A 57,074-nucleotide genomic window follows, 5' to 3' on the forward strand; every position below is an offset into this window, starting at 1 on the left:
AGATACCGAAATCGGTGATCGACTTGATGGTGCCGGAGATTTTGTCGCCCTTGTTGAACTGGCCAGAGAAATCTTCCCATGGGTTAGATTTGCACTGCTTGATGCCCAGGGAGATACGACGACGCTCTTCGTCGATGTCCAGAACCATAACTTCCACTTCGTCGCCGACTTGTACGACTTTCGAAGGATGGATGTTCTTGTTGGTCCAGTCCATTTCCGAAACGTGCACCAGACCTTCAACACCTTCTTCCAGCTCAGCGAAGCAGCCGTAGTCGGTCAGGTTGGTTACACGAGCAGTAACGCGAGTGCTTTCTGGGTAACGGGCTTTGATAGCAACCCATGGATCTTCGCCCAGCTGCTTCAGGCCCAGGGAAACACGATTGCGCTCGCGATCGTACTTCAGAACCTTGACATCGATCTCGTCGCCAACGTTGACGATTTCGGAAGGATGCTTGATGCGCTTCCAAGCCATGTCGGTAATGTGCAGCAGGCCATCGACGCCACCCAGATCGACGAATGCGCCGTAATCGGTGAGGTTTTTGACAATACCTTTGACTTGCTGACCTTCCTGCAGGGATTCCAGCAGAGCTTCACGCTCAGCGGAGTTCTCGGCTTCGAGGACGCTACGGCGGGAAACGACAACGTTGTTGCGCTTCTGGTCGAGTTTGATGACTTTAAACTCGAGCTCTTTGCCTTCCAGGTGCGTAGTGTCGCGCACTGGACGGACGTCAACCAGAGAACCTGGCAGGAACGCACGGATGCCGTTAACGTCGACAGTGAAGCCGCCTTTAACCTTACCGTTGATAACGCCCTTGACCACTTCTTCGGCTGCGAAGGCTGCTTCCAGAACGATCCAGCATTCAGCGCGCTTGGCTTTTTCACGGGACAGCTTGGTTTCACCAAAGCCGTCTTCAACCGAATCCAGAGCAACGTGAACTTCATCACCAACATTGATGGACAGTTCGCCAGCATCGTTGTAGAACTGCTCAAGCGGGATCAGCGCTTCAGACTTCAGACCAGCGTGAACGGTTACCCAACGCGCTTGGTAGTCGATGTCGACGATAACACCGGTGATGATGGAGCCTGCCTGAAGGTTCAGGGTTTTTAGGCTTTCTTCAAAGAGTTCCGCAAAGCTTTCGCTCATTTTAATTCCTGTTGATAAGGGCGAAGAATACGCCCATCTGCCACATCCCAGACAATGTGGGTTACGTTCATATAAAAGAAGGACCGCAGGACTATGACTGGTCCCCTGCGCTCCTCCTTGGTCACCCGGCGATATCGCGAATGGCGATTTCGCTCAGAATGCGTTCCAGCACCTGCTCGATGGACAACTCCGTGGAATCCAGCTGTATAGCGTCAACCGCCGGTTTGAGCGGGGCGACTGCTCGCTGGGTGTCGCGCTCATCGCGCGCACGAATCTCATCTAGCAGACTCGACAGACTAACACCATCGACTTTTCCCTTCAACTGCAAGTAGCGACGGCGCGCGCGCTCCTCGGCACTTGCGGTGAGGAATATCTTCAGGGGCGCATCGGGAAATACCACTGTCCCCATGTCACGCCCATCGGCCACTAGCCCCGGCGGCTCCTGAAAAGCTCGCTGACGCTGCAACAGCGCATCGCGCACGGCCGGCAGCGCCGCAACCTGGGAGGCCCAGGCGCCGACCTGCTCGTTGCGCAAGTCGTCGGTGACGTCATCACCCTCCAGAATGATGCGTTGCGGATGACCTTCGGTCGCTCCGACGAATTGCACATCCAGATGAGCCGCCAGCAGTTTCAGCGACTCCTCATTGGTCAGGTCGACACCATGATTGCGCGCGGCAAAAGCCAGCAAGCGGTACAAGGCACCGGAATCCAGCAGGCACCAGCCCAAGCGTTTGGCCAGAATCCCGGCAATGGTGCCCTTGCCCGAGCCGCTTGGCCCATCGATGGTGATGACTGGCGCCTTGATGTTCACGACTGGGCCTCTTGCGCAACACGAATGCCGACTTGTGCGCATAGCGCAAGGAAGTTCGGGAAGGACGTGGCAACGTTGGCGCAGTCATGGATGCGGATTGGCGCATTGGCACGCAATGAAGCCACGCTGAAAGCCATGGCGATACGGTGATCGCCATGCCCGTGCACTTCGCCGCCGCCAATCTGGCTGCCATCGATGATGATACCGTCCGGCGTCGGCTCGCACTTGACACCCAGGGCCAGCAAACCATCGGCCATCACCTGGATGCGGTCGGACTCCTTGACCCGCAACTCTTCGGCGCCACGCAGCACGGTACGCCCTTCAGCGCAGGCTGCGGCAACGAACAGCACCGGGAATTCGTCGATCGCCAGCGGGACCAGCTCTTCCGGAATCTCGATCCCCTTGAGCTTCGCCGCGCGAACCCGCAGGTCTGCCACAGGCTCGCCGCCGACCTCACGCTGGTTTTCCAGGCTGATATCAGCCCCCATCAGGCGCAGGATATCGATTACCCCGGTACGAGTCGGGTTGATGCCAACATGCTCGAGCACCAGTTCGGAACCTTCGGCGATGGACGCAGCCACCAGAAAGAAGGCCGCCGAGGAGATATCCGCAGGTACTTCGATATGGGTCGCCTGCAGCTTGCCGCCGGACTCGACCGAAGCCGTGGCGCCGTCGACCGCTACCGGGTAACCGAAGCCGCGCAGCATGCGCTCGGTATGATCGCGGGTTGGCGCAGGCTCGGTCACAGTGGTCTTGCCTTCGGCGTACAGGCCAGCCAACAGCAGGCATGACTTAACCTGGGCACTGGCCATTGGCATGGTGTAAGTCAGGCCTTTGAGTTTGTGACCACCACGGATGGTCATCGGCGGACGCCCTTCCGCTGCGGTTTCAATGACTGCCCCCATCTCGCGCAGCGGATTGGCTACGCGATTCATCGGACGCTTGGACAGCGATGCATCGCCCGTCAGCACGCTATCGAAACTCTGCGCGGCCAGCAGGCCGGACAGCAGGCGCATCGAGGTGCCGGAGTTGCCCAGGTAGATCGGCCCCGGAGCCGGTTTCAAGCCATGCAGGCCGACGCCATGGATGGTCACACGACCATGGTGCGGACCTTCGATCACCACGCCCATGTCACGGAAAGCCTGCAGCGTCGCCAGGGCGTCTTCGCCCTCGAGGAAGCCTTCGACTTCGGTAGTACCGTCAGCCAGGGAGCCGAGCATGATCGAACGGTGAGAAATCGACTTGTCGCCTGGTACACGAATCCGCCCAGTCAGGCGGCCACCAGGATTTGCCAGGAAAATCAGGTTATTGGAGTTCATAGCGTCCACATAGGCCCGACGGGCCAGGATTTTACTGAAATGCTCGCGAGCAACCCGGGCGCGAGTGAATACGCCCAACAACTGGTGCCCATCCCCTGCATCGACCGCGTCGCGCAAGGCGTCGAGGTCGTTGCGAAATGTATCGAGTGTGCGCAGGACAGCTTCGCGATTGGCGAGGAAGATGTCGTGCCACATGACCGGGTCACTACCGGCGATTCTCGTGAAATCACGGAAACCGCCCGCAGCGTAGCGGAAGATATCCAGATTTTCACTGCGCTTGGCCAACGAATCGACCAGACCGAACGCCAGCAAGTGCGGCAGATGACTGGTCGCCGCCAGCACTTCATCGTGGCGCTCGACCTGCATGTGCTCGACATCGGCCCCCAGCTCTCGCCAAAGCTTGTCGACCACCGCCAGCGCTGCCGGGTCGGTCTGCTCCAGCGGCGTCAGGATCACCTTGTGGCGACGGAACAACTGGCCATTGGCGGCTTCCACCCCGCTCTGTTCGGAACCGGCGATCGGATGTCCCGGAACGAAGCGCGGCGGCATGCTGCCAAAAGCCTCGGTCGCCGCTCGCACCACATTGCCCTTGGCGCTGCCGACATCGGTCAGGATCGCCTGCCCCAGATCCATGCCAGCCAGAATCGCCAGCAACTTTTCCATGGCCAGAATCGGCACCGCCAGCTGGATCACATCAGCGCCCCGGCACGCCAGCGCCAGGTCTTCTTCACAGCGATCCACCACACCCAACTCAACGGCCAGCTTGCGCGATTGCGGATCGAGATCGACACCGACCACTTCGCGACATACGCCACTTTCACGCAGGCCTTTGGCAAAGGAACCGCCGATCAGTCCCAGACCGACCACCACCAGGCGACCGATCATAGGCACCGCAGGTTGCACTGGAATGACATCAACCACGAGCCAGAACCTTGGCCAAAGCCTCTAGGAAGCGGGTGTTTTCAGCCGGCAGGCCAATGGTCACACGCAGGTGATTCGGCATGCCGTAGTTGGCCACCGGACGTACGATCACCCCTTCACGCAACAAGCCCTGGAACACCGGCGCGGCAACCCGCCCGACATCCACCGCAATGAAGTTGCCCCTGGAAGCGATCCAGCTCAGGCCCAGCCCCCGGAAGCCGGCTTCCAGCTGCTGCATGCCCGCCTCGTTCAAGCGACGGCTCTCAGTCAGGTAATCGCTATCCTCCAGCGCCGCACACGCCGCCGCCAGGGCCAGGCTGTTGACGTTGAAAGGCTGACGAACGCGATTGAGCACATCGGCAACGGTCGGAGTCGACAAGCCATAACCCACGCGCAACGCGGCCAGGCCGTAGGCCTTGGAGAAGGTTCGCGAAACCAGCAGGTTCGGATAGGCCGCCAGGAAATCCAGGCCATCCGGCAGGTCGCTGCCTTCGGCGTATTCGATGTAAGCCTCGTCCAGCACCACCAGCACATGCGCCGGTACGTCCTGGAGGAACTCGTCCAGCGCCTCGGCACTGAACCAGGTGCCGGTCGGATTGTTCGGGTTGGCGATAAAGACCACCCGGGTATCGACATCGATGGCCTGCAGCATGGCCGGCAGGTCATGCCCCCAGTCTTTGGCCGGAACCACACGGGCTTCGGCCCCCACGGCTTGGGTAACGATCGGATAGACCGCAAAGGCGTGTTCGCTGAACACCGCATTCAGGCCAGGCGCCAGATAGGCGCGGGCGACCAGCTCCAGGATGTCGTTGGAACCATTGCCCAGGGTGACCTGGGCCAGCTCGACGCCGCAGCGCTCGGCCAGCAGGGTCTTGAGTGCAAAACCATTGCCATCCGGATAGCGGGTCAGCTCGGCCAGTTCTTCGCGAATCGCCGCCAGCGCCTTGGGGCTGGCGCCCAGCGGGTTTTCGTTACTCGCCAGCTTGACGATTTTCGCCGGATCGATATCCAGCTCGCGTGCCAGTTCGTCCACGGGCTTGCCCGGAACGTAAGGCGAAAGTTGTTGCACGCCCGGCTGTGCCAGAGCGAGGAAGTCGCCACTCATTGTTAAAGCCTCAGAGAACCGCTTTCGGGTAGGAACCCAGCACCTTGAGTGCCACTGCTTCCTGACTGATCTTTTCCAGCACACCCTTGATCAATGGATCGCGGTGGTGGCCGACGAAGTCGATGAAGAACACATAGGTCCACTTGCCGCTGCGCGAAGGCCGGGTTTCGATACGCGTCAGATCGATACCGTTGTCATGGAAAGGCACCAGCAGCTCATGCAGAGCGCCGGGCTTGTTGCTCATGGAAACGATGATCGAGGTCTTGTCGTCGCCGGTCGGCGGCACTTCCTGGTTGCCGATCATCAGGAAGCGCGTGGAGTTGTCCGGGCGATCCTCGATTTTCTCGGCCAGACGGGTCAAGCCATACAGGCTCGCCGCCATATCGCCGGCGATGGCTGCCGAGTTCCACTCGCCCTTGACCCGCTTGGCCGCTTCGGCGTTGCTGGAAACCGCCACCCGCTCGACATTCGGATAATGGGCATCCAGCCACTTGCGGCACTGCGCCAGGGACTGGGCATGGGAGTAGATGCGGCTGATGCTGTCGGTCTTGGTGTTTTCACCGACCAGCAGATGATGGTGGATACGCAGCTCGACCTCGCCGCAGATCACCATGTCGTGCTCCAGGAAACTGTCGAGGGTGTGGTTGACCGCACCCTCGGTGGAGTTTTCCACAGGCACCACGCCAAAGTTCACCGCTCCCGCCGCCACCTCACGGAACACTTCGTCGATCGCCGCCATTGGCTTGCTGATCACCGCGTGACCGAAGTGCTTCATGGCCGCGGCCTGAGTGAAGGTACCTTCCGGACCGAGGTAGGCCACTTTCAGCGGCTGCTCGAGCGCCAGGCAGGACGACATGATTTCACGGAACAGCCGCGCCATCTCTTCGTTGCCCAACGGCCCCTGATTGCGCTCCATCACCCGCTTGAGCACCTGAGCTTCACGCTCAGGACGATAGAACACCGGCACTTCGCCTTCGGCCAGCGAGGCCATCTTTACTCGTGCGACTTCCTGGGCGCAGCGCGCGCGCTCACTGATCAGCTCCAGGACTTTCTCGTCCAGAGCATCGATGCGCAGGCGAAGTGCCTTGAGTTCTTGCTCAGACATTAGCCGTGTTCCTTCTCGAACTCTGCCATGTAGGCCACCAGCGCGTTGACCGCATTGATGTCGACAGCGTTGTAAATGGAGGCGCGCATGCCGCCTACCGAACGGTGCCCCTTGAGGTTCAGCAGGCCGCGTGCATCGGCGCCGGCCAGGAACGGCTTGTCCAGACGGTCATCGGCCAGGCGGAACGGCACGTTCATCCACGAGCGGTCCGACTTGTTGATCGGGTTGCTGTACAGGCCGCTGGCGTCGATGAAGTCGTACAGGGTGCGCTGTTTGACGTCATTGAGCTTGGCGATGGCTTCCACCCCACCCTGCTCCTTGAGCCACTCGAACACCAGGCCGGACAGGTACCAGGCCAGGGTCGGCGGAGTGTTGTACATCGAGCCGTTGTCCGCCGCGACCTTGTAGTCGAGCATGGTCGGGCACAGCGCGCGCGCGCGACCCAGCAGGTCCTCGCGAACGATATTGACCAGGATGCCGCTCGGGCCGATGTTTTTCTGCGCGCCGGCATAGATCATGCCGAAACGGGAGATATCCACAGGGCGCGAGAGGATGTCGGAAGACATGTCGGCCACCAGCGGAACGTCGCCGGTTTCCGGGATCCACTGGAATTCCAGGCCGCCGATGGTTTCGTTCGGCGCGTAGTGCACGTAGGCCGCGTCTTTCGACAGCTGCCATTCGTTCTGGCCAGGGATGGCGAAGTAATCGTAAGGCTTGGCGGTGGCAGCCACATTGACATGGCCGTAGCGCGAGGCTTCTTCAATGGCTTTCTGCGACCAGATACCGGTGTCGATATAGTCGGCCGTGCCATTTTCCGGCAACAGGTTCAGAGGGATCTGAGCAAATTGCTGGCTGGCGCCGCCTTGCAGAAACAGCACTTTATAGTTCGAGGGGATATTCAGCAGATCACGCAGATCCTGCTCGGCCTTGGTGGCGATGGAGACGAACTCATCGCTGCGATGGCTCATCTCCATGACTGACAGGCCCTTGCCATGCCAATCCAGCAATTCGGCCTGGGCACGCAACAGGACAGCTTCAGGTAGCGCAGCGGGACCTGCGCAGAAGTTATAGGCTCGTTTGCTCACATCCACTCTCGCTATGCATTCACGGTAGCGGACAGAGCAAACACTCTGCCCTGCTACGATTTATTTAGTCTTGCGACTCTTCTTCGCCCGCGGCGTCAGCCTGCTGGCCTTCGACGGCATCATCCGCGTCGGTCGCCGCATCCAGCACGGCGCCCTCGAGCACCTCGCCATCCTCGTCTTCCAATTCGTCGCCTTCAACTTCCGACGGCTCCTGAACCCGCTCCAGGCCTACCAGCGTTTCGTCGCTGGCCAGCTTAATCAAGGTCACGCCCTGGGTGTTACGGCCCAGGCTGGACACTTCATCGACCCGGGTGCGCACCAGGGTGCCCTGGTCGGAAATCAGCATGATTTCCTCGCCGTCAAGCACCTGGACCGCTCCGACCAGGCGGCCGTTACGTTCGTTGCTGACCATGGCGATAACGCCTTGACCGCCACGCTTGTACTCAGGGAACTCGGTGATCGCCGTGCGCTTGCCATAACCACGCGCCGAAGCGGTGAGGATCTGGCTGCCTTCTTCCGGAATCAGCATGGAGATCAGCTTCTGCCCTTCCGGCAGACGCATGCCACGCACACCACGGGCGGTACGGCCCATGGCACGAACGTCGGACTCCTTGAAGCGAGTCACCTTGCCACCATCGGAGAACAGCATGACTTCGCGCTCGCCATCGGTGATCGCGGCGGAAATCAGCACGTCGCCCTCGTCCAGCTCCAGCGCGATCAGACCGACGCTGCGCTGACGGCTGAAGGATTCCAGCGGGGTCTTCTTCACGGTGCCGTTGGCGGTCGCCATAAAGATGTAGTGACCCTCGGTGTATTCCTCGACCGGCAGCATGGTGGTGATGTATTCACCGTCATCCAGCGGCAGCAGGTTGACCAGCGGACGACCGCGGGCGGCACGGGAAGCCTCGGGGATTTCGTAGGTTTTCAGCCAGTAGACCTTGCCCTTGCTGGAGAACAGCAACAGCGTGGTGTGACTGTTGGCCACCAGCAGGTGAGCGATGTAGTCCTCATCCTTGACGCCGGTTGCCGACTTGCCTTTGCCGCCACGACGCTGGGCCTGGTACGCGGCCAGCGGCTGGGTCTTGGCATAGCCGCCGTGGGAAATGGTCACGACGCGCTCTTCTTCCGGGATCATGTCGCCCAGGGTCAGGTCGAGACGGGCATCGAGGATCTCGGTGCGACGCACATCGCCGTATTCGGCGCGAATCACTTCCAGCTCTTCGCGGATCACTTCCATCAGGCGCGTGGCGCTGTTGAGGATGCGGATCAGCTCGCCGATCTGGTTGAGGATCTCCTGGTACTCGGCCAGCAGTTTTTCATGCTCGAGGCCGGTCAGGCGGTGCAGACGCAATTCCAGAATGGCTTGCGCCTGCTCTGGCGACAGGAAGTACTTGCCGTCGCGCAGACCGTATTGCGGATCGAGGTTCTCCGGACGGCAGGAATCCGCGCCGGCACGCTCGACCATGGTCATCACCGCGCTGGATTCCCAAGGCGTGCTGATCAGCGCTTCCTTGGCTTCCGACGGGGTCGGTGAGGCCTTGATCAGGGCGATGACCGGGTCGATGTTCGACAGGGCAACGGCCTGGCCTTCGAGAATGTGACCACGCTCACGAGCCTTGCGCAGTTCGAACACGGTGCGGCGGGTCACCACTTCACGACGGTGACGCACGAAGGCTTCCAGCAGGTCCTTCAAGTTGAGGATCCGCGGACGACCGTCGATCAGCGCAACGATGTTGATACCGAACACGCTCTGCAGCTGGGTCTGGGCGTAGAGATTGTTGAGGATCACCTCCGGCACTTCGCCACGACGCAGCTCGATCACTACGCGCATACCGTCCTTGTCGGACTCGTCGCGCAGCTCGGTGATGCCTTCGAGCTTCTTCTCCTTGACCAGCTCGGCGATCTTCTCGATCAGACGCGCCTTGTTCAGCTGGTAAGGCAGCTCGGTGATAACGATCTGCTGACGGCCACCGACCTTGTCGATGTCCTCGATGATCGAGCGGGCACGCATGTAAATGCGTCCGCGACCGGTACGGTAGGCTTCGATGATGCCTTCGCGACCATTGATGATCGCTGCGGTCGGGAAATCCGGGCCCGGGATGTGCTGCATCAGCTCATCGACGGTCAGCTCCGGGTTGTCGATCAGCGCCAGGCAACCGTCGATGACTTCGCCGAGGTTGTGCGGCGGGATGTTGGTCGCCATGCCCACGGCAATACCGCTGGAACCGTTGACCAGCAGGTTGGGGATCTTGGTCGGCATGACCGCGGGGATCAGTTCGGTGCCGTCGTAGTTCGGCACCCAGTCCACGGTTTCCTTGTGCAGGTCGGCCAGCAGCTCGTGCGCCAGCTTGGTCATGCGCACTTCGGTGTATCGCATGGCCGCCGCGTTGTCGCCGTCGACCGAACCGAAGTTACCCTGGCCGTCTACCAGCAGGTAGCGCAGGGAGAATGGCTGGGCCATACGAACGATGGTGTCGTACACCGCGGTATCACCGTGCGGGTGATACTTACCGATCACGTCACCGACAACACGGGCAGATTTCTTGTACGGCTTGTTCCAGTCGTTACCGAGCTCGCTCATCGCGTACAGCACACGCCGGTGCACGGGCTTCAAGCCATCGCGCGCATCAGGCAGTGCCCGCCCGACGATTACGCTCATCGCGTAGTCGAGATAGGACTGTTTCAGCTCGTCTTCGATATTGACCGGGAGGATTTCTTTGGCCAGTTCGCCCATGAGAAGCCTGATTCCTTTTTCTGGTGAAACTTCGTCACATCCATATGGGACGAACGAAGCTCGCCGCTGCAGGCCTAGTGCCATGCACCGACTTACGACAAATCAACAAGTTATGCCATGGATTTGCGCAGTGAAGGCGGTCACTTCGGACCACCTTGGAAACCGCCGGATGTTATCACAATCGCCGCCACGCACCTATCCCCCTGATGCGCATGGAGCATAGTTAGTTGACCGGTGACAGGCTGATAAGAGACGAGAGAAGCTCAGAGGCTGATTTCGCGCGTAAATGCGGATTTTTTCCCGGACTGACGACCACCCCATGGCAGCCGTCAGCGAAACCTTTTGCAAAACGATCTCAGTGCAAGCGCTTGCGGCACATCAATTGGGCCATTTTCGCGGTGTCGGGACGCTCGACTATGCCTTTCTCGGTGACGATGGCGTCGATCAGGTCCGCCGGGGTGACGTCGAATACCGGATTATAGGCCTGCACATCCGCCCCTACCCGCTTGCCGCCGACCTCGAGCAGCTCCTTGCCATCACGCTCCTCGATCGGAATGTCTTCGCCACTGGCCAGGGCCATGTCGATGGTCGAACTCGGCGCGACCACCATGAAACGCACGCCGTGGTGCATTGCATTGACCGCCAGCTGATAGGTGCCGATCTTGTTCGCCACGTCGCCATTGGCGGTAATGCGGTCGGCGCCAACGATCACCCAGGTCACACCCTTGGTTTTCATGATGTGTGCGGCAGCGGAGTCGGCATTCAAGGTCACCGGGATGCCTTCGTTGGCCAGCTCCCAGGCGGTCAGCCGCGAGCCTTGCAGCCAGGGACGGGTTTCATTGGCATACACCCGCTCGACCATACCTTCGATAAAGGCCCCGCGAATCACCCCCAGGGCCGTTCCGAAGCCGCCGGTCGCCAGGGCGCCGGTGTTGCAGTGGGTCAGGATGGCCTGGGCATTGCCCTGATGCCGGCGAATCAGGTCGACACCCAACTGGGCCATGGTCAGGTTGGCTTCGCGGTCGCTTTCATGAATGGCCAGGGCTTCCGCCTCCAGCACCGCCAGCGGGTAGGCGTGGCCCTTGAGGCGCTCCAGACGTTCACGCATGCGGTTCAGCGCCCAGAACAGGTTGACCGCGGTCGGACGCGAGTCGGCGAGCAATGCGAAGTCTTCTTCCATCGCCGCCTGCCAGTCACCACCGGCGGCAAAACGCGCGCGCGCCGCCAGGACCACGCCATACGCGGCGCTAATGCCGATTGCCGGCGCGCCACGCACCACCATTTCGCGAATGGCCTGCGCGACGCCAGCCGCGCTGGTGTAGGCAATCCAGCTTTCCTCGAAGGGCAAAATACGCTGATCGAGCAGATACAGGGCGTCATCCCGCCAATCGATGGCCTTCACCTTCTCCGCTGCCAACAGTCGATCGCGCATCCCTCACCCCGCACTCATGAACAAAAGCCGCCGATTATAGCGATCCCCCGGCGAAGACGCTCGGGTATACTTCGCCATCCTCCACAAACGCCCTGGAACCGATCTTCGATGCCGAACCCTGTCGTTGCGCTCGACCTACTCCTGTTGCCGACCTGGCTGGTGCCTGTTGAACCGGCCGGCGTGGTGCTCAAGGAGCACGGCCTGGGTATCCGCGACGGCCGCATCGTGTTCATCGGCCCGCGCGCCGCGGCCTTGAAGCTGCAGGCTGCCGAGGTCCGCGAGTTGCCGGGCATGCTGCTCAGCCCTGGCCTGATCAACGCCCACGGCCACGCGGCGATGACCCTGTTCCGCGGCCTGGCCGACGATCTGCCGCTGATGACCTGGCTGGAGAACCACATCTGGCCCGCCGAAGCCAAATGGGTCGATGAAGCCTTCGTCCGCGACGGTACCGACCTGGCCATCGCCGAACAGCTCAAAGGCGGCATCAGCTGCTTTTCCGACATGTACTTCTTTCCGAAGGTTGCCAGCGAGCGCGTGCACAACAGCGGCATTCGGGCGCAGATCACCATTCCGGTCCTCGACTTTCCGATTCCGGGCGCCCACAGCGCCGACGAGGCCATCCGCCAGGGCGTCGAGCTGTTCAGCGACCTCAAGCATCATCCGCGTATCAAGATCACCTTCGGCCCCCACGCGCCCTACACGGTCGGCGACGAAAACCTGGAGAAGATCCGGATCATTGCCGAAGAACTCGATGCCTCCATTCATATGCACGTCCATGAAACCGCCTTCGAGGTGGAACAGGCCGTCGCCCGGCACGGCGAGCGGCCCCTGGCCCGCCTGGCGCGACTGGGACTGCTCGGGCCGCGCTTCCAGGCCGTACACATGACCCAAATCAGCGATGACGACCTGGCTTTGCTGGTAGAAACCAATAGCAATGTCATTCATTGCCCGGAGTCGAACCTGAAACTGGCCAGCGGCTTCTGCCCGGTGGAACGGCTGTGGCAGGCTGGCGTCAATGTTGCAGTAGGCACCGACGGGGCCGCCAGCAACAACGACCTGGACCTGCTCGGCGAAATCCGCACCGCCGCACTGCTGGCCAAGGCCGTGGCAGGCTCGGCCACTGCCCTGAATGCCCACCAGGCGCTGCGCATGGCCACCCTCAACGGCGCGCGGGCCCTGGGCCTGGAGAGCGAGATCGGCTCGCTGGAACTCGGCAAGGCCGCGGACCTGGTGGCCTTTGACCTGTCCGGCCTGGCGCAGCAACCGATCTATGACCCGGTTTCGCAGCTTATATATGCCACCGGCCGCGATTGCGTGAAACACCTTTGGGTCGCCGGCAAGCAATTGCTCGACGACCGGCGCCTGACGCGCCTGGACGAACAACAGCTGCACGCCACGGCGACAGCCTGGGGCCGGCGCATCAGCGGCCATACCGAATAGCAGGAACCCTCGAGCCCCGGCTCGAGACCGACAGCCAGAATTTTCCAGATTCAGAGGATTACCCATGAGTAACGTCGACCACGCCGAAATCGCCAAATTCGAAGCCCTCGCCCATCGCTGGTGGGACCGCGAGAGCGAATTCAAACCGCTGCACGATATCAACCCGCTGCGGGTCAACTGGATTGACGAGCGCGTCAACCTGGCCGGCAAGAAAGTCCTCGACGTCGGTTGCGGCGGCGGCATCCTCAGTGAAGCCATGGCCCAGCGCGGCGCTACGGTAACGGGCATCGACATGGGCGAGGCCCCGCTGGCGGTGGCACAACTGCATCAACTGGAGTCCGGGGTGAACGTCGAATACCGGCAGATCACCGCCGAAGCCCTGGCCGAGGAAATGCCCGAGCAGTTCGACGTCGTCACCTGCCTGGAGATGCTCGAGCACGTACCGGACCCCTCCTCGGTGATCCGCGCGTGCTTTCGCATGGTCAAGCCCGGCGGCCAGGTGTTCTTCTCCACCATCAACCGCAATCCGAAGGCCTATCTGTTCGCCATCATCGGCGCCGAATACATCATGAAGCTGCTGCCGCGCGGCACCCATGACTTCAAGAAATTCATCCGGCCTTCCGAACTGGGCGCCTGGAGCCGCGACGCCGGCCTGACCGTCAAGGACATCATCGGCCTGACCTACAACCCGCTGACCAAGCACTACAAGCTGGCCACCGACGTCGACGTCAACTACATGATCCAGACCCTGCGGGAGGAATAAGCCCATGCGTATCAGAGCAGTTCTTTTCGACATGGACGGCACCCTGCTCGACACCGCGCCGGACTTCATCGCCATCTGCCAGGCCATGCGCGCCGACCGCGGCCTGGCGCCGATCGCAGACAAACATATCCGTGACGAAATCTCCGGTGGCGCCCGGGCGATGGTCGCCGTGACCTTCTCGATGGACCCGGAATCCCCGGGGTTCGAGGAGCTGCGCCTGGAGTTTCTGGAGCGTTACCTCAAGCATTGCGCGGTACACAGCAAACTGTTCGACGGCATGGCCGAGCTGCTGGCCGATATCGAGAAGGCCAATCTGCTCTGGGGCGTGGTCACCAACAAGCCGGTGCGCTTTGCCGAGCCAATCATGCAGCAGTTGGGCCTGGCGGAACGTTCCGCCCTGCTGATCTGCCCGGATCACGTGAAGAACAGCAAACCCGATCCAGAACCATTGATCCTGGCGTGCAAGATGCTCGACCTCGACCCGGCCAGCGTACTGTTCGTCGGTGACGACCTGCGCGACATCGAATCGGGCCGCGACGCAGGCACCAGGACCGCAGCCGTGACCTACGGTTACATCCATCCGGACGACAATCCCAAGCACTGGGGCGCCGACGTGGTGGTCGACCATCCGCTGGAACTGCGCCAGGTCCTGGACCAGGCGCTGTGCAGCTGCTGATCTGCCCAGGCTTTCGCTTCTGATTTCCCGAGGTTTTTATGTTTGATTATTCCGCCCGCCCCGAACTGCTCAAGGATCGGGTCATTCTGGTCACCGGCGCCGGTCGCGGCATCGGCGCCGCTGCCGCCAAGACCTTCGCCGCCCACGGCGCCACCGTACTGCTGCTGGGCAAGACCGAAGCCAACCTGACCCAGGTTTATGACGAGATCGAAGCCGCCGGCCATCCTCAGCCGGTGGTGATTCCGTTCAACCTGGAAACCGCCCTGCCGCACCAGTACGACGAACTGGCCGCCATGGTCGAAGCGGAGTTCGGTCACCTCGATGGCCTGCTGCACAATGCCTCGATCATTGGTCCGCGCACACCGCTGGAACAGCTGTCGGGCGAGAACTTCATGCGGGTGATGCAAGTCAACGTCAACGCCATGTTCATGCTGACCAGTACCCTGCTGCCGCTGCTCAAGCTGTCCCAGGACGCCTCGGTGGTGTTCACCTCCAGCAGCGTTGGCCGCAAGGGCCGTGCCTACTGGGGCGCCTATGGCGTTTCGAAATTCGCCACCGAAGGCCTGATGCAAACCCTGGCCGACGAAGTCGACGGCGTCGCACCGGTTCGCGCCAACAGCGTCAATCCGGGCGCTACCCGCACCAGCATGCGCGCCCAGGCCTACCCGGGGGAAAACCCGAGCAACAACCCGGCCCCCGAGGAGATCATGCCGGTCTACCTGTACCTCATGGGTCCGGACAGTACCGGGATCAACGGCCAGGCATTCGACGCCCAGTAATCCTTTCTTTGGCCGCGGCGGAATACCGTCGCGGCACTCCTTTCCCGGCAGTCTTCCACCCCGCCATCGCCAGACAAATGCCACCCCGGGCCACGCCAAGCCTTGGCACTGTCAGCCAACCCGCTGAATTCAAAAGCATTTTAATCGGATGAAGCGAATGGCATGACTTTCGCTCTCATCTCTCCCAAATAGGCAGTGTATTGGCGAAACTCAGCGACGATCGAGTCGGGGCTTATAACGGCCCGTAAAGCGGATTAGACTGTGATCGCTTGTCCTACGGGACTGATGGAACAGTATGACGTGCAGCCATGAGCCGCTCTCACCCAGCCAGTAAGACTGCATTACGTGCCCAGGGGCTCACGCCATATGAAAATACCGACCCAGACCAACGCAATTGACTTCGATAGCGCCAAATTGCAACGCCTGGGCTTTGGCCAGCAGTCACCACTCCTGCAACGCCCGGTCAGCCTTGCCCAGTTGCGCCAGCAACTGAGCCTGCAATTACAGACCAGCCTGGAGCCGCAACGCATTCTCGGCCTGTTCTTCCGCGAAACCCAACGCCTTGTGCCCCTGGATGCCCTGGTTTACCAGCACAAACCCAGCGACCTGCGCCTGGAGTTCGGCCAGCGCGGCCACCACTCCATCAGCTACAGCCTGAGCCATGAAGGCGAGACCATGGGCGAGCTGGTATTTCGGCGCAATCAGCGTTTCAGCGACCAGGAACAGGGCCATCTGGAATCCCTGCTGTCCACCCTGCTTTATCCGATGCGCAACGCCCTGCTCTATCGGGCCGCGACCCGTAGCGCCCTGCGCGACCCTTTGACCGATACCGGCAACCGGATCGCCATGGACCAGACGCTGCAACGGGAAATCGAAATGGCCCGCCGCCACCTGCACCCACTGTCGCTGCTGATGCTGGATATCGATCACTTCAAGAGAATCAACGACAGCCACGGCCACAGCGCCGGCGATGAAGTGCTCAAGGCTGTTGCCGCGGCCATCAAGGCGCAGTTGCGCAACGTCGACATGGTGTTTCGTTTTGGCGGCGAGGAGTTCCTGATCCTGCTGTCCAACACCGGACGCGATGCCGCCGCCATGGTGGGAGAACGGCTGCGCCAGGCGGCCCAGGCCAAGGATTACTGGGCGGATGGCAAGTTGATCGAGCTGACGGTCAGCCTGGGTTGCTCGACCCTGCTGCCGGGGGAGTCAGCCGAGAGCCTGCTGCGCCGTGCGGACAGCGCGCTGTATGTGGCCAAGCGCGAAGGCCGCAACCGCCTGGCGATGGCCGGCTGAGAGAATGGCTGGGGCCGCCTTCATCGGAGGCCGCCATTCAACCTTCGACCAGCGCCATCCGTTCACGGGCCGCCGGGGTCTTTTCCTGTTGCATGCAACGCTCCAGGAACAGGTACATGTAGTCATAACTCTTGCAGATCGCCTGGCGCAGCTCGCCCTGCAAGGCTTTGCTCGGCTTCATGCCGGCCAGGGTACAGATGATTTCCAGCGCCTCCCAAGGATGCGCATCATCGTACTGGGCATGCATTTTCAGCCACTTCATCGCCCGCTTGCGCTCTTCTTCGGGAAAGGCCGCCGCATACACGCCGGAGGAGCAGACCAGCGCCGACCACTCACCCGTGGCGCCCTCGATTGCGTAGTTGGTCGCAGCGATCGCCACGATCAATGAGTCGGCGGAGCTGGTGTGCCAGCACCAATGACTCAAGGCGTGCAGCTCCGGTGGGACCTGTTGTGCCTGCAGATCTTCCAGGCTCACGCCATGGGCGCGACTCCAATTCACCCAGTAATCGGCATGATTGAGCTCGACCCGGATATTGCGCATCAGCCAGCGCCGCGCCATGTCTTCCCCGGGGTGACGGGCGAAGCGGGTCTTGGTCAGGTTCTGCGCCATGTACAGGGCGAACTGCTCGACAACCGGCCAGCCGCCGATCAGGTACTGGCGCATGGTTTTGTTGCTGAGCTTGTTGTCGCGCATGCGCTGGTACAGTTCGTGGTCGACCACGCGGCGCTTGCTCTCGCTGCAATCCTGGATCAGCTGCTGGGCCCAGGCCGGATAGCTTGCAGCGTCCATGAGCGGACCGGTTCTGTTGAATGCGTCGATCACTGTCGGGGCTCCTTTTGATGGTGATGGTACGGATCAGCGAGAGATTCAACGGAACGTGCCAGGAGCCTTGAACAACAGAGGCTGTGGTCGCGAAGGCCGGCACTGCAGACTGTCGCAGGTGAAGAGTTGCGGGCGCTCGATCAGGTAGCCCTGAGCGTAATCCACGCCAATCTCCAACAATGCCTGCTCAATCTGCGGTGTTTCGACAAACTCGGCAATCGTGCGTTTGCCCATCACATGACCGATATGGTTGATCACCTCGACCATCGCGCGATTGATCGGGTCGTCCAGCATATCTTTTACGAAACTTCCATCGATCTTGAGGAAGTCTACAGGCAAATGTTTGAGATAAGCGAATGACGACATTCCCGCACAAAAGTCATCCAACGAAAAGTGACAGCCCAAGCCCTTGAGCTCGTTGATAAATCGAATCGCACTGCCGAGATTGGAGATAGCGCTGGTCTCGGTGATTTCAAAACAAATCAGGTCCGGTGGCACACCGTGGACGATGAACTGCTCGCGCAGGAAGTCCAGGAAAGCCTCGTCACCGATGGTCGCGCCCGACAGATTGATCGCACACATCGCCAGGGGCCCTTCGCGCTCCTCGCGGATGCACTCGGCGATGATCTTGAACACATTCTCCACCACCCAACGGTCCAGGGAGGTCATCAGGCCGTAACGCTCGGCGGCCGGAATGAAGCTGTCGGGCAGGATCATCCGCCCCGCCTCGTCGTGCAGGCGCAGCAGAATCTCGATATGCCCGCCGAGCCGGTCCACATGACCCAGGGCGGCTATTTCCTGGGCATAAAGACAGAAGCGGTTTTCCTCCAGGGCCATATGCAGGCGCTGTACCCAGGCCATTTCACCGAACCGCAGGGACAGCTCCGAGTCGTCCGCATGATAGACCTGGACCCGGTTGCGCCCTTTCTCCTTGGCCATGTAGCACGCCATGTCCGCTGCCCGCAGTGATGCTTCGAGGGTGGTCGGGGTTTGCGCCACATGCACCAGGCCAATGCTGACCGTGGTGACGAAGGGCCGGCCCTTCCAGACAAAATGCAGGTTCTGCACCGTCTGGCGCAGGCCTTCGGCGATCTTTTCCGCCGCTTCCGGCGAGCAGTTCTCCAGCAGGATGCCGAACTCATCGCCCCCCAGGCGCGCCAGGGTATCGCCCTCGCGCAGGCCCGACTGGAGCAAGGCGCAGATATGCCGGAGCAACTCGTCCCCTGCCGCATGACCGCAGGTGTCGTTGACCAGCTTGAACTGGTCCAGGTCGAGGAACATCAGGGCGTGCCGCCCCGGTTGCCGGCTCAAGCTGTGCAATGCCTGCTCCAGACGGTATTCGAACTCGCGACGGTTCGCCAGGCCAGTCAAGGCGTCGTGGGTCGCCTGCCAGGACAGATTGGCGATGTACTGGCGCTCCTGGGTCATGTCGTGCAGCACCAGCACCGTACCGCTGACCTTGCCGGCGTTCTGGATCGGCGCGCCGACCAGGGTCACCGACACCGTGCTGCCATCCAGGCGCTGGATCAGCTTCGAGTGCTCGCTACCACCACTGAGCTGGCCACTGAGAATGTGCTCGATCAGGGTAAAGCCGTCGGTCTGGGCATTTTCATCCAGCAGATTGAACAAGGCCGCCAGCGGCAGCCCCATGGCCTGCTCAGCCTTCCAGTGGGTCATTTCCTCGGCGGCCGGGTTCATGTAGGCGATGGCGCCGTCCACGTCGGTGGTGATGACACCGTCGCCAATGGATTGCAGGGTGATCTGCGCCCGTTCCTTTTCCAACTGCAGGGCGCTGGCAAATTCATGACGCTGGGCCAACAGCTTATGGGTGCGCAGCAAGGCCAGGACAATCAGCCCCAGCGCGGTGGCCAGGTTGGTGATCAGCAACAGCCGCAGGATGACCCGCGAGCCCTCGCCTAAAGCATCACTAAAGGCCTTGGCAGCGGGCGTCACGCCATCGTTGATGGCGAAAATCTGGTTCTTCCAGCGCTGGATATCGGCTTCGGAGGCCTGGTTGCTGGTAATGCTGCGGTGCATTTCATGGGCCACGCTGTCGAGCTGCACCAGATAACTGTCGCCCACGGTCCACAGGTCGATGGCTTTTTCCAGGTAGCTGAAATGGCGGAAGTTCAGGTACAGCCAGATCACGCTGTCGCTGTCGTCAGGGTGGTTGCCACCCTTGAGAATCCCCGCCCGCGCGGCATTCAGGTCGGGCGGTTGCTGATCCAGCGCGACCCGCAGCTCATGCCCGCCCTGAGGCACGGCAATAGCATTCTGGTACTTCAGAAAGATCGATTCGTCGCGGCTGTCGGCGTAGAGATTGAGGTAGTAGATGGCGTCCTTCTGGCCCTTGGACCAAAGGCTCTCCCCGGCAACGTAACCACGTACCGCCGAAAGGACATATAAGCTGAGGCCACCCAACAGCGCTTGAAACAACACCACCGCAATAAATGGCCAGACGATGCCCAATAACCGTGGCGTTCCGAGAGTCCGCTTTTGCTTCATGAGGTCCCTTGCATAAGCACTGCCAGATGAACACCCGAGGAAATACCGCTCCTGACAGCACAGACTAGGCTAATTTCCGCCGCTTCGAGCGCACAGGCCGTGACGTTCGAGCACGCTGCCAGTCAAGACACGACAGGGCCGCGCCCCAGGAGGGTCATTTCCACCAGAGAATTCAAGCACTAAGCACAGAAAACCGGATAAAACTCAAGGTCGCTGGACTTGCTGCAAATGCCCGTAAAGCTTGGCGTAAAGGCCGCCGTCGGCAATTAGCTGCTGATGGTCGCCATCTTCGGCAATCTGCCCGCCATCGAACACCAGAACCCGATCCGCCTGTTTTACCGCGGACAGGCGGTGGGCAATGATCAGTGTGGTCCGACCGTGGAGGAAACGCGTCAGCGCCTGGTGCAGGTTGTACTCGGTGGCGGCGTCCAGCGCGGAAGTGGCTTCGTCGAGGATCACCACCTTGGGTTCGGCCAGGACCATCCGCGCGATGGCCAGGCGCTGGCGCTGGCCGCCAGACAGACGCACGCCGGAACGGCCGACCACACTGTCCAGGCCGTTGGCCAGGGCGCGGACCGTCGAGTCCAACTGGGCAATTTCCAACGCCCGCCAACAGGCTTCGTCGCTGCGCTCGCGGCCCATGGTCAGGTTGGCGCGGATGCTGTCGTTGAACAGCGCCGGATGCTGCAACACCACCGCCACGTTTTCCCGCAGGGTTTCCAGGCCGATTTCCTGCTGGGTCTTGCCGCCAAAACGAATCACGCCCGCCTGCGGTGTGTAGAGCCCCAGCAACAGCTGCACCAGGGTACTTTTGCCGCCGCCACTGGCGCCGACGATCGCCACCTTCTCCCCCGGCTCGATCGACAGGTTCATTTGGTCCAGCACCAGCTCGTCGCCGTAGCCGAAACTCAGGCCGCTGACTTCGATACCCACGGTCTCGCGCCCCTGGAACGGGTCGACACCGCCGGCATACTGCGGCTCGTCGGCCCGCGACAGCAGCTCGTTGATGCGCGACAACGCGCCACCGGCGGCATAGTAGGCGTACTGCAGGTTCAGCAGTTGTTCCACCGGGCCGATCATGAACCACAGGTAGCTGAATACGGCCAGCATCTGGCCGATGGACAGATCGGAAAACAGCACGGTGAGCATGGCCGCCGCACGAAAGATATCGATCCCGAACTGGAACAGCAGCCCGCTGGCGCGATTGGAGGCGTCGCTCTTCCATTGCGAAGCCACCGCGTAGTCCCGCACATCCAGGGCACGCCGGCCGAGACGGCCGAGGAAAAAGCCCTGGCGGTTGCCCGCACGGACTTCCTGGATCGCATCCAGGGTTTCGGTCAGGGCCTGGGTGAAACGCGAGGTGCTGTCGTTCTCGAGCTTTTTCAGGTGTTTGACCCGCTTGCCCAACTGCACCGTGGCGTAGATCACCAGGGGATTGAACAACAGGATCAGCAGCGCCAGCTGCCAATGCATCCACATCAGGATGCCCGCGGTGCCCACCAGCGTGAGCATGGCCACCAGAAAACGGCTGAGGGTTTCGCCGACAAACTTGTCGAGGGTGTCGAGGTCGGTGACCAGATGAGTCGTCACCGTACCGCTGCCCAGGCTTTCATACTCGCCCAGGGAAATGCGCTTGAGGCGCTCGATCAGCCGCAGACGGATGCGATAGACAATGTCCTTGGCCAACCCGGCAAACAACCGGGCCTGCAGCACGTTGAACAGTAGCGCCGAGCAACGCAGCATCAGGGTGATCAACAACATCAGGCCGATGTAGCCGGCGGCGCTCTGCCAGCCCGCGGGCAAGGCGTGGTTCATCACCTTCAGCGCGGCATCGCCATGCCCCAGCAGCACTTCGTCCACCAACAGCGGCAGCAGCAACGGGATAGGCACGCTGCACAGCGTCGCCAGGACGGCCACGCCATTGGCGATCCACAGGGCTTTTTTATGCTGCAGTGCCAGCCGGCGGACTTGCGCCCAGCTCAGGCGATCGACGGGTTCCGGCGCTTGTGGATCACGCACAGGCGGCACGCTCCAGCCAGCGGCCGAGCAGTGGAGACAGCTCACTCAGGGGCTGGTAGCCATTGGTCAACAAGGCCAGCTGGCCATTGCGCTCGGCCAGCATCGTCGGGAAGCCGGCAATCCCCAAGTCCTGGACCCAGGTGAAATCGGCGGCGGTCGCGGCATGCTGCTCGGCGCGATCGAACGCCTCGGCGAACTCGATGCGCGGCACGCCCGCTTCCTCGGCCAGTTCCACCAGAACGCTGGCGCGAGTGACATCCCGGCCTTCGACGTAAAAAGCCCGCTGGATCAGGCGCAAGAGTTTCCAGGCGCAATCCGGCGCCAGGCTGCGCGCCGTGACGATGGCGCGGCACGCAGGCTCGGTGTCATAGACAAAACCGTCGGGCAAGGCGCCCTCGAACTTGAACGGCTGGCCGGTGGCCTCGGTGACCGCCTGCCAGTGTTCGAGGATATAGCGGCGGGTGGTCGGCTCCAGTGCCGAGCCACTGCCAGTCCGCAGGCCGCCCACCACCAGATGCAACTCGACGCCCGCGGCCCGCGCCTGCTCGACCAGGGCCTCGGCCACTGGAGCGAAGCCCCAGCACCACGAACACATCGGGTCCATCACATAGAGCAGGCGGGCAGACATGGCTCAGGCCTCGGAAGAAGATTGCTTGTAGTTGTAACCGATCGGGTGCGGCATGTTGCGAGCCTTGGCCAGTTCAATCTGCTTCTGCCGGTCGATGGCGCTGCGGCGGGTTTTCTCGCTCAACGTGTCCCAGCAGTGCGGGCAACTGATACCCGGCACATAGTGCTCGCTGGCGCGATCCTCGACGCTTACCGGCGTGCGGCAGGCATGACATTGATCGTAGTCGCCTTCGCTGAGGTCGTGACGCACGGTCACCCGATTATCGAAGACGAAGCAGTCACCCTGCCATTTACTCTCTTGCTGCGGCACCTCTTCGAGGTACTTGAGAATACCGCCCTTGAGGTGGAAGACCTCGCCGAAGCCTTCACTGAGCATGTAGCTCGAAGCTTTCTCGCAACGAATGCCGCCGGTGCAGAACATCGCGACTTTCTTGTGCTTGCTCGGGTCGAAGTTGGCTTTGATGTAGTCGGGGAATTCGCGAAAACTGGTGGTCTTCGGGTCGATGGCGCCTTCGAAGGTGCCGATCGAAACCTCATAGTCGTTGCGGGTGTCGATCAGCAGCACTTGCGGATCGCTGATCAGCGCGTTCCAGTCCTGCGGTTCGACATAGGTGCCGACCTTCTTGTTCGGGTCGACGCCGGGTACGCCCAGGGTCACGATCTCTTTCTTGAGCTTGACCTTGGTGCGGTAGAACGGCTGCTCGTCGCAGTACGATTCCTTGTGATCGATGTCGACCATGCGCGGGTCGTTCTTGAGCCAGGCCAGCAGCCCGTCGATGCCTTCGCGGCTACCGGAAACGGTGCCGTTGATACCTTCTTCGGCGATCAGCAGGGTGCCCTTGATGCCGTTGTCGAGCATCGCCTTGAGCAGCGGTTCGCGCAGGGCAACGTAATCTTCGAGGGTGACGAACTTATACAGTGCCGCCACGACAATCTGTTGTGTCATGGGTAATTCTCCAGGTGGCTACCCTCGCAAAGGGTGAACCGGATGCAAAAAAAACGCGCCGACTGAGCGGCGCGTTGCGGATTCTAGCAAAAAACCTGTGGTTAATGCTTGCTGCCGCCAGCGCAGGTCGGCGAGGCCGGGGCCACGCCGATCTTCGCCCATTCCTCTGGCGTGTAGGTATGCAGCGCCAACGCATGAAACTGGCCCATCAGCTCGCCCAGGGTCGCGTAGACCTTCTGGTGACGCTTGACGCTGTTGAGCCCGGCAAACTGCTCGCTGACCAGCACGGCCTTGAAATGGGTTTCCAGGCCGCGGCTGTGCATGTGGCTTTCATCCAGCACCTGCAAATGCTCTGGCTGCAATGCGCCTAGTGCCGATTCGATACGTTGTTGCATGGTCATTCCTGGCTCCGCTTACTTCTTCTTCGCCGGTGCGGCCTTAGGCTCGAGTTCGGCGGTCATGTCGGCCAGCAGCTTGTTGACTACCGGTACCGCGCTTTCCAGCTTGGCCTGGGTCATCTGGGCCGATTGCTGGGTCAGCTGCGGCATTTTTTCCAGGACTTTCTTGCCCAGCGGCGACTGGTAGAACGCCACCAGGTCCTTGAGCTCGGATTCGCTGAAGTTGCTGGTGTAGAGCTTGACCATGTCCGGCTTCAGCTTGTTCCAGCCGATGGCCTGGTCCAGGGCGGCGTTGGCCTTGGCCTGGTAGGTTTCCAGCACGGCTTTTTTCGACTCTGGGGCTTTGGTCTGTTCAAAACGCTGAGCGAACATTTGCTGCACTTGCATGTACACCGGAGTGCCCAGCTTGTCAGCGTGCGCCAGGGTCAGGAAAGCTTCGGCACTGGCGTTGTGGCTGGCGGTATCGGCAAGCACCTGGCCGCTGGCGCAAACCAGAGCAACCGCGGTACAGATGGCACGAAGACGAGTCATCGAGTTTCCTTTTCTAGCAGGCGAGGTATAACCCCAAGGGCGACCATTCTGCGCCTAAAAAACTCTGTCGCTCAACCCCAAGCCTTGTGGTGCCTGCATTTGCTCGACCAAATGACACAAAAGGCGCTTTATGGAACCCAGGCGGTGGATCACGGCCTAAACTGCGCAATCAGACCTACAGGAGTGAGCACGATGAGTCGAATCGAAACCGACAGCCTTGGCCAGGTTGAAGTCCCGGACGAAGCCTATTGGGGCGCCCAGACCCAGCGTTCGCTGATCAACTTCGCCATCGGCAACGAGCGCATGCCGCTGTCGGTCCTGCATGCCCTGGCGTTGATCAAGAAGGCCGCGGCTCGGGTCAACGACCGCAACGGCGACCTGCCGGCCAACATTGCTCGCCTGATCGAACAGGCCGCCGACGAGGTGCTGGACGGCCAGCATGACGACCAGTTCCCACTGGTGGTCTGGCAGACCGGCAGCGGCACCCAGAGCAACATGAACGTCAACGAGGTGATCGCCGGTCGCGCCAACGAACTGGCCGGCAACCCGCGCGGCGGCAAGAGCCCGGTGCACCCCAACGACCATGTGAATCGCTCGCAAAGCTCCAACGACTGCTTCCCTACGGCAATGCACATCGCCGCGGCCCAGGCGGTGCAGCAGCATCTGTTGCCATCGATCGCCGAACTGTCCGGCGGCCTGGCCGAACTCGCGGCACGGCACATGAAGCTGGTGAAAACCGGGCGCACCCACATGATGGATGCCACGCCCATCACCTTCGGCCAGGAGCTGTCGGCCTTCATCGCGCAACTGGACTACGCCGAGCGCGCCATTCGCGCGGCCCTGCCGGCGGTCTGCGAGCTGGCCCAGGGCGGTACCGCCGTCGGCACCGGGCTGAACTCGCCCCATGGTTTCGGCGAGGCGATCGCCGCCGAGCTGGCGGCCTTGTCCGGCCTGCCGTTTGTCACCGCGCCGAACAAGTTCGCCGCCCTTGCCGGCCACGAACCCCTGACCACCCTCTCCGGCGCCCTGAAGACCCTGGCGGTGTGCCTGATGAAAATCGCCAACGACCTGCGCCTGCTGGGCTCCGGACCACGGGCCGGGCTGGCCGAGGTCAGGCTGCCGGCCAACGAACCGGGCAGCTCGATCATGCCGGGCAAGGTCAACCCGACCCAGTGCGAAGCCCTGTCGATGCTGGCCTGCCAGGTGATGGGCAACGACGTGGCCATCGGCTTCGCCGCCAGCCAGGGCCACCTGCAACTGAACGTGTTCAAGCCGGTGATCATCCACAACCTGCTGCAATCGGTGCGCCTGCTCGCCGACGGCTGCAGCAACTTCCAGCAGCACTGCATCGCCGGCCTGGAGCCCGACCCGGTGCAGATGGCCGACCATCTGGAACGCGGGCTGATGCTGGTCACCGCGCTCAACACCCATATCGGCTACGACAAGTCCGCCGAGATTGCCAAGAAGGCCTATGCCGAGAACCGCACCTTGCGTGAAGCGGCCCTGGAGCTGGGTTACCTGACGGACGAAGAGTTCGATGCCTGGGTGCGTCCGGAAAACATGCTGGAGGCTGGCAAGCAGGGTTGATCGCCAGCGATTGGATCAGCTGCAAATCAGCCTCGCTCCTGCTTCTGCAGGAGCGAGGCTTGCCCGCGATCGACGATAACGCGCCCTAGCTCTGCGGCATTTCCATACGTACCCGCCGCGCCTTGAGCCCGGCCATCAGCGAAGGCCCCAGGGCCGTCAAGGCCGACCCCAGCACCACCAGCACCGCCCCGCCATAGCCCAGGCCGTTGATCTGTTCGGCATGCACATATTCGGGCCACAACCAGGCTGCCACCGCCACCGCGGCGAAGGTCACCAAGGGCGTGATCGCCAGCGTGGCGCTGACCCGCGACGCTTCCCAATGGGCCAGTGCTTCGGCGAAGGCACCGTAGGCGATCAGGGTATTCAGGCAGCAGGCCAGCAACAGCCAGCCTTGCAGCGGGCTCAATTCAAGCGCTTCGAGAGGATGGGCCCACGGCGTGAGCAACAGCGCGCAGAACAGGTAGATCACCATCATCACCTGCAAGGAATTCCACACCGTCAGCAATTGCTTCTGGCCCAGGGCGTAGAAGGTCCAGACCGCCGAGGCGGCGAGCACCGTCAGCACCCCGGCGGTGTAGTTGCTCAAGGACGTCAGCAGCTCGGTCAGGCGCTGATTGAAAAACAGCCCGAAACCGATCAGCAGCACCGCCAGGCCAATCCCCTGCCCCAGGCTGAAACGCTCCTTGAACACAAACAGGCTGGCGATCAGCAGCAGGATCGGCCCCATCTGCACCACCAGTTGCGCGGTGCCGGGGCTCAGCAGGTTCAGCCCCATCAGGTACAGCACGTAGTTGCCCACCAGCCCGCAGACCGCCATCAGCACCAGCCAGCCGCCGCGCGGCCCGAGTACCCGCCAGCTGGGCAAACGCTTGACCGCCGCCAGGTAGACCAGCAGGAAACCACCGGACACCAACAGGCGAAACCAGGTCACGGTCACCGGGTCCATCACCAGCAACACTTGCTTGAGCTTGATCGGCAGGATGCCCCACAGCAGCGCCGTCAGCAGTGCGAGGAACAAGCCGTAGACCCAGCGACCGGACGAGATATGCATGCGACCCCCAAAAGCCTGATGGAGAGAGCCCGCATTCTAGGCCCGGGGCCGTGACTTACACAGAGACAGTTGGAGGGTGAACGTAAACAGGATTGTGCAGGTCGCAAAAAGCATCGCGGGCAAGCCTCGCTCCTACAGAAGCACCACCGTTCTGTAGGAGCGAGGCTTGCCCGCGATAGGTTCCACCCCGTCTGACGGCTTAGCGCACCGCTTCGAACAACCCGGTCGCACCCATGCCACCGCCGACGCACATGGTGACGATGCCGTAGCGCAGGTTGCGCCGTTGCAGTTCGCGCACCAGGTGGCCGACCTGGCGCGAACCGGTCATGCCGAACGGGTGGCCGATGGAGATCGAGCCGCCGTTGACGTTGTACCTGGCGTTGTCGATCTGCAGCCGGTTGCGGCTGTACAGGCATTGCGAGGCGAAGGCCTCGTTCAACTCCCAGAGGTCGATGTCGTCCACTTGCAGGCCCTTGGCCTTGAGCAGCCTGGGCACCGAGAATACCGGGCCGATGCCCATTTCGTCCGGCTCGCAACCGGCCACGGTGAAGCCGCGGAAGAACGCCTTGGGCTTGAGCCCCAGCGCCAGGGCTCGCTCCAGGCTCATGACCAGGGTCATGGAGGCGCCATCGGACAATTGCGAGGAGTTGCCGGCGGTCACCGAGCCGTCTTCGGCGAACACCGGCTTCAAACCGGCCAGGCTTTCCAGGGTAGTGTCCGGGCGGTTGCAGTCGTCGCGATCGACCACGCCGTCGAGGATCTGCACCTGGCCGCTGTTCTTGTCCTCGACCCGGTACTTCACCGCCATCGCCACGATCTCGTCGTCGAACAGCCCGGCCGCCTGGGCCGCCGCGGTGCGCTGCTGGCTCTGCAGGGCATACAGGTCCTGCTCCTCGCGACTCACGTTATAACGCCGGGCGACCACCTCGGCGGTCTGGCCCATGGGGAAATAGATGCCCGGCACCTGTTCCTTGAGCAGCGGGTTGATCAGGTTGTCGGTGTTGACGCTTTTCATCGTCAGGCTGATGGACTCGACCCCGCCGGCGACAATGACGTCACTGCAACCGGACGCGATCTGGTTGGCCGCGATGGCGATCGCCTGCAGGCCGGACGAACAGAAACGGTTGAGGGTCATGCCCGCGGTACCGGTGCCCAGGCGCGACAGCACCGCGACGTTGCGCCCGATGTTGTAGCCCTGGGCGCCTTCGTTGGAACCGGCGCCGACGATGCAGTCCTCGACGCTGGCCGGGTCGATACCGTTGCGGCTCAGCAGCGCATTGACGCAATGGGCGGCCATGTCATCCGGACGGGTCTGGTTGAACTTGCCGCGAAAGGACTTGGCCAGGCCGGTCCGCACGCTATCGACGATCACCACTTCACGCATGGCATACCTCATTGTTGTTGTCGGTTGTGAGTGTCTCGAGCATAGATCCAGCCCTTGCCCGGCCGCGACGATCATTCATCCGGCGTATGCAAAACCATCGCGGTGCTGGGTTTATCCAGTGACCCGCTCACAACCCGCGGCGGTTATTTCTTGTCCTTCTTGCCTTTCCTGTCCTTTTTCTCGGACTTGTCGAATGCCTCTTCCAGTGCGCGGTTGAGGGTGCGCAGCACCTTGACCCGGGCCCAGCGCTTGTCGTTGGCCTCCACCAGGGTCCAGGCCGCGACCTCGGTGCTGGTGCGGTCGACCATGTCGCCGACGGCGGCGCGGTAGGCATCCCATTTGTCGCGGTTGCGCCAGTCGTCCTCGGTGATCTTGAAACGCTTGAACGGAATATCTTCACGGGCCTGGAAACGCTCCAGCTGGGTCTGCTTGTCGATCGCCAGCCAGAACTTGACCACGATCACCCCGGCGTCCTCGAGCTGCTCCTCGAAGTCGTTGATCTCGCCATAGGCGCGCAACCAGTCCGCCGGGCTGCAAAAGCCCTCGACCCGCTCCACCAGCACCCGGCCGTACCAGGAACGGTCGAACACGGTGAACTTGCCCCGTGCCGGAATATGCCGCCAGAAGCGCCACAGATACGGCTGGGCCCGCTCGTCCTCGGTCGGCGCGGCAATCGGCACGATGCTGTACTGGCGCGGGTCCAGCGCCGCCGCTACCCGGCGAATCGCCCCGCCCTTGCCGGCCGCGTCATTGCCCTCGAAAACCGCCACCAACGCGTGCTTGCGCATGCGCTTGTCGCGCAGCAGGCCGGCCAGGCGCGCCTGCTCGGTAATCAGTTGCTCCTCGTAGTCGTCCTTGTCCAGTTGCTGGCTCATGTCCAGGCTGTCGAGCAGGGTCAACTTGTCGACGGCCTCGCCCAGCGGCGCCACATGGGACTCGACTTCGAGCGTCGGCCGGTTGAGCGCGCTCTGCAGGCCCTCGAGGAGAATCTTGCCCACCGCCAGGCTGCGGTAATGCGGGTCCACGCCTTCGATCACATGCCAGGGCGCGTAGTCGCGGCTGGTGCGGCGTAACACCCGCTCGCCGTATTTGACGAACTTGTCGTAGGTCTCCGACTGCTGCCAGTCCAGCGGGCTGATGCGCCAGCTGTGCAGCGGGTCGTCCTGCAAGGACTTGAGGCGGGCCTTCATCTGTTTCTTGGACAGGTGGAACCAGAACTTGAAGATCAGCGCGCCTTCGTCGCAGAGCATCTTTTCCAGGCGCTCGGCGCCGGCGATGGCCTGGTCGAAACGGCCGTCCTTGAACAGTTCGTGCACCCGTCCCTGCAACATCTGGCTGTACCAGTTGCCGAAAAACACCCCCATGCGGCCCTTGGCCGGGAGCATCCGCCAGTAGCGCCAGGCCGGTGGCCTCGCCAGTTCTTCGTCGGTCTGCTGGTCGAAGGTGCGGACCTCGATCAGGCGTGGGTCCATCCACTCGTTGAGCAGTTTCACCGTCTCGCCCTTGCCGGCGCCTTCGATGCCGTTGATCAATACGATCACCGGAAAACGGGCTTTCTGCTTCAGCTCGAACTGGGCCTCCAGCAGGGCTTCGCGCAGGGCCGGGACTTCGGCATCAAAGGTTTTTTTGTCGATGGCGTGACCGATTTCGGCAGATTCGAACATGAGCGACTCCCTGGCAAGATGGAGCAAGACTAGCGGATCGACCTAGGCTTTGTCGGCCCCGAACATGCTGCTTATTGCCGTGGATCATTACCCGGTGTGTCGATCGGCTAGAATGGCCGCCTTGCCGTTATCGAGCCGAACATGAGCGCCGAATTGCCCCCTCCCCAGCCCCACGCCCAGCTCGACTGGGACGACCAGGGTCGCCCGCGTTCGCGGGTCTTCGACGATGTGTATTTCTCCACCGAGTCGGGCCTGGACGAAACCCGCCATGTGTTTCTCGAACAGAACCGCCTGCGCGAGCGTTTTGCCGCGTTGCCGCCCAGTGGCCGCTTCGTCATCGGCGAAACCGGCTTCGGCACCGGCCTGAACTTTCTCTGCGCCTGGCAGTTGTTCGAACAACAGGCCGACCCCAGCGCACGCCTGCATTTCGTCAGCGTGGAAAAATACCCGCTGACGCCAGCCGACCTGCAGCGCGCCCTGGCCCTGTGGCCGGAGCTGGGGCCGCTGGCCGAGCGCCTGTTGCGCGCCTATGTCGCGGTGCACCAGGGCTTTCAGCGTCTGGTGCTGGACGAAGGCCGGGTCACCCTGACCCTGCTGGTCGGCGATGCCCTGGAGCAATTGCCGCAACTCGACGGGCAGATCGACGCCTGGTTCCTCGACGGCTTCGCCCCGGCGAAAAACCCCGAGATGTGGACCGCCGAGCTGTTCGCCGAACTGGCGCGCCTGGCCGCGCCGGGTTCGAGCATCAGCACCTTCACCAGCACCGGCTGGGTGCGTCGCCTGCTGAATGCCGCGGGCTTCAAGATGAAGCGCACCCCGGGCATCGGCCACAAGTGGGAAGTGCTGCGCGGCGAGTTTCTCGGCTGGCCCGAAGACACGCCGCTGCCTGCCGCCAGCAAGCCCTGGTTCGCTCGCCCGACTCAACAGGTTCAGGAGCAACACGCCCTGGTGATCGGCGCCGGCCTGGCCGGTTGCGCCAGCGCCGCCAGCCTCGCCGCGCGGGGCTGGCGGGTCAGCCTGCTGGAGCGCCACGGGCAACTGGCCCAGGAGGCCTCGGGCAATCCCCAGGGCGTGCTGTACCTGAAACTCTCGGCCCACGGCACCGCCCTGTCGCAGATGATCCTCAGCGGTTTCGGCTACACCCGGCGCCTGCTCGAACAGCTGCAACGGGGCATCGACTGGGACAGCTGCGGCGTGCTGCAACTGGCCTTCAACGCCAAGGAAGCCGAGCGCCAGGCGCAGTTGGCGGCGGCCTTTCCGGCGGAACTGTTGCATCAGCTGGACCAACCCCAGGCCCAGGCCCTGGCCGGCGTCGGCCTGGCCCACGGTGGGCTGTTCTACCCGGAAGGTGGCTGGGTGCATCCGCCGGCCCTGTGCCAGTGGCAAGCCGCGCACCCGCGGATTCGCCTGCTGCCCCACCACGATGTAGTGGAGTTGCGCCGGGTCGATGGCCAGTGGCAGGCCTGGGACGGCGAGCGGTTGCTGGCCAGTGCCGAGGTGGTGATCCTCGCCGGTGCCGCCGAGATCAAGCGCTTTGCGGCCAGCGCCGAGCTGCCGCTCAAGCGCATCCGCGGGCAGATCACCCGACTGCCGCAGACCGCGCGCAGCCAGAGCCTGGCCACCGTGGTGTGCGCCGAGGGTTATGTCGCCCCCGCGCGACTGGGCGAACACACCCTGGGTGCCAGTTTCGATTTCAAGAGCGAAGACCTGACACCCACCGCCGCCGAGCATGCGGGCAACCTGCAGATGCTCGAAGAGATCTCCCGGGACCTGGTGGAACGCCTGGAAGCCGACCGGCTGCAAGCGCAAACCCTCGAAGGGCGGGCCGCCTTCCGTTGCACCAGCCCGGACTATCTGCCGATCGTCGGTCCCCTGGCGGACCAGGCGGCATTCGCCGAGGTCTACGCGGTGCTGGGCAAGGACGCGCGCCAGGTTCCGGACCTGCCCTGCCCCTGGCTGGACGGCCTGTATATCAACAGCGGCCACGGCTCGCGCGGCTTGATCACCGCGCCGCTGTCGGGCGAGTTGCTGGCCGCCTGGCTGGACAACGAACCGCTGCCCCTGCCGCGCAGCGTGGCCGAAGCCTGTCACCCCAATCGCTTTGCCTTGCGTCGGTTGATTCGCGGCAAGCCATGAAATAAAGCAGCGATGCCAGCCGCCCTGGCATCGCTTCGCCATCTCCCGCAAACGCCCACGGGCCCTGCCCGCACGACAAAACTCCAGGCAGATCAAGGCCTTTGCCCCAGCCCACAACGCACTTGCGCCCCGCCGCTTATAACCCATCGGTCTAAAACTCCAGGGGATCACCTGGGTCAGTTTCCGGGTACCTGCCGTTTCTGGCCGGTCGCGATTCACCCCTCCCCAACGGAAAAACCGGTAAGGACTTATGTGCGGATTAGCTGGAGAACTACGTTTTGATCATCAACCCGCCGACCTGGCAGCGGTTGAACGAATTACCCACCACCTCGCCCCTCGCGGCCCCGACGCCTGGGGTTTCCATAGCCAGGGCCCGATAGCCCTGGGCCATCGACGCCTGAAAATCATGGACCTGTCGGACGGCTCGGCCCAGCCGATGATCGACAACCAGTTGGGCCTGTCCCTGGCCTTCAACGGCGCGATCTACAACTTCCCCGAACTGCGCGCCGAACTGGAAAGCCTGGGCTACGCCTTTTATTCCGGCGGCGACACCGAAGTGCTGCTCAAGGGCTATCACGCCTGGGGCGCCGAGCTGCTGCCGCGGCTCAACGGCATGTTCGCCTTCGCCATCTGGGAGCGGGACGCCAAGCGCCTGTTCATCGCCCGCGACCGCCTGGGCGTCAAGCCGCTGTACCTGTCGCGCACCGGCCAGCGCCTGCGTTTCGCCTCGGCCTTGCCGGCGCTGCTCAAGGGCGGCGACATCAACCCGCTGCTCGACCCGGTGGCGCTCAACCATTACCTGAACTTCCATGCCGTGGTGCCCGCGCCGCGCACCCTGCTGGCGGGCATCGAGAAACTGCCGCCGGCCACCTGGATGCGCATCGAAGCCGACGGCCGCACCGAACAGCGAACCTGGTGGACCCTGCCCTACGGCCCGCGCGCCGATGAAACCGGGCTGACCCTGGAAGACTGGCGCGACCGCGTACTCGACAGCACCCGCGAAGCCGTGGCGATCCGCCAACGGGCGGCAGTGGATGTCGGCGTGCTGCTGTCCGGCGGCGTCGATTCGAGCCTGCTGGTCGGCCTGCTGCGGGAAGTCGGTGTGGATAACCTGTCGACCTTCTCCATCGGCTTCCAGGATGCCGGCGGCGAACGCGGCGACGAGTTCCAGTATTCGGACCTGATCGCCCAGCACTACGGCACCGATCACCATCAGTTGCGCATCGACGAGCGCGAGATCATCGAACAGCTGCCGGCGGCGTTCCGCGCCATGAGCGAACCCATGGTCAGCCACGACTGCATCGCCTTCTACCTGCTGTCCCGGGAAGTCGCCAAGCACTGCAAGGTGGTGCAGAGCGGCCAGGGCGCCGACGAACTGTTCGCCGGTTACCACTGGTACCCGCAGGTGGAGGGCGCCAGCGATCCCTACGCGGCCTACCGCGAGGCGTTCTTCGACCGCAGCTACGACGACTATGCGGCCACCGTGCAACCGCGGTGGCTGACCGCCAACGACGCCGCCGGCGATTTCGTCCGTGAGCATTTCGCCCAGCCCGGCGCCACCGAGCCTGTGGATAAAGCCCTGCGCCTGGACAGCACGGTGATGCTGGTCGACGACCCGGTCAAGCGTGTGGATAACATGACCATGGCCTGGGGCCTGGAGGCACGCACGCCGTTCCTCGACTACCGGCTGGTGGAGCTGTCGGCGCGGGTGCCGGCCCGGTTCAAGCTGCCCGATGGCGGCAAGCAGGTGCTCAAGGAAGCCGCGCGGCGGGTGATCCCCAGCGCGGTGATCGACCGCCAGAAAGGCTACTTCCCGGTGCCCGGCCTCAAGCATCTGCAGGGCGCCACCCTGGACTGGGTACGTGAACTGCTGCTCGACCCGAGTCAGGACCGCGGCCTGTTCAACCCGGCGATGCTCGACCGCCTGCTGACCGATCCACAAGGCCAGCTGACGCCGTTGCGCGGCTCCAAGCTGTGGCAACTGGCGGCGCTGAACCTGTGGCTCAGCGAACAAGGAATCTGACCATGAAACCCCATGCCACGGCTTACAGCCAACGCTTGCTGCGCGGTCAGGCGCCCTCCTACGAACGTCTGCAGGCGCGTTTCGCCGAAGACCGCAGCGCCCTCGGCACCGACCCGATTGCCGTGCATTGCGGCTGGGGCCGGCTGCTGATCGGCCATACCTTTCCCGACCCGACGAGCCTGGCCGAGGAGCTGCTCAACGAACACCCCGGCGAACGCGACATCGCCCTGTATGTCGCCGCCCCCCAGCAGATCCTCGGCCTGGAACCGACCCAGTTGTTCCTCGACCCCTCGGACACCCTGCGCCTGTGGTTCAGCGACTACCGCCAGGCCACCCGGGTGTTTCGCGGCTTCCGCATCCGCCGGGCGCAGAGCGCGGCGGACTGGCAGGCCATCAACCAGCTGTACCTGGCCCGCAACATGCTGCCGGTCGACCCGAGCCTGCTGACCCCGCGCCATGCCGGCGGGCCGGTGTACTGGCTGGCCGAAGACGAAGACAGCGGCGCGGTGATCGGCAGCGTCATGGGCCTGGACCACCAGAAGGCCTTCCACGATCCGGAGCACGGCAGCAGCCTGTGGTGCCTGGCGGTGGACCCGCATTGCACCCGCCCGGGGGTCGGCGAAGTGCTGGTCCGGCACCTGATCGAACACTTCATGAGCCGTGGCCTGAGCTACCTCGACCTGTCGGTGCTGCACGACAATCGCCAGGCCAAGTGCCTGTACGCCAAGCTGGGTTTCCGCACCCTGTCGACCTTCGCCATCAAGCGCAAGAACGGTATCAACCAGCCGCTGTTCCTCGGCCCCGGGCCCGAGGCGCAGTTCAACCCTTACGCGCGGATCATCGTCGAGGAAGCCCATCGCCGCGGCATCGACGTGCAGGTCGACGACGCCGAAGCCGGGATGTTCACCCTCAGCCATGGCGGCCGCCGGGTGCGTTGCCGCGAATCCCTCAGCGACCTGACCAGCGCCATCAGCATGAGCCTGTGCCAGGACAAGAGCCTGACTCACAAGGTACTGAAACAGGCCGGGCTGAACCTGCCTGCGCAACAACTCGCGGGCAACGCCGACGACAACCTGGCGTTTCTCGACGAGCATGAACGGGTGGTGGTCAAGCCACTCGACGGGGAACAAGGCCAAGGTGTGGCCGTGGATCTGCGCACCATCGAAGAAGTGCAACAGGCGATCGACAACGCCCGGCGGTTCGACAGCCGGGTGTTGCTCGAGAGCTTCCACGAGGGCCTGGACCTGCGCATCCTGGTGATCGGCTTCGAGGTGGCCGCCGCAGCCATTCGCCGGCCGGCCGAGGTGATCGGCGACGGCCAGCACTCCATCAGGCAGCTGATCGAAGCGCAAAGCCGACGCCGCCAGGCCGCCACCGGCGGCGAAAGCAAGATCCCCCTGGACCACGAAACCCAGCGCACCCTGCAGGCCGCCGGGCATGGCTACGACAGCATCCTGGCGGCCGGCGAACGGCTGTTCGTGCGGCGCACCGCCAACCTGCATACCGGCGGCACCCTGGAAGATGTCACCGCGATTCTGCATCCGGAACTGGTAGACGCAGCGATCCGCGCGGCGCGGGCGCTGGATATCCCGATGGTCGGCCTCGACCTGATGGTGCCGGCGGCGGACCAGCCGCAGTACGTGTTCATTGAGGCCAACGAGCGCGCCGGCCTGGCCAACCATGAACCGCAGCCGACGGCCGAGCGCTTTGTCGACCTGCTGTTTCCCCACAGCCAGCCGGCGGTTTGAAAGCCTTGTGCTGACCGTCGCGGCCTCATCGCGGGCAAGCCTCGCTCCTACAGGGATCGCCGCCTTGCTCGCGATGCCTTTTCATCATCAGGAGTTTCCATGACCCGATCGATTCCCGAACCGGACCTCAACTACCTGCAGAAAGTCCTCCTGGAAATGCTCGCCATTCCCAGCCCCACCGGCTTCACCGACACCATCGTGCGTTATGTGGCCGAGCGCCTGGAAGAACTGGGCATTCCCTTCGAGTTGACCCGCCGCGGCACCATTCGCGCCACCCTCAAGGGGCAGAAGAACAGCCCGGACCGCGCCGTCTCGGCGCACCTGGACACCATCGGCGCCAGCGTGCGCGCAGTGAAAGACAACGGCCGCCTGACCCTGGCCCCGGTCGGCTGCTGGTCCAGCCGTTTCGCCGAGGGCAGCCGGGTCAGCCTGTTCACCGACAACGGCGTATTGCGTGGCAGCGTGTTGCCGCTGATGGCCTCCGGGCACGCCTTCAACACCGCGGTGGACGAGATGCCCATCAGTTGGGACCACATCGAATTGCGCCTGGATGCCTACTGCACCACCCGCGCCGACTGCGAGTCGCTGGGCATCGGCGTCGGCGATTTCGTCGCGTTCGATCCCTTGCCGGAGTTCACCGAAAGCGGCCATATCAGCGCCCGTCACCTCGACGACAAGGCTGGAGTCGCGGCGCTGCTGGCCGCGCTCAAGGCCATCGTCGACAGCAGCGAGCCACTGATGATCGACTGCCATCCGCTGTTCACCATCACCGAAGAAACCGGCAGCGGCGCGGCGGCGGCCCTGCCCTGGGACGTCAGCGAATTCGTCGGCATCGACATCGCCCCGGTCGCCCCCGGCCAGCATTCCAGCGAGCACGCGGTGAGCGTGGCCATGCAGGACTCCGGCGGGCCTTACGACTATCACCTGTCGCGCCACCTGCTGCGCCTGGCCACGGAACACGAATTGCCGGTGCGCCGCGACCTGTTCCGCTACTACTTCAGCGATGCCCATTCGGCGGTCACCGCCGGCCACGATATCCGTACCGCCCTGCTGGCCTTCGGTTGCGACGCCACCCACGGCTACGAGCGCACCCATATCGACAGCCTGGCGGCCCTCAGCCGCCTGCTGGGCGCCTACATTCTCAGCCCGCCGGTGTTCGCCAGCGACGCACAGCCGGCCCAGGGTTCCCTGGACCGTTTCAGCCATCAGCTGGAACACGACACACAAATGGAAAGCGACACCCGGGTGCCGTCGGTGGACAGCCTGGTGGGGCAAAAGTCCTGAGGTGAAAAGCCCTGAAGGGAAAAGCCCGGCCCCGCGCGAGGTTTGCCTAGCCGCGCGGGGCCCGGCGCAGTAGGATCCGGGATTGTTTGCCGGAGGCCCGTATGCTGATTCCCCATGACCAACTAGAAGTCGACACCCTGACCCGCCTGATCGAAGACTTCGTCACCCGCGACGGCACCGACAATGGCGACGACACCCCGCTGGAAACCCGCGTCCTGCGCGTGCGCCAGGCGCTGACCAAGGGCCAGGCGGTGATCGTCTTCGACCCGGACAGCGAGCAGTGCCAGTTGATGCTCAAGCACGATGTGCCCAAGGAATTGTTCGACTGATTCCCGGCCGGGACCGGGCGCCATCGCGGCGCCCGCAACCCGGCCAGTTCCTAACCGTTGGTAAAGCGCGGCCCGAACAGAATGATGCTCGCGCCGATCACGCACAGCGCCACCCCCAGCCAGTCCGAACTCAGCAGCCGCACCCGCTCCACCATACCCAGCCAGCCGATCGAGGCGATGATGTAGATCCCGCCGTACGCCGCATAGGCGCGGCCGGCGTAGCTCGCTTCGATCTTGGTCAGCAACAGAGCGAAGAGCATCAGGCTCGCCAGCGCCGGGACCATCCACCAGGCGCTTTTGCCCTGGCGCAGCCACATCCAGAAGGCGTAGCAGCCGGCGATCTCGAACAGCGCGGCGAGGAAGAACCACAGGTAATTGAGCATGCAAGGTCTCGTCAGGGATGCCAGATGCTGGCAACCCTAACGACGCGCCGGGGCAGGAGCAAGCTCAGCTGGCGTTTTGCTTGGCCTTGGCGCGCATCTTGTCGGCCATGAGGGTCATTTCGTCGTACAGCAACTGCGGGTTCTTCTGCTTCAGGGCCCAGGCCATGCGTCCCTGTTCGTGGGGCAGGATCATGAATTCGCCGGCGGCGACCCGGGTGTAGATGTAGTCGGCGATGTCCGCCGCGCTGATCGGCGAGCTTTCCAGCAGCTTGCCGACCTGGGCCTTCATCGCCGGGGTCGGGCCACGGAACGAATCCAGCAGGTTGGTCTGGAAGAACGACGGGCATACCACGTGCACGCCGATTTCCTGCTGGGCCAGTTCGATCAACAGGCTTTCGGACAGGGCCACCACGCCGGCCTTGGCCACGTTGTAGTTGCTCATCGCCGGGCCCTGCATCAAGGCCGCCATCGAGGCGATGTTGATGATCCGGCCCTTGCTCTTTTCCAACAGCGGCAGGAACGCCTTGCAGCCCTTGACCACGCCCATCAGGTTGATCGCGATCTGCCAGTCCCAGTCCTCCAGGGACAATTCGCTGAAGAAGCCGCCGGAGGCCACGCCGGCGTTATTGACGATCACATCGATGCCGCCGAGCTTGACCTCGCAGGCCTGGGCGAAGGCTGTCAACTGGCTGTAGTCACGCACGTCGCAACGTTGCACGAAGCCATCGCCGCCGGCTTGGCGTACCAGCCTGAGGGTTTCCTGCAGGCCGGGTTCGCTGACATCCGACAACGCCAACTGCCAGCCTTCGCGCGCCCAGCGCAGAGCGATTTCGCGACCCAGGCCGGATCCGGCGCCAGTGATCATCATGCGATTTTGCATAGGAGTTGCCTTGTTGTTCCGGGGAAGATGAGGCGAGTGTAGCGAAGGATTTTGTGCCGCCCACGCACCATCAGATTGCTGAATGCCCCAGGCAAACCGGGGCCTCGGTGCGACTTCCCGCGGTGTTGCACGTTCAACTCGATGGCCACCGGCAGCAGGTACGAAAAGAAATAGGCCTGCGTGCAAAAAGCATTAAAAAAACTTGGAATCATCCTTCAAGGCACAGAGTCCGAATGATTAAGCGGTACGGATTAATTGCCTTCGAGTCCAGCCGCGCCTTCGATCATCCAATAAGGACAACGACATGGGCACAATCCTGATCATTATTCTGATTCTTCTGCTGATCGGTGGTCTTCCAGTGTTCCCGCACTCCAGAAGCTGGGGTTATGGCCCGTCCGGCATCATCGGTGTGGTGCTGGTGGTGTTGCTGGTTCTCCTGTTACTGGGCCGGATATAGGTTTCGCCAGTTCATGTCCGGCACTTTAATAACCGTCAAAAAAAAGAGGCCCGAGGGCCTCTTTTTCATTAGCGCAATGAATCAGTCCGGCGTGCCGTGCACCACGCCTGCGGTGTTATCCAGCAGGCTCTTGGTAGCGGTTTGCAGGAAAGCTTCCAGCTTGTGCTTCAACTCGGCGGTACGCGGTGCGTCCGGCACCACTTCGGCATGCGGATTGGCGCCCAGTTCGTACTGGTAGATCTTCGGCGCCATTTCCTTCTCGCGCGGCAGTACCAGGATCTGGTCGGCGGTGACGATAGCCGTGGTCTGCTCGCTGCCCGACGGCTTGATCACGCCAAAGCCGGTGTCGCCTTCCGGCAGGTTGAGCAGGTCGCGGCCCCAGCACTGGTGACGCACTTCGCCACCGAGGCGGCCCATGATGGTCGGCACGATATCGACCTGGGTGCCCACGGTGTGGTTGCGCTGGCCGAATTTTTCCTGGATGCCCGGAGCGATCATCAGCATCGGCACGTTGAAGCGGCCCAGGTCCATTTCGGTGATCTGGCGCTCGTTGCCAAAACCATGGTCACCCACGATCACGAACAGCGTCTCCTTGAAGTACGGCTCCTTGCGCGCCTTCTCGAAGAACTGGCCAAGGGCCCAGTCGGAATAGCGCATGGCGGTCAGGTGTTCGTTCAGGCTGCCACGGTCGGTCACCTTCTCCACCGGCAATGGCGTCGGCAAGGCGTACGGGGTGTGGTTGGACAGGGTCTGCAGCAGGGCATAGAACGGCTTGCCGTTTTCCCGCGCCTTCAACTCTTCCAGGCCACGGTTGAACATGTCCTGGTCGGATACGCCCCAGGTCGGATCGGAGAACACCGGATCGACGAAGTCGTTGCGACCGACGAAGTTGGTCATGCCCTGGTTGCTGAAGAAGCCCGACTGGTTGTCCCAGGCGAAATCGCCGTTGTAGACATACACGTCGTCATACTTGCGGGCGCTCAGCACCTGCGGCAGGCCGGACAGCTTGTGGCTGCCTTCCGGGGTCTGCATCAGGTATTCGAAACCCGGCAGGTTGGGGAAGCAGGCCATGGTGGCGAACATGCCCTGGTGGGTATGGGTGCCGTTGGAGAAGAAGCGGTCGAACAGCAGGCCTTCCTTGGACAGTTGGTCCAGGTACGGGGTGATATTGCCTGGAGCGCCCAGGGCACCCACCGAGTGACCGGCCATGCTTTCCATCAGGATCACGACCACGTTCTTGATCGGCAGGGTCTTGTCGGCCGGTGGCGTGTAGTCGCGGCGCACGGCGGCGATATCGGCGTCCACCAGCTTGTCGTCCGGCATCACCAGCAGGTCGCGCACCACTTGCTGCGCCTCGGGCTGCGGCAGGGTGGCTTTCCAGATATTGCTGCGGTCCTCGCCCATCCGGCTCTTGGCCGCCTCGACCAGCGACAGCGTGCCGTTGAGGCCCAGCTGGTTGGCGAAGTTCGATTCGGTGGTGTAGACGTCACCCCAGCGCAGTGGCGGGCCCTGGCGCAGGGTGCCGCGGGCGGCGACCACGCAGACCAGCAGGCAGACCACGAATACGCCGATACGGGCGTACCACGGGGCGACCTGCCGGGTGCCGATGCTGCCGCCGCTGAACGGGCCACGCGGCCGGGTCGCGCGGTCGGCGCCCTTGAACGCCAGGCTCAGCAGCCAGGTGCCGACCGCCCAGGCCAGCAGGTAGCGCACCACCGGGAAGCCGTACCAGAGCATGCTCATCACGGTTTTCGGGTCTTCCTTCACATACTGGAAGACCAGGCCGTTGAGGCGCTGGTGGAACTCGCGGTAGAAGTCCATCTCCATCAGGCCGAGGAACAGCGCGATGCTCGAAACGATGGTCAGCCAGAAGCGGAAGAAACCGCGAGCCGCCATGGCCCGGGCACTGAACAGCGCCAGCAGCAGCGGGATGCTGAGGTAGACCACCAGGCGCACATCGAAGCGCAGGCCGTTGGCGAAGGCTTCAAGGAAGGTCGAGGCCGGTGTGTCGAGGATCATCTCGCGGTTGTAGACCAGCAGCGCCACGCGCAGCAAAGACAGCATGACCATCATGGCCAGCGCGCAGAGCAGCGTATAAGCCAGATGCGATTTGACGGTCGGTTGCAGCAGGCGACTCGAGGCTCGCTGCTGACTCAGGACGTCCGGGTTTGCCATATCGTTTTAGGACCCAATGGAAGTTGAAGTTGCGAAAAGAATGCAGCTGCGCTTTGCCCTCTTGTAGCCATTCAGGGCTGGGGGGATGGCGCGGTGCGCAAATGTTGCACGATCAGCAGCGGCATTGCCATTGATTACTGGCAGGCGCCCTCCCCTGGCCGGCAATGGCCCAGAGCCAGGGATCGCAATCGGAGATCGCACGGGAGCAGCGGAAAAACAGCGCTGGAGAATTGTCATGGAGACTTTGTGAAAATTTCGTGCAGCGCATATTTGGTCACATAAAAAAGGGCCTGGCGGCCCCTTTTGAACCTCACGCCAGCCTTCAGAGCCGTACGTTGCCTCGCGGCCCGGCAATCGCCCAGATGATCAGGCCCAGCACCGGCAACAGGATGATCAGCAACACCCAGAGGATTTTCATCCCGGTTTCGGCACTGCTTTTAAGTACATTGATGATCGCCCAGATGTCCAGCGCGAGGATAATCAGTCCAACCAGCGTATTGAAAGTGGAACCCATGGTGTCGCTCCTAAATGAGGGCTTGCCCACTTAGGATAGTCGGCCGGCAGCGGGGTTCCTTTTTATTGCCTGCGCGGTCGGCCTGTGGCCCGCGGCTCAGACGTGAACCGCGACCTTGAGCGCTTCCAGGGACGGCGCGGCGGCAATGCCGGCTTCGGCGCACAGCTGCAGCACCCGCGGCACGTCGTTGCCGTAGACCAGCACCACTTGCAGCTCGTCGTCCAGCAACTGGCTGAAGTTCATCAGCACGTAACCGCCGTTTTCCGGGTTCATGCTGCCCATCTGGATCTGGATGCGGTTGAGCGCGGTCAGGGCCTCGGTCTTGGCCAGTTGCTTGGGCTTGATATTGAACGCCACGCCCGGGCCGAAAGACGCGACGATCTGCGCGAACAGGTCCATGTAGGTGTCGGCCTGGAACAGCACGGTGTCCGGCAGGCTGCCGACCACCACCCATTCGCCCAGCGGGATCGGGAAGCTGTCGTCGTAGTTGATGTCCGGATTGGCGGCCAGGAAAGCCTGGGGATCGGCGTAGGCCTGGGCGGCCTCATCGGCGATCCGCAGGATTTCTTCTTCGCCCATGCAGCCGGAGCTGATTTTTGTGATGAGTTCTGCGAGGACGTTTTTCATGGGCGAATCCTGTTACGGGTCAATGGCGGGCGCGCAGGATAGCCTAACCCGGCCCGCGAACCTACCGCCGCGACCCAGGCATGGCCCTGGCCCGACGGTATGCGCCGTTCAGCTCAGCCCAGCAACTTCTGCAATTGCGCGGTGGTGTCGACGGCGCCCATGGTCTTCGCCGCGTCCAGTGCGCTCACGCCATTGGCGTCGGTGGCCCGCGGGTTGGCGCCCTTGCCGATGAGGTAGTCGACGATTTCCGTGCGATTGAACATCGCCGCCATCATCAGCGCGGTACGCCCGTCGAAGGACGAGCCTTCCACCTCGGCACCGCCCTCCACCAACGCCTTGACCACCGCCAGGTCGCCCTTGAAGGCCGCGCCGGCGATCGGGCTCTGGCCGTTGTTGTTACGGATCTCGGGGTCGGCCTTGTGCTTGAGCAGCACCTGCACCGCGTCCACATGCCCGTAGTAGCTGGCCAGCATCAGTAGGGTGTCGCCCTTGTGATTGCGCAGGTTGACCGGCAGACCGCTGCTCGCCAGCTTGTCGAGCATCTGGGCGTCGCCTTGACGGGCGACGTTGAAGACCTGCTCGGTAAACTCGGCGGCTTCTTCTGCGGTCATCTGGCGGCTTTTGTCTGACATCGGGAACTCCACTTTCGGCCAATCGGAAAGCCGCTAGTGTCCCCAAGCGGCTCCCGCCCTGTCATCCCTTTTTTCTCAAGAGCGGCCATAGCCAGAATCAATAACGGTGCCGACCGGCACAAATATCCGCCAGGACCGCCTCCGTCACCCGGACATAGGTCGCCGAACCCGGCAACCAAGCGTATACCGGGTCGCCGCCGGTTTTCGACGGGTCGAAGGCTTCTTCCTTGAGCCGGGTCTTCTGGTACTTGAAGGTGCCGGTGGTCTCCATCTTCACCTTGACCCGCAGGAACAGCGGCACCGCGTAGCCCGGCAGATGCTCGCGGGCGAACTGCAACAGCTCGGTGAAATCCAGGGTCGCCAGGGATTCGGCCGGGGTGATCGCCGCCATCCCGGCACGACCGTTGGTGTTGTGCACCTCCACGCCATAGGCCACCGCCTCGGCGACCTGCGGATGTTGCAAGAGGATGTTCTCCACCTCGGTGGTGGAGACGTTTTCGCCCTTCCAGCGATAGGTATCGCCCAGGCGATCGATGAACTGCGCATGGCCAAAACCGATATCGCGCAGCAGGTCGCCGGTATTGAAGTAACGGTCGCCCTTCTCGAACACGTCGGTGAGGATCACCTTCAGGTTCTTTTCCGGCTCGGTATAGCCGTCCAGCGGTGCCTTGTCGTCGATCTTCGCCAGCAGCAGGCCTTGCCCACCCTTGGCGACCTTCTGCATGAAGCCGGAACCGTTGCGGATCGGCGCGCAGGTGTCGTGGGCATACTCCACCAGCGCCCAGGGCGCCAGGGAAAAGCCCACGGTATTGTCGAAGTTGAGCACGTTGGTAAAGCCGATATTGCCGTCGCTGGCGGCATACAGCTCACAGATATGCTCGATGCCGAAACGCTGCTTGAACGGCCCCCACACGCCGGGGCGCAGGCCGTTGCCGACCATCTTCACCACGCTGTTGTCACGGTCGTGCTCGCAGGCAGGCTGGTCAACCAGGTAACGGCACAGCTCGCCCACATAACCAATGGTGGTGGCCTTGAACCGGCGGGCGTCTTCCCAGAACCGGCTGGCGCTGAACTTGCGGCGAATGGCGAAGCCCGAGGCGCCGCTGATGGCCGAGCCCCAGCACACGCACAACCCGGTGGCGTGATACAGCGGCAAGGTGCAGTACAGGATATCGGCCGGCTGCATGTCGAGGGCGATCATGCCGAAGCTGGCCGAGCTGCGCATCCAGCGGCCGTGCTTGAAAATACCGGCCTTGGGCAGCCCGGTGGTGCCGGAGGTGTAGATATAGAAGCACGGATCGTCGAGGTAGATCCGCGCGGTACTTGGTGGGTTGGACGATTCACTGGCGGCGCTGGCGGTCATCAGGTCGATGCAACCGGCAGGCGTTGGCCCGGACGCCACATCCGGATCGGCGACGAACCAGGTGCGCGCCTCGTCGATGGCGACCTGATCGCGAATCGCCGAGTAGGCATCCAGCAGTTCGCCGCCGACGATCATCGCTACCGGCTTCACCAGGTTCACGCTGTGCACCAGCACACTGCCGGTCTGCGCGGTATTGAGCATGGCGCAGATGCCGCCGAGCTTGGCCACCGCCAGCACGCTCACCAGCAACTCGGGACGGTTCTCGACGAAGATCGCCACCACGTCGCCCTTGCCGATGCCCTGGCTCGCCAGGTAATGGGCGATCCGGTTGGCCCACTGGTTGGCCTGTGCATAACTCAACACCCGGTCGCCGTACAGCAGCGCCGGGCCGTCGGGGTTGCGTTGGGTGGCCTGCTCGAAGGTCCAGCCCAGCCCGCAGGGCTGATCGGCGCGCTTGACGTTGGCTATCTGCATGCCCTTGATGACCCGCGGCAACGCCCGGGCGATGGAGGGCAACTTCCGTAGCATCATGCCCCAGGTGATCATGTCGTGCTGATGAGTGCTCATGACGGTTCCTGTTCGACGCAAAAGGATCCTGCACGGGGCCAGGCCGGGCAGGCGGACAAGGGTCGATGGGGCTATTCAGCTGGGGCCCGAGGGCGGGCCGCGACGGCAAACAGGAGAAACAGGGGGCGTGCTATTGGCAGTAACGCAGAGCATGGCGTTCATGGATGACGTCCTATTTTCTTATTATCAGGCGCCCATGATCCAAGGGATCACGGCGCATGACTGTCCATGTCGGTGAAACGTCTGATTGACCTGTACAGCCCGGAACATCAGGGTTTTGGCTTGTGCAAAGAGTCTGCGCCAAGCTTGTCACTGGCAAAAAAATACGTCAGCGCTTCCTGGCCTGTACATGGAGTTTTTGCAAAGTTTTGTATCTCCTCCGCGCCGCCAGGTGCCTCGCGCTTGAGGGCCGGGCTTGCCGGCTGAATCTTTTGCGTGAACCGGCAGTCACAGCGTTACGCCCCTACCCTTGCCCAGGCCTGCGATCTCGCAAAATGCAGGATGCACGATAGCCATTCATGCAAATTGCACGGACACGCAAACGGCGAATTTTTATAACAATATGATTTATAACGATTTTTATAAAAATTGAGACTGGCACAATCGCTGCACCTATCACTCCAGGTTTGCCATTCAAGAACCAATGGAGCTGATAGACATGAGCCTGATCCAAGAAAAATTCGCTTCCCTGTTCTCCAACTACGAAGTGACCACTCAGCCACGGCCCGATGGCGGCATCCTGCTGACGCTGCGTAACAGCGAAGGTAAACAGCTCAAGCGCTCGATCTCTTATGCGCAGTTACATGCGGGCGATCAGTTGTCATGGGTGATCAGCGCGTTGCGTCGCGACCTGGCCGAACAGGCCAGCGAATTGCCACAGATTTCCCTGCTGCAAAGCCAGAACCGTTTTGCCCTGCCGTCGTATCACTCGCTTTAAATCCGCACCGCCGCGGATTCGCGATGATCACCGGCAACTGGATAACAGATAACCCCAATCAGGCCGTGCCAGCCTTGCGCTGACACGGCCTGATTGCTTTCAGAAACCCTGCGGATCGATATCGGCGAAGCTCGCTACATTCGCATGCCCCGCCAATACCCCGCCTTCGCGCACCAGGCCGCAGGTGGCCAGGCCGGCGGACCGGGCCGCATCCAGCTCCTGGACGATATCGGACAAAAAGAGAATCTGCCCGGGTGCACAGCCGATGGCCTGGGTAATGCGCTGGTAAGACTGCACTTCCCGTTTCGGCCCCGAGGTGGTGTCAAAAAAACCGCTGAACAGCGGCGACAGGTCCCCGGCAGTTGAGCAACCGAAAATCAGCTTCTGCGCTTGGATCGAGCCCGACGAATAGACATACAACCGATATCCAGCCTGATGCCAGTGCTGCAACGCCGCCACCGCATCCGGGTAGACATGGCCCTTGAGCTGTCCGGCCCGGTACCCCTGCTCCCAGACCATGCCTTGCAGCGCCTTGAGTGGCGTGGACTTGCGATCTTCCGCGATCCAGCCCAACAGAATCCCGATCACCCGCTCGACGTCCGCCGCCGGCTCGCCGCTGGCCTCGCGCACCGCCTGCAACTGCTCGGCAACGTCGGCCCGGCTGGCGTGCTTGCGCACGAAGTCCGGCAGGTGCCGCACCGCGTAGGGGAACAGCACCTCGAAGACAAAGCTCACCGCGCTGGTGGTGCCTTCGATGTCGGTGAGAATGACCTTGATCGGCATCCGCTCAATCCTCCAGAAGCGGGAACTGGCTGGCGATATCGGAACCAGTGAAGTTGGCGACCCAGCCTTGCGGGTTGTTGAACATGCGGATCGCCACCAGGTATGGGTTCTCGCCCATGTCGAACCAGTGCGCGGTACCGGCCGGCACCGAGATCAGGTCGTTCTTCTCGCAGAGCACGGCATACACGTAGTCGCCGATATGCAGGCTGAACAGGCCGCGGCCGGCGACAAAAAAGCGCACCTCGTCCTCGGCATGCCGGTGTTCGTCGAGGAACTTGGCGCGCAGCTCGGCCTTCTGCGGGTGATCGCCATTGAGGCTGATCACATCGACGGTGATGTAGCCGCGCTCGGTCATCAGGCGGTCGATCTGTTCCTGGTAGGCGCCTATCACTTCCTCCTGGCTGGCGCCCGGCTGGATCCTGGTGGCGGCTTGCCAGCGATCGAAACGCACGCCCTGCTCGGCCAGGGTCGCGGCGATATCGTCGAAATGGGTCAGCACCTTGTTCGGCAGGTCCGGGCTGGATACGTGGTAAACGGACAGGCTGCTCATCTTGGCAATTCCTCGTTATCGGCAGTGCCTTGCGGCTTTTTCCAGGCCGGTCAGGCAGTGCATATCATCAGGCGCTGGCTACTTCAGTCGAAGCAAGCCTTAACGGTTTAACAGGGCGCGAGTCTGCAACTCGCACTCGAACAGAAACTCGAAGGCCTCGATCTGGCGCTGCGCGTCACTCATGCGCGCGCCCCAGGTGTAGAGGCCATGACCGCGAATCAGGTAGCCGACGCAATCGGCATGGGCGTCGAGCCAGGGCTGGATCTTGGTCGCCAGCCGGGCGATGTCCTGGTCGTTGTCGAAAATCGGCACGCGCACCCGCGACTCGTGGCTGGCAATGCCGGTAAACGCCTTTTGCAGCTCGTAACCCTCGAACTCGATGAAGTCCTCGGCGGTCAGGCGTGACAGCACCGTGGCATTCACCGAGTGGGTATGCAACACAGCGCCGATCTGCGGGTTCCAGCGGTACAGCTGGGTGTGCAACAGGGTTTCGGCCGAGGGCTTTTTGCCCGGCTCCAGGCTGTTGCCCGACAAGTCGGTGGCCAGCACGTCATCCAGGCCCAACTGGCCTTTGTGCTTGCCCGAAACCGTGAGCAATAGCGCGCTCGGCGACAGGCGCGTGGAATAGTTGCTGCTGGTGGCCGGGGACCAGCCGCGGGCATACAGAAAGCGTCCGACCTCGATGATGTCCTGTGCCAGCTGTTCGCGAGTAAGGCTCATGGCCTCTCCTCTTGCATACGTGTGGCAATGATAACGGCTGCCGCCAGCGCTGCGAGGCTTGCAATACTAAAGGTCAATGTCGCGCCCAGGGCGTTCCAGCTGTAGCCGGAATACAGCGCGCCCAATGCGCCACCGGTGCCGGCCAGGGCCGCGTACAGGGCCTGGCCCTGGCCTTGCTGGCGGTCGCCGAAGCTGCGTTGCACGAAATGAATGGCCGCGGCATGAAAGCTGCCGAAGGTCGCGGCATGCAGCACCTGGGCAAACAACAGCACCCACAGATGTTCGGCAAAGGCGCCCAGCAGCAACCAGCGCAGGGCCGCCAGCAGGAAACTCGCCAGCAGCACCCGACGCACCGAAAACCGCGAGAGAATCCAGCTCATTGCCAGGAACATCAAGACTTCGGCGACCACCCCCAGCGCCCACAACAAACCGATCAAGCCGCGGCTGTAGCCCAGGTGTTCCAGGTGCAGGGTCAGGAAGGTGTAGTAAGGACCGTGGCTCATTTGCATCAGCGCCACGCAGGCATAGAAGGCCAGGACGCCGGGGCTGCGCAGCTGGCCAAGAAAGCCCCCGGCGGCCAAGCGGCTGCCCTGGGCCGCTGGCTGGGCGTTGGGCACCCAGGCGCTGCTGAGCACGATGCCGGCCATGATCAGCACCAGCGCCGCCGGGTAGATGTCCAGGCTCAACCACTCGAACAGCCGCCCCAGCGCCACCACCGTGAGGATGAAACCGATCGAGCCCCACAGGCGGATCTGGCTGTAGCGAGCGGTCTGGCCTTGCAGGTGCGCCAGGGTGATCGCTTCGAATTGCGGCAATACCGCGTGCCAGAAGAACGCATGCAGGGCCATGACCATCGCCAGCCAGGCGTAGCTCTTGCTGACGAAAATCAGCGAAAAGCTCAGCAGCGTGCAGATCGCGCCAAAACGCACGATGGCCAGGCGCCGGCCGGTGTAGTCGCCCAGCCAGCCCCAGAGGTTCGGCGCCACGCAGCGCATCAGCATGGGAATCGCCACCAGCTCGCCAATACGCGCGCTGGAAAACCCCAGGTGATCGAAATACAGCGCCAGAAACGGCGCGGTCGACCCCAGCAAGGCGAAATAGAACAGGTAGAAACTGGAGAGCCGCCAGTACGGGAGCGCCGCCACGGCCGTCAGACCGTGGCGACTGGCAGAGACGCCATTACAACTGGCCCAGCACCGGCGTGCTGACGCGCACGTCGGCATTCTGGCCACGATGACGCAGCAGGTGATCCATCAGCACGATGGCCATCATGGCTTCGGCGATCGGCGTGGCGCGGATGCCCACGCACGGGTCGTGACGGCCCTTGGTGATGACGTCCACCGGGTTGCCATCGATGTCGATCGAGCGGCCCGGGGTGGTGATGCTGGAGGTCGGCTTGAGCGCCAGGTGCGCGACGATCGGCTGGCCGGAGGAAATCCCGCCCAGGATGCCGCCCGCGTTGTTGCTGAGGAAACCTTGCGGGGTCAGCTCGTCGCGATGCTCGGTGCCACGCTGGGCGACGCTGGCGAAACCGGCGCCGATTTCCACGCCCTTGACCGCGTTGATGCTCATCAGCGCATGGGCCAGCTCGGCGTCCAGGCGGTCGAAGATCGGCTCGCCCAGGCCCGGCATCACACCCTCGGCGACCACGGTGATCTTGGCGCCCACCGAGTCCTGATCGCGACGCAGCTGGTCCATGTAGGCTTCCAGCTCCGGCACCTTGTCCGGGTCGGGGCTGAAGAAGGCGTTGTCTTCCACCGAGTCCCAGGTCTTGAACGGGATTTCGATCGGGCCCAGCTGGCTCATGTAGCCACGCACCACGATGCCCTGGCTGGCCAGGTATTTCTTGGCGATGGCCCCGGCCGCCACGCGCATGGCGGTTTCCCGCGCCGAGCTGCGACCGCCGCCGCGGTAGTCGCGGAAGCCGTATTTGTGGTGGTAGGTGTAATCGGCGTGGGCCGGGCGGAACAGATCCTTGATCGCCGAGTAGTCCTTGGACTTCTGGTCGGTGTTGCGGATCAGCAGGCCGATGGAGCAGCCGGTGGTCTTGCCCTCGAACACGCCGGAGAGGATTTCGACTTCATCGGCTTCCTGGCGCTGGGTAGTGTGGCGGCTGGTGCCGGGCTTGCGCCGGTCCAGGTCGCGCTGCAGATCGTCCAGCGACAGCTCAAGACCCGGTGGGCAGCCGTCGACAATGGCGACCAACGCCGGACCATGGCTTTCGCCCGCGGTGGTGACAGTGAACAGCTTGCCGTAGGTATTGCCGGACATGCAGGACGCTCCATGAAATCAGCCGAAATAACTCAATCTGGATTACTGAGCCGGGAAGTATACGCAGGCTCCCCAACTAGTTCATCCTCGAACCTTATCCGTGTCCGGAAGTCCAACCGACACCTTCTCCATGATGGCGTGATGATGCTGCGAGTTCTTCTCTTGAGCCTTACCCTGTTCACCGGCCTGGTCCAGGCGGCCGTACTGCAACGTCCCATCAGCCTCGACACCGGCACTGGCGAGTTATACGGCTCGCTGCTGCTGCCCAAGTCCGACGCCCCGGTGCCGGTGGTCCTGATCGTCTCCGGCTCCGGCCCCACCGACCGCAACGGCAACAATCCCGACGGTGGGCGCAACGACAGCCTCAAGCGCCTGGCCTGGGTGCTGGCCAAGCACAACATCGCCAGCGTGCGCTACGACAAGCGCGGGGTGGCCGCTAGCCTCGCCGCCACCCCGGACGAGCGCAACCTGACCCTCGACGCCTATGTCGCCGACGCCGTGGCCTGGGGCAAGAAGCTCAAGGGCGACCCGCGCCTGGGCCCGTTGATCATGCTCGGCCACAGCGAAGGCGCGCTGATCGCCACCCTGGCGGCGCCCCAGGCCGATGCGGCGGCGGTGATTTCCATCTCCGGCACCGCCCGCCCGGTGGACCAGGTGCTGCGCCAGCAACTGAGCTACCGCCTGCCGGCGCCGCTGATGTTGCGCAGCAACGAACTGCTCGACAGCCTCAAGGCTGGCCGGGTCGACACCGACGTGCCGCCGCAGCTGGAAGTGATCTTCCGCCCCAGCGTGCAGCCGTACCTGATCACCCTGTTCAGGCAAGACCCGGCCGCCGCGTTCGCCCGCCTGAAAATGCCGGCGCTGATCGTCCAAGGCAGTAATGACATCCAGGTCGGTGTCGGCGATGCGCAGATGCTCAAGGCCGCCAAGCCGGACGCCCAACTGGCGCTGATCGAAGGCATGAACCATGTCCTGCGTATCGTGCCCAACGACGTCAAGCGGCAATTGGCCTCCTACAAGGATCCGCAGCTGCCCCTGGCCTCGGAACTCGGCACCCGCATCATCAGCTTTATTGACGGACTTCACGCCCGTTGACGCGTTTTCCCCTCCAGTCCTGAAAAAAACGGCCGATAAGCCTTTGCCGGCCGTTCACTTGCCGTCGGCAAGTAGCGCTTGGACAGGATCTCGCCGTTATGACCGATACCCAGAACCCTCCCGAAACCGAGGTTGAAAACCCCGCTCCCGAAGCCGTGGCGTTGCCGTGGGCGGACGTCCATGCCGAGCATCACCGGATGCTTCGCCTGGCCCCGCTGCAAACCGATCGCGCCACGGGCGGACGGCCCCTGCGCTTTATCGAGTTCGGTTATGCCGAGCGCAGCAACAAGGAACACAGCCTGTTGCGCATGACTCTCCAACTGCCGGGCCAACGGGTGCGCAAGGAACAGAATCACCTGGATGTCTGGGTCGACCACACGACTCGACGGGTACGCTTCGAACCGGAAAACCTGCAGATCGAACCGGCGAACCGCGGCATCGGCCGCTTTCTGTTGGCGCAGGGGGCAAGCTGGGCCCAGAAGAAATGGCCGCACTACCGCGTGGACGGTTTCGAACTGGCGAACAAGGATGCGCTGAACGAGGCCACGCGCCTGCGGCGCGATCATTTCCTGCGGGTCCAGGGCTTCGATGTGGTTTACGCCGATGCCCAGCATCTCAAGGGCAGCGTCAAGCATGTACAGGTCGGTGAACTGCTGCCCAACTGGAACACCGAAAAGCTGCAATTCGTCGAGATCCTCGAAGCCGCGCAGATGCTGCAGCAGGCCGAGCAGAACCTCGAAGAACAGGAAGTGAAACTGCGCAAGCACGAAGAAAAGGTCGCCAAATACAAGCGCGAAGACACCGGGCTGCGCTTTACCATCACCTGCCTGGTGGCGTTTGCGGTGTTCCAGGCCGGGTTGCTGATCTGGATCGCGACCCACCGCTGACAACAAAAAGCCCTCCGATTGGCGGGCTTTTTTGTGGTGCTTCGCTGGTTGCTCAGACCCGGGAGCTGAACAGTGCCTGGTGCTGTCGGCACTGCTCGGCGGTGAGCATGAACACGCCATGACCGCCGCGTTCGAAGTCCAGCCAGGCGAAATCGACTTCCGGGTACAGGGCTTCGACATGGACCTGGCTGTTGCCGACCTCGACGATCAACAGGCCCTTCTCGGTCAGATGATCCGCCGCCTCGGCCAGCATGCGCCGCACCAGATTCAAGCCATCGTCGCCACAGGCCAGGCCCAGCTCCGGTTCGTGCTGGTATTCCTCGGGCATGTCGGCGAAGTCCTCGGCATCCACATACGGCGGGTTCGACACGATCAGGTCGAAGCGCTGGCCCGGCAAGCCGTCGAAACCATCGCCCTGCACCGTGAACACCCGCTCATCGACACCATGGCGCTCGATGTTCTGGTTCGCCACCTCGAGGGCTTCGAACGACAGGTCGGCCAGCACCACTTCGGCCTTGCGGAACTCGTAGGCGCAGGCAATGCCGATGCAGCCGGAACCGGTGCACAGGTCGAGAATGCGCGCGGGCTCGACGCCCAGCCAGGGCTCGAAACGTTTTTCGATCAGCTCGCCGATCGGCGAGCGCGGGATCAGCACCCGCTCATCGACAATGAACGACAGGCCGCAGAACCAGGCCTCGCCCAGCAGGTAGGCGGTCGGTACGCGCTCTTCGATGCGCCGCTTGAGCAGACGCTGCAGGTTGACCAGTTCGTCGTCTTCCAGGGCGCAGTCCAGATAGCTGTCGGCGATTTCCCACGGCAGGTGCAAGGCACCCAGTACCAATTGGCGGGCTTCGTCCCAGGCGTTGTCGGTCCCATGGCCGAAAAACAGATCCTCCCCATGAAAGCGGCTGACAGCCCAACGGATGTGGTCGCGCAGGGTGCGCAGGCGGGAAGTGATCACGGGACAGACTCCTGAAAAAACGACTGGCGATTCTAACAGCCAAAACGTCTGAGGACGACGCATGAAAAATCTGAGTCTGCGGGGCGTTCAGGCGGTTTTCTCCACATTCGGCCCGATTCTCCACAGCCCTTGACACGGCTGTAGGCCAGCAACCACGCACCTTACGTTAGTAGCGATTCACAGAAGCGCTCCGCCAGAGGACAATGTCGCAAAAGCCCCACTCACAGGAGCCCCAGAATGTCCGTTCCAAAGACGATGTTTCAACTCAGCGGTCGTGGTTATGCAGCGGCTAATTTGAGCCACGCGACCCTTGTGATCATCGACGCCCAGAAAGAGTACCTCAGCGGTCCGCTGGCCCTGTCCGGCATGGACGCTGCGGTCGCCAACATCAAGCAACTGGTCGCTGCCGCCCGCTCCGCCGGCCGCCCGGTTGTGCATGTGCGCCACCTCGGCACCGTCGGCGGCCTGTTCGACCCCCAGGGCGAACGCGGTGAATTCATCCCCGGCCTCGAACCCCAGGGCGACGAGACCATCATCGGCAAGCTGCTGCCGAGCGCCTTCCATGGCACCGAACTGGAAAAGCGCCTGCAGGACCTGGGCTCCCTGGACCTGATCGTCTGCGGTTTCATGAGCCATTCCAGTGTCAGCACCACCGTGCGCGCGGCGAAGAACCTGGGTTTTCGCTGCACCCTGGTGGAAGACGCCTGCGCCACTCGCGATCTGCCCTACAAGGGCGGCATCCTCAGCGCCGAGCACGTGCAGCAGACCGAAATGGCCATCATGGCGGACAACTTCGCCACCCTCGCCGCCACCAAAGATCTGATCTGATCGACCTGCAATGAGCGGTGCGCCTTCAGGGGCAAGGCCGCTCATCCGTAAAAGCCTCTCATTTGCCGTAATTGCCTTAGCCTCAGGAACCACCCGGTCATCTTTCGGTCGAAGGGCCGATACCCATTGAGGAAGGTCGGAATGAAGATATCCGATGGTTTTGACGCACGTCGTCTGCGGCCCAAAGGCCCGCGGAACTGGCGTTTGCGCCTGGGCGCGGGATTCTCCGCGTTGCTGGCGACCTTCGGTGTGCTGCTGGCGATGGCCGGGGCCGCCAGCCTGTTGGGGCGCCCTCCGGCGCTGGGCGAATTGAATGCAAGTCCGGCGGGTTCCGCGGTGATTCTAGCGGTCGGTCTGTTACTGCTGTATGTCGGCGTCTGGCTGTGGCGTCGCTGCCGGCGGCGCATGCGCCAGCCGCAGACCCTGAACATGGCTCCCCACCTGATGAAGAAGCATGACTGAATCGACGGCAACACGTTTTGTCCCGCCCCTCTCCCGTCGAGTTGGGTAAACTGCTCGGTCTTCGCGGAGGCTGACATGCAAGACGACGATTTTTCCCTGTTCAAAAGCGCGATCCAAGGCGTCAAGCCGATCAAGCACGATCGCGCCGAAACCGGCAAACCCAAGGCTGACCGGGCGCAGATCGCCAAGCTGCGCCAGGCAGCCAGCGTGCGCACCGAAACCACGACCGTCGACGGGCTGTCCGATCAGTTCGTGATCGATGTCGGCCCGGAAGACGAGCTGATGTGGGCCCGCGACGGGGTTCAGGAAAGCCAGATGCGCAAGCTCAAGGTCGGCCAGATCCCTTTCGAGGGCAGCCTCGACCTGCACGGCATGAACGTGGAAAAGGCCCGGGAAACCCTCTGGGCATTCCTCGCCGAAGCCACCAAGTTCGAAATCCGCTGCGTGCGCGTCACCCACGGCAAGGCCGTGCGCCTGGACGGCAAGCGGCCGATGATCAAGAGCCACGTCAACACCTGGCTACGCCAGCATCCCCAGGTACTCGGCTTCACCTCGTGCCAGGCCAAACATGGCGGTGCCGGGGCGGTCTACGTGATGCTCAAACGCACCATGATGGAAGGCCGCGACGAGTAAAGCCGCTTCGTCGCGCTTGCAGCGCCCGGTCCGCCACCGTACCCTTGCTCTTTGCGTAAAATCCCACAGGTAGTTTCATGTCCCTGGAACAGAATTACACGGCGATCCTCGGCCAATTGGGCGAAGACGTCTCCCGCGAGGGCCTGCTCGACACGCCAAAACGTGCCGCCAAAGCCATGCAGTACCTCTGCCGCGGTTATGAACAAACGCTGGAAGAAGTCACCAACGGTGCCTTGTTCAGCTCCGATAACAGCGAAATGGTGCTGGTCAAGGACATCGAGCTCTACTCGCTGTGCGAGCACCACCTGCTGCCTTTCATCGGCAAGGCTCACGTCGCCTACATTCCGAGTGGCAAGGTGCTGGGCCTGTCGAAAGTCGCGCGCATCGTCGACATGTACGCGCGCCGCCTGCAGATCCAGGAAAACCTCAGCCGCCAGATCGCCGACGCGGTCCAGCAAGTGACCGGCGCCCTGGGCGTCGCGGTGGTGATCGAGGCCAAGCACATGTGCATGATGATGCGCGGTGTGGAGAAGCAGAACTCGTCGATGATCACCTCGGTGATGCTGGGCGAGTTCCGCGAAAACGCGGCAACCCGCAGCGAGTTTCTCAGCCTGATCAAGTAAACGGCTGCCCGAAAGAACCGGCGTTCATCGCCGGTTTTTTTTCGCCTGGCAAAAATCAGGTAAGCTGCCGCCCCTTCTTTCATGGGCAAGAGGCAATATTGTGATCGTCAAAGCGCTTCGAGTCGGCCTGGGCCAGCTCATCATCTTCATCGACTTCATCACCCGCCCACGCAAGCAGCAGCGCCCCGCCGCCGCTCAAGCCCAGGTCGAACAGGCCGCCAAGGGTCTGACCCTGTACCAGTTCCACGCCTGCCCGTTCTGCGTGAAAACCCGCCGCACCCTGCACCGCCTGAACATTCCGGTGGCCCTGCGTGACGCGAAAAACAACGAACAGGATCGCCAGGCCCTGCTGGAGCAAGGCGGCAAGATCAAGGTGCCGTGCCTGCGTATCGAAGAAAACGGCCAGACCACCTGGATGTACGAGTCCAAGGTGATCATCGATTATCTGGACAAGCGCTTTGCAACAGCTTGAATGGTTGGTGGCGTTCTGAAGGACGTCATCGCGCCAGAACAGCCCCCCACAAGATCCAGACCATAAAAAAACCGACCCAAGGGTCGGTTTTTTGTTTCCCGCAGAGACTCAGTCGAGCATCCCGACATGCCGCGGATGGCTTTCCACCCGCTGCATCCACGCCTGGATGCCCGGGTAGCGCGCCAGGTCGAAGCCACCTTCATGGGCGACATGGGTGTAGGCATAGAGCGCGATATCGGCAATCGAGTACTGCTCGCCCACCAGATACGGCGTGCGCGCCAACTGGTGTTCCATCACGTCCAATGCCTTGTAACCACGCTTTTGCAGCTTCTCGTATTCGTGTTGGCGCTCTTGCGGCAGCCCCAGATAGAGCTGGATGAAACGTGCCACGGCAATGTACGGCTCATGGCTGTATTGCTCGAAAAACTGCCATTGCAGCACTTGCGTGCGTAAACGCGGCTCGCTCGGCAGGAATTCGCTGCCGTCGGCGAGAAAGTTGAGAATCGCGTTCGACTCCCACAGGCAGGTGCCGTCTTCCAGCTCCAGCACCGGGATCTTGCCGTTGGGGTTCTTCGCCAGAAACGCCTCGGTC

52 protein-coding genes (2 of these 52 running past the window's edge) are annotated in these 57,074 nt (G+C 62.7%); 20 read left to right on the forward strand and 32 right to left on the reverse strand.

From position 1 onward, the window contains the following. The 8 genes from rpsA to mtnA form a co-directional block, all read right to left on the reverse strand. Window positions 1-1,144, reverse strand: partial view of a 30S ribosomal protein S1 gene (rpsA, locus tag C4K27_RS22230; protein WP_007931318.1) — the 5' portion only. It extends 551 nt beyond the left edge of the window; the window shows 1,144 of its 1,695 coding nt (coding positions 1-1,144); it begins with the start codon at window positions 1,142-1,144; its stop codon lies beyond the left edge, outside the window. A 121-nt stretch (window positions 1,145-1,265) separates the two neighbouring features. Next, window positions 1,266-1,955, reverse strand: a complete 690-nt coding sequence (cmk, locus tag C4K27_RS22235; RefSeq protein WP_007931317.1) for a (d)CMP kinase — start codon at window positions 1,953-1,955, stop codon at window positions 1,266-1,268. Then, complete coding sequence (locus tag C4K27_RS22240) at window positions 1,952-4,159, reverse strand: bifunctional prephenate dehydrogenase/3-phosphoshikimate 1-carboxyvinyltransferase (protein WP_053262192.1); 2,208 nt, start codon at window positions 4,157-4,159, stop codon at window positions 1,952-1,954. The genes cmk and C4K27_RS22240 overlap by 4 nt, the downstream gene beginning before the upstream one ends. A gap of 28 nt (window positions 4,160-4,187) precedes the next feature. Continuing rightward, window positions 4,188-5,300 carry a histidinol-phosphate transaminase gene (gene hisC, locus C4K27_RS22245; protein WP_053262193.1) on the reverse strand — a complete coding sequence of 371 codons (1,113 nt, stop codon included), beginning with the start codon at window positions 5,298-5,300 and terminating at the stop codon, window positions 4,188-4,190. Window positions 5,301-5,310: 10 nt separating this feature from the next. Next, entirely contained in the window at window positions 5,311-6,405 is a 1,095-nt protein-coding gene (gene pheA, locus C4K27_RS22250) for a prephenate dehydratase (protein ID WP_009045010.1), read from the reverse strand. Continuing rightward, complete coding sequence (gene serC, locus C4K27_RS22255) at window positions 6,405-7,490, reverse strand: 3-phosphoserine/phosphohydroxythreonine transaminase (RefSeq protein WP_025805551.1); 1,086 nt, start codon at window positions 7,488-7,490, stop codon at window positions 6,405-6,407. The genes pheA and serC overlap by 1 nt, the downstream gene beginning before the upstream one ends. Before the next feature lie 64 nt (window positions 7,491-7,554). Further along, complete coding sequence (gene gyrA / locus C4K27_RS22260) at window positions 7,555-10,224, reverse strand: DNA gyrase subunit A (RefSeq protein ID WP_007932208.1); 2,670 nt, start codon at window positions 10,222-10,224, stop codon at window positions 7,555-7,557. Between the two features lie 355 nt (window positions 10,225-10,579). Next, window positions 10,580-11,656 (reverse strand): S-methyl-5-thioribose-1-phosphate isomerase, encoded by a 1,077-nt coding sequence (mtnA, locus tag C4K27_RS22265; RefSeq protein WP_053262194.1) that lies wholly within the window; start codon window positions 11,654-11,656, stop codon window positions 10,580-10,582. A gap of 108 nt (window positions 11,657-11,764) precedes the next feature. Between mtnA and C4K27_RS22270 the strand changes: the two genes are divergently transcribed. From C4K27_RS22270 to C4K27_RS22290, 5 genes are all read left to right on the forward strand, one after another. After that, entirely contained in the window at window positions 11,765-13,096 is a 1,332-nt protein-coding gene (locus C4K27_RS22270) for a TRZ/ATZ family hydrolase (RefSeq protein WP_053262195.1), read from the forward strand. A 64-nt stretch (window positions 13,097-13,160) separates the two neighbouring features. Next, entirely contained in the window at window positions 13,161-13,859 is a 699-nt protein-coding gene (ubiG, locus tag C4K27_RS22275; protein ID WP_053262196.1) for a bifunctional 2-polyprenyl-6-hydroxyphenol methylase/3-demethylubiquinol 3-O-methyltransferase UbiG, read from the forward strand. Between the two features lie 4 nt (window positions 13,860-13,863). Continuing rightward, window positions 13,864-14,535, forward strand: a complete 672-nt coding sequence (mupP, locus tag C4K27_RS22280) for an N-acetylmuramic acid 6-phosphate phosphatase MupP (RefSeq protein WP_007932213.1) — start codon at window positions 13,864-13,866, stop codon at window positions 14,533-14,535. Between the two features lie 38 nt (window positions 14,536-14,573). Further along, on the forward strand, window positions 14,574-15,314 hold the full coding sequence (locus C4K27_RS22285; protein ID WP_007932214.1) for a YciK family oxidoreductase: 741 nt from the start codon (window positions 14,574-14,576) through the stop codon (window positions 15,312-15,314). Window positions 15,315-15,680: 366 nt separating this feature from the next. Next, window positions 15,681-16,607, forward strand: coding sequence for a GGDEF domain-containing protein (locus tag C4K27_RS22290; RefSeq protein WP_053262197.1), 927 nt, complete (start codon window positions 15,681-15,683; stop codon window positions 16,605-16,607). 37 nt (window positions 16,608-16,644) lie between these two features. Here the strand turns inward: C4K27_RS22290 and C4K27_RS22295 are convergent, their stop codons facing one another. The 7 genes from C4K27_RS22295 to C4K27_RS22325 form a co-directional block, all read right to left on the reverse strand. After that, complete coding sequence (locus C4K27_RS22295) at window positions 16,645-17,397, reverse strand: iron-containing redox enzyme family protein (protein ID WP_219734992.1); 753 nt, start codon at window positions 17,395-17,397, stop codon at window positions 16,645-16,647. A gap of 78 nt (window positions 17,398-17,475) precedes the next feature. Next, window positions 17,476-19,935 carry an EAL domain-containing protein gene (locus C4K27_RS22300; RefSeq protein WP_007932218.1) on the reverse strand — a complete coding sequence of 820 codons (2,460 nt, stop codon included), beginning with the start codon at window positions 19,933-19,935 and terminating at the stop codon, window positions 17,476-17,478. 204 nt (window positions 19,936-20,139) lie between these two features. Then, window positions 20,140-21,954 (reverse strand): ABC transporter ATP-binding protein, encoded by a 1,815-nt coding sequence (locus tag C4K27_RS22305; RefSeq protein WP_125738101.1) that lies wholly within the window; start codon window positions 21,952-21,954, stop codon window positions 20,140-20,142. Then, complete coding sequence (locus C4K27_RS22310; protein WP_172963034.1) at window positions 21,947-22,549, reverse strand: DsbA family protein; 603 nt, start codon at window positions 22,547-22,549, stop codon at window positions 21,947-21,949. The genes C4K27_RS22305 and C4K27_RS22310 overlap by 8 nt, the downstream gene beginning before the upstream one ends. A gap of 36 nt (window positions 22,550-22,585) precedes the next feature. After that, window positions 22,586-23,527: an oxygen-dependent tRNA uridine(34) hydroxylase TrhO gene (gene trhO / locus C4K27_RS22315; RefSeq protein WP_007932227.1), complete on the reverse strand. Its 942-nt coding sequence runs from the start codon at window positions 23,525-23,527 to the stop codon at window positions 22,586-22,588. A gap of 101 nt (window positions 23,528-23,628) precedes the next feature. Next, a complete protein-coding gene (locus C4K27_RS22320; protein ID WP_007932228.1) occupies window positions 23,629-23,928 on the reverse strand; it encodes a BolA family protein in 300 nt (99 codons plus the stop codon). Window positions 23,929-23,940: 12 nt separating this feature from the next. Beyond that, window positions 23,941-24,456, reverse strand: a complete 516-nt coding sequence (locus tag C4K27_RS22325) for a DUF2059 domain-containing protein (protein WP_009045024.1) — start codon at window positions 24,454-24,456, stop codon at window positions 23,941-23,943. 192 nt (window positions 24,457-24,648) lie between these two features. Between C4K27_RS22325 and C4K27_RS22330 the strand changes: the two genes are divergently transcribed. Beyond that, on the forward strand, window positions 24,649-26,043 hold the full coding sequence (locus tag C4K27_RS22330) for a class II fumarate hydratase (RefSeq protein ID WP_053262199.1): 1,395 nt from the start codon (window positions 24,649-24,651) through the stop codon (window positions 26,041-26,043). A gap of 85 nt (window positions 26,044-26,128) precedes the next feature. Here the strand turns inward: C4K27_RS22330 and C4K27_RS22335 are convergent, their stop codons facing one another. The 3 genes from C4K27_RS22335 to pap form a co-directional block, all read right to left on the reverse strand. Continuing rightward, window positions 26,129-27,094, reverse strand: a complete 966-nt coding sequence (locus C4K27_RS22335) for a DMT family transporter (protein ID WP_053262200.1) — start codon at window positions 27,092-27,094, stop codon at window positions 26,129-26,131. 199 nt (window positions 27,095-27,293) lie between these two features. Then, entirely contained in the window at window positions 27,294-28,478 is a 1,185-nt protein-coding gene (locus C4K27_RS22340; RefSeq protein WP_007932234.1) for a thiolase family protein, read from the reverse strand. Between the two features lie 143 nt (window positions 28,479-28,621). Then, window positions 28,622-30,142, reverse strand: a complete 1,521-nt coding sequence (gene pap, locus C4K27_RS22345) for a polyphosphate:AMP phosphotransferase (RefSeq protein WP_053262201.1) — start codon at window positions 30,140-30,142, stop codon at window positions 28,622-28,624. A gap of 153 nt (window positions 30,143-30,295) precedes the next feature. On the opposite strand from pap, the gene mnmC reads away from it, so the two are divergent. The 5 genes from mnmC (at window position 30,296) to C4K27_RS22370 (ending at window position 37,662) form a co-directional block, all read left to right on the forward strand. Next, complete coding sequence (gene mnmC / locus C4K27_RS22350) at window positions 30,296-32,278, forward strand: bifunctional tRNA (5-methylaminomethyl-2-thiouridine)(34)-methyltransferase MnmC2/FAD-dependent 5-carboxymethylaminomethyl-2-thiouridine(34) oxidoreductase MnmC1 (protein WP_053262667.1); 1,983 nt, start codon at window positions 30,296-30,298, stop codon at window positions 32,276-32,278. Window positions 32,279-32,528: 250 nt separating this feature from the next. Then, the gene (locus C4K27_RS22355) at window positions 32,529-34,301 is read left to right on the forward strand and encodes an N-acetylglutaminylglutamine amidotransferase (protein ID WP_053262202.1); all 1,773 of its coding nucleotides are present in this window, start codon (window positions 32,529-32,531) and stop codon (window positions 34,299-34,301) included. Between the two features lie 2 nt (window positions 34,302-34,303). Continuing rightward, window positions 34,304-36,049 (forward strand): N-acetylglutaminylglutamine synthetase, encoded by a 1,746-nt coding sequence (gene ngg, locus C4K27_RS22360; RefSeq protein WP_053262203.1) that lies wholly within the window; start codon window positions 34,304-34,306, stop codon window positions 36,047-36,049. Window positions 36,050-36,148: 99 nt separating this feature from the next. Further along, window positions 36,149-37,333 (forward strand): osmoprotectant NAGGN system M42 family peptidase, encoded by a 1,185-nt coding sequence (locus C4K27_RS22365; RefSeq protein ID WP_053262204.1) that lies wholly within the window; start codon window positions 36,149-36,151, stop codon window positions 37,331-37,333. Between the two features lie 101 nt (window positions 37,334-37,434). Continuing rightward, window positions 37,435-37,662: a YheU family protein gene (locus C4K27_RS22370; RefSeq protein WP_007932245.1), complete on the forward strand. Its 228-nt coding sequence runs from the start codon at window positions 37,435-37,437 to the stop codon at window positions 37,660-37,662. 50 nt (window positions 37,663-37,712) lie between these two features. On the opposite strand, the gene C4K27_RS22375 is transcribed toward C4K27_RS22370, so the two are convergent. Together C4K27_RS22375 and C4K27_RS22380 are read right to left on the reverse strand one after the other, a co-directional pair. Continuing rightward, window positions 37,713-38,045, reverse strand: a complete 333-nt coding sequence (locus C4K27_RS22375; RefSeq protein WP_053262205.1) for a YnfA family protein — start codon at window positions 38,043-38,045, stop codon at window positions 37,713-37,715. A 64-nt stretch (window positions 38,046-38,109) separates the two neighbouring features. Continuing rightward, window positions 38,110-38,925 (reverse strand): SDR family oxidoreductase, encoded by an 816-nt coding sequence (locus tag C4K27_RS22380; protein ID WP_053262206.1) that lies wholly within the window; start codon window positions 38,923-38,925, stop codon window positions 38,110-38,112. Between the two features lie 304 nt (window positions 38,926-39,229). Between C4K27_RS22380 and C4K27_RS22385 the strand changes: the two genes are divergently transcribed. Then, window positions 39,230-39,382 (forward strand): DUF3309 family protein, encoded by a 153-nt coding sequence (locus C4K27_RS22385; protein WP_003226960.1) that lies wholly within the window; start codon window positions 39,230-39,232, stop codon window positions 39,380-39,382. Window positions 39,383-39,463: 81 nt separating this feature from the next. Here C4K27_RS22385 and C4K27_RS22390 read toward each other — a convergent pair whose 3' ends face one another. From C4K27_RS22390 to C4K27_RS22410, 5 genes are all read right to left on the reverse strand, one after another. After that, window positions 39,464-41,557 (reverse strand): LTA synthase family protein, encoded by a 2,094-nt coding sequence (locus C4K27_RS22390; RefSeq protein ID WP_053262207.1) that lies wholly within the window; start codon window positions 41,555-41,557, stop codon window positions 39,464-39,466. Window positions 41,558-41,879: 322 nt separating this feature from the next. Continuing rightward, window positions 41,880-42,071, reverse strand: coding sequence for a PLDc N-terminal domain-containing protein (locus C4K27_RS22395; RefSeq protein WP_007932252.1), 192 nt, complete (start codon window positions 42,069-42,071; stop codon window positions 41,880-41,882). A gap of 96 nt (window positions 42,072-42,167) precedes the next feature. Continuing rightward, a complete protein-coding gene (locus tag C4K27_RS22400; RefSeq protein WP_007932253.1) occupies window positions 42,168-42,698 on the reverse strand; it encodes a hypothetical protein in 531 nt (176 codons plus the stop codon). Window positions 42,699-42,811: 113 nt separating this feature from the next. After that, window positions 42,812-43,330, reverse strand: a complete 519-nt coding sequence (locus C4K27_RS22405; protein WP_053262208.1) for an ankyrin repeat domain-containing protein — start codon at window positions 43,328-43,330, stop codon at window positions 42,812-42,814. 97 nt (window positions 43,331-43,427) lie between these two features. Continuing rightward, the gene (locus C4K27_RS22410; protein WP_053262209.1) at window positions 43,428-45,260 is read right to left on the reverse strand and encodes a long-chain-acyl-CoA synthetase; all 1,833 of its coding nucleotides are present in this window, start codon (window positions 45,258-45,260) and stop codon (window positions 43,428-43,430) included. Window positions 45,261-45,918: 658 nt separating this feature from the next. Here C4K27_RS22410 and C4K27_RS22415 point away from each other — a divergent pair. Further along, a complete protein-coding gene (locus tag C4K27_RS22415) occupies window positions 45,919-46,197 on the forward strand; it encodes a DUF3509 domain-containing protein (protein WP_009045039.1) in 279 nt (92 codons plus the stop codon). Between the two features lie 99 nt (window positions 46,198-46,296). Here C4K27_RS22415 and mtnC read toward each other — a convergent pair whose 3' ends face one another. From mtnC to aroC, 5 genes are all read right to left on the reverse strand, one after another. Beyond that, the gene (mtnC, locus tag C4K27_RS22420; RefSeq protein ID WP_053262210.1) at window positions 46,297-46,980 is read right to left on the reverse strand and encodes an acireductone synthase; all 684 of its coding nucleotides are present in this window, start codon (window positions 46,978-46,980) and stop codon (window positions 46,297-46,299) included. Between the two features lie 4 nt (window positions 46,981-46,984). After that, a complete protein-coding gene (locus C4K27_RS22425) occupies window positions 46,985-47,530 on the reverse strand; it encodes a 1,2-dihydroxy-3-keto-5-methylthiopentene dioxygenase (protein WP_007932260.1) in 546 nt (181 codons plus the stop codon). A 99-nt stretch (window positions 47,531-47,629) separates the two neighbouring features. Further along, window positions 47,630-48,250 (reverse strand): methylthioribulose 1-phosphate dehydratase, encoded by a 621-nt coding sequence (locus tag C4K27_RS22430; protein ID WP_053262211.1) that lies wholly within the window; start codon window positions 48,248-48,250, stop codon window positions 47,630-47,632. After that, window positions 48,247-49,395 (reverse strand): MFS transporter, encoded by a 1,149-nt coding sequence (locus C4K27_RS22435; protein ID WP_053262212.1) that lies wholly within the window; start codon window positions 49,393-49,395, stop codon window positions 48,247-48,249. The genes C4K27_RS22430 and C4K27_RS22435 overlap by 4 nt, the downstream gene beginning before the upstream one ends. Before the next feature lie 34 nt (window positions 49,396-49,429). Next, the gene (gene aroC, locus C4K27_RS22440; RefSeq protein WP_053262213.1) at window positions 49,430-50,521 is read right to left on the reverse strand and encodes a chorismate synthase; all 1,092 of its coding nucleotides are present in this window, start codon (window positions 50,519-50,521) and stop codon (window positions 49,430-49,432) included. 141 nt (window positions 50,522-50,662) lie between these two features. Here aroC and C4K27_RS22445 point away from each other — a divergent pair, with 141 nt between their 5' ends. Then, window positions 50,663-51,616, forward strand: coding sequence for an alpha/beta hydrolase (locus tag C4K27_RS22445; protein WP_053262214.1), 954 nt, complete (start codon window positions 50,663-50,665; stop codon window positions 51,614-51,616). A 98-nt stretch (window positions 51,617-51,714) separates the two neighbouring features. Further along, window positions 51,715-52,503 (forward strand): hypothetical protein, encoded by a 789-nt coding sequence (locus tag C4K27_RS22450; RefSeq protein ID WP_053262215.1) that lies wholly within the window; start codon window positions 51,715-51,717, stop codon window positions 52,501-52,503. A gap of 52 nt (window positions 52,504-52,555) precedes the next feature. Here C4K27_RS22450 and prmB read toward each other — a convergent pair whose 3' ends face one another. Next, the gene (gene prmB, locus C4K27_RS22455; RefSeq protein WP_053262216.1) at window positions 52,556-53,464 is read right to left on the reverse strand and encodes a 50S ribosomal protein L3 N(5)-glutamine methyltransferase; all 909 of its coding nucleotides are present in this window, start codon (window positions 53,462-53,464) and stop codon (window positions 52,556-52,558) included. 237 nt (window positions 53,465-53,701) lie between these two features. Here prmB and C4K27_RS22460 point away from each other — a divergent pair, with 237 nt between their 5' ends. From C4K27_RS22460 to C4K27_RS22480, 5 genes are all read left to right on the forward strand, one after another. Next, window positions 53,702-54,292 (forward strand): cysteine hydrolase family protein, encoded by a 591-nt coding sequence (locus C4K27_RS22460; RefSeq protein ID WP_053262217.1) that lies wholly within the window; start codon window positions 53,702-53,704, stop codon window positions 54,290-54,292. Window positions 54,293-54,433: 141 nt separating this feature from the next. Further along, a complete protein-coding gene (locus tag C4K27_RS22465) occupies window positions 54,434-54,754 on the forward strand; it encodes a hypothetical protein (RefSeq protein ID WP_007932271.1) in 321 nt (106 codons plus the stop codon). 75 nt (window positions 54,755-54,829) lie between these two features. Continuing rightward, window positions 54,830-55,387, forward strand: a complete 558-nt coding sequence (locus tag C4K27_RS22470) for a Smr/MutS family protein (protein WP_007932272.1) — start codon at window positions 54,830-54,832, stop codon at window positions 55,385-55,387. Window positions 55,388-55,464: 77 nt separating this feature from the next. Continuing rightward, window positions 55,465-56,010 carry a GTP cyclohydrolase I FolE gene (gene folE / locus C4K27_RS22475; RefSeq protein WP_003204506.1) on the forward strand — a complete coding sequence of 182 codons (546 nt, stop codon included), beginning with the start codon at window positions 55,465-55,467 and terminating at the stop codon, window positions 56,008-56,010. 100 nt (window positions 56,011-56,110) lie between these two features. Continuing rightward, window positions 56,111-56,482: a glutathione S-transferase N-terminal domain-containing protein gene (locus C4K27_RS22480; RefSeq protein WP_053262218.1), complete on the forward strand. Its 372-nt coding sequence runs from the start codon at window positions 56,111-56,113 to the stop codon at window positions 56,480-56,482. A gap of 108 nt (window positions 56,483-56,590) precedes the next feature. On the opposite strand, the gene C4K27_RS22485 is transcribed toward C4K27_RS22480, so the two are convergent. Beyond that, window positions 56,591-57,074, reverse strand: the 3' portion of a protein-coding gene (locus C4K27_RS22485; RefSeq protein WP_053262219.1) for a glutathione S-transferase family protein. 119 nt of this gene lie beyond the right edge of the window; 484 of the gene's 603 nt are visible here — the last part of the coding sequence; its start codon lies off the right edge, out of view; it ends in the stop codon at window positions 56,591-56,593.

Origin of the sequence: Pseudomonas chlororaphis subsp. chlororaphis (assembly GCF_003945765.1) — a bacterium.
GTDB classification, from domain to species: Bacteria; Pseudomonadota; Gammaproteobacteria; order Pseudomonadales; family Pseudomonadaceae; genus Aquipseudomonas; species Aquipseudomonas chlororaphis.

Coding starts and splice junctions, on each gene's coding strand:
- C4K27_RS22385 (WP_003226960.1), top strand. CDS start 39,230: ATGGGCACAATCCTGATCATTATTCTGATTCTTCTGCTGATCGGTGGT.
- C4K27_RS22425 (WP_007932260.1), bottom strand. CDS start 47,530: ATGAGCAGCCTGTCCGTTTACCACGTATCCAGCCCGGACCTGCCGAAC.
- C4K27_RS22460 (WP_053262217.1), top strand. CDS start 53,702: ATGTCCGTTCCAAAGACGATGTTTCAACTCAGCGGTCGTGGTTATGCA.
- aroC (WP_053262213.1), bottom strand. CDS start 50,521: ATGTCCGGCAATACCTACGGCAAGCTGTTCACTGTCACCACCGCGGGC.
- C4K27_RS22285 (WP_007932214.1), top strand. CDS start 14,574: ATGTTTGATTATTCCGCCCGCCCCGAACTGCTCAAGGATCGGGTCATT.
- C4K27_RS22410 (WP_053262209.1), bottom strand. CDS start 45,260: ATGAGCACTCATCAGCACGACATGATCACCTGGGGCATGATGCTACGG.
- folE (WP_003204506.1), top strand. CDS start 55,465: ATGTCCCTGGAACAGAATTACACGGCGATCCTCGGCCAATTGGGCGAA.
- mtnA (WP_053262194.1), bottom strand. CDS start 11,656: ATGCGCGATCGACTGTTGGCAGCGGAGAAGGTGAAGGCCATCGATTGG.
- C4K27_RS22340 (WP_007932234.1), bottom strand. CDS start 28,478: ATGCGTGAAGTGGTGATCGTCGATAGCGTGCGGACCGGCCTGGCCAAG.
- C4K27_RS22400 (WP_007932253.1), bottom strand. CDS start 42,698: ATGAAAAACGTCCTCGCAGAACTCATCACAAAAATCAGCTCCGGCTGC.
- C4K27_RS22355 (WP_053262202.1), top strand. CDS start 32,529: ATGTGCGGATTAGCTGGAGAACTACGTTTTGATCATCAACCCGCCGAC.
- C4K27_RS22365 (WP_053262204.1), top strand. CDS start 36,149: ATGACCCGATCGATTCCCGAACCGGACCTCAACTACCTGCAGAAAGTC.
- C4K27_RS22335 (WP_053262200.1), bottom strand. CDS start 27,094: ATGCATATCTCGTCCGGTCGCTGGGTCTACGGCTTGTTCCTCGCACTG.
- C4K27_RS22310 (WP_172963034.1), bottom strand. CDS start 22,549: ATGTGTTCGTGGTGCTGGGGCTTCGCTCCAGTGGCCGAGGCCCTGGTC.
- ubiG (WP_053262196.1), top strand. CDS start 13,161: ATGAGTAACGTCGACCACGCCGAAATCGCCAAATTCGAAGCCCTCGCC.
- ngg (WP_053262203.1), top strand. CDS start 34,304: ATGAAACCCCATGCCACGGCTTACAGCCAACGCTTGCTGCGCGGTCAG.
- mtnC (WP_053262210.1), bottom strand. CDS start 46,980: ATGCCGATCAAGGTCATTCTCACCGACATCGAAGGCACCACCAGCGCG.
- C4K27_RS22300 (WP_007932218.1), bottom strand. CDS start 19,935: ATGAAGCAAAAGCGGACTCTCGGAACGCCACGGTTATTGGGCATCGTC.
- C4K27_RS22405 (WP_053262208.1), bottom strand. CDS start 43,330: ATGTCAGACAAAAGCCGCCAGATGACCGCAGAAGAAGCCGCCGAGTTT.
- trhO (WP_007932227.1), bottom strand. CDS start 23,527: ATGACACAACAGATTGTCGTGGCGGCACTGTATAAGTTCGTCACCCTC.
- pap (WP_053262201.1), bottom strand. CDS start 30,142: ATGTTCGAATCTGCCGAAATCGGTCACGCCATCGACAAAAAAACCTTT.
- C4K27_RS22370 (WP_007932245.1), top strand. CDS start 37,435: ATGCTGATTCCCCATGACCAACTAGAAGTCGACACCCTGACCCGCCTG.
- C4K27_RS22430 (WP_053262211.1), bottom strand. CDS start 48,250: ATGAGCCTTACTCGCGAACAGCTGGCACAGGACATCATCGAGGTCGGA.
- C4K27_RS22320 (WP_007932228.1), bottom strand. CDS start 23,928: ATGACCATGCAACAACGTATCGAATCGGCACTAGGCGCATTGCAGCCA.
- C4K27_RS22390 (WP_053262207.1), bottom strand. CDS start 41,557: ATGGCAAACCCGGACGTCCTGAGTCAGCAGCGAGCCTCGAGTCGCCTG.
- C4K27_RS22470 (WP_007932272.1), top strand. CDS start 54,830: ATGCAAGACGACGATTTTTCCCTGTTCAAAAGCGCGATCCAAGGCGTC.
- C4K27_RS22465 (WP_007932271.1), top strand. CDS start 54,434: ATGAAGATATCCGATGGTTTTGACGCACGTCGTCTGCGGCCCAAAGGC.
- C4K27_RS22330 (WP_053262199.1), top strand. CDS start 24,649: ATGAGTCGAATCGAAACCGACAGCCTTGGCCAGGTTGAAGTCCCGGAC.
- C4K27_RS22240 (WP_053262192.1), bottom strand. CDS start 4,159: ATGATCGGTCGCCTGGTGGTGGTCGGTCTGGGACTGATCGGCGGTTCC.
- hisC (WP_053262193.1), bottom strand. CDS start 5,300: ATGAGTGGCGACTTCCTCGCTCTGGCACAGCCGGGCGTGCAACAACTT.
- pheA (WP_009045010.1), bottom strand. CDS start 6,405: ATGTCTGAGCAAGAACTCAAGGCACTTCGCCTGCGCATCGATGCTCTG.
- C4K27_RS22290 (WP_053262197.1), top strand. CDS start 15,681: ATGAAAATACCGACCCAGACCAACGCAATTGACTTCGATAGCGCCAAA.
- C4K27_RS22270 (WP_053262195.1), top strand. CDS start 11,765: ATGCCGAACCCTGTCGTTGCGCTCGACCTACTCCTGTTGCCGACCTGG.
- gyrA (WP_007932208.1), bottom strand. CDS start 10,224: ATGGGCGAACTGGCCAAAGAAATCCTCCCGGTCAATATCGAAGACGAG.
- C4K27_RS22375 (WP_053262205.1), bottom strand. CDS start 38,045: ATGCTCAATTACCTGTGGTTCTTCCTCGCCGCGCTGTTCGAGATCGCC.
- C4K27_RS22450 (WP_053262215.1), top strand. CDS start 51,715: ATGACCGATACCCAGAACCCTCCCGAAACCGAGGTTGAAAACCCCGCT.
- C4K27_RS22395 (WP_007932252.1), bottom strand. CDS start 42,071: ATGGGTTCCACTTTCAATACGCTGGTTGGACTGATTATCCTCGCGCTG.
- mupP (WP_007932213.1), top strand. CDS start 13,864: ATGCGTATCAGAGCAGTTCTTTTCGACATGGACGGCACCCTGCTCGAC.
- C4K27_RS22325 (WP_009045024.1), bottom strand. CDS start 24,456: ATGACTCGTCTTCGTGCCATCTGTACCGCGGTTGCTCTGGTTTGCGCC.
- C4K27_RS22380 (WP_053262206.1), bottom strand. CDS start 38,925: ATGCAAAATCGCATGATGATCACTGGCGCCGGATCCGGCCTGGGTCGC.
- C4K27_RS22445 (WP_053262214.1), top strand. CDS start 50,663: ATGATGCTGCGAGTTCTTCTCTTGAGCCTTACCCTGTTCACCGGCCTG.
- C4K27_RS22415 (WP_009045039.1), top strand. CDS start 45,919: ATGAGCCTGATCCAAGAAAAATTCGCTTCCCTGTTCTCCAACTACGAA.
- C4K27_RS22295 (WP_219734992.1), bottom strand. CDS start 17,397: ATGGACGCTGCAAGCTATCCGGCCTGGGCCCAGCAGCTGATCCAGGAT.